Origin of the sequence: Phenylobacterium sp., from assembly GCF_022402485.1 — a bacterium.
GTDB lineage: Bacteria > Pseudomonadota > Alphaproteobacteria > Caulobacterales > Caulobacteraceae > Phenylobacterium.
The window spans coordinates 1-54,966 of sequence record NZ_JAKRSA010000033.1 but is presented as its reverse complement, the minus strand read 5'-3'; the positions used below and the strand labels follow the sequence as shown (position 1 = coordinate 54,966).

57 protein-coding genes and 1 tRNA gene (1 of these 58 only partly in view) are annotated in these 54,966 nt (G+C 65.9%); 30 read left to right on the top strand and 28 right to left on the bottom strand.

Annotation, left to right across the window (positions count from 1 at the left end; translation table 11 throughout):
• The 13 genes from MH112_RS14805 to tilS form a co-directional block, all read left to right on the top strand.
• Positions 1-71, top strand: partial view of a YebC/PmpR family DNA-binding transcriptional regulator gene (locus MH112_RS14805; protein ID WP_296569314.1) — the 3' end only. Its footprint begins 676 nt before the window's first position; only the last 71 of its 747 coding nucleotides appear in the window; the start codon falls outside the window, past its left edge; it ends in the stop codon at positions 69-71.
• Positions 72-116: 45 nt separating this feature from the next.
• Entirely contained in the window at positions 117-605 is a 489-nt protein-coding gene (locus tag MH112_RS14800; RefSeq protein WP_296569312.1) for a ribonuclease H, read from the top strand.
• Positions 606-688: 83 nt separating this feature from the next.
• Entirely contained in the window at positions 689-1,207 is a 519-nt protein-coding gene (gene ruvC / locus MH112_RS14795) for a crossover junction endodeoxyribonuclease RuvC (protein ID WP_296569309.1), read from the top strand.
• Positions 1,207-1,824, top strand: a complete 618-nt coding sequence (ruvA, locus tag MH112_RS14790; protein ID WP_296569388.1) for a Holliday junction branch migration protein RuvA — start codon at positions 1,207-1,209, stop codon at positions 1,822-1,824. The genes ruvC and ruvA overlap by 1 nt, the downstream gene beginning before the upstream one ends.
• Complete coding sequence (gene ruvB / locus MH112_RS14785) at positions 1,821-2,852, top strand: Holliday junction branch migration DNA helicase RuvB (RefSeq protein ID WP_296569306.1); 1,032 nt, start codon at positions 1,821-1,823, stop codon at positions 2,850-2,852. Before ruvA ends, ruvB begins: the two co-directional genes overlap by 4 nt.
• A gap of 17 nt (positions 2,853-2,869) precedes the next feature.
• A complete protein-coding gene (locus MH112_RS14780) occupies positions 2,870-3,352 on the top strand; it encodes a YbgC/FadM family acyl-CoA thioesterase (protein WP_296569301.1) in 483 nt (160 codons plus the stop codon).
• A 185-nt stretch (positions 3,353-3,537) separates the two neighbouring features.
• Positions 3,538-4,248 carry a protein TolQ gene (gene tolQ, locus MH112_RS14775; protein WP_296569298.1) on the top strand — a complete coding sequence of 237 codons (711 nt, stop codon included), beginning with the start codon at positions 3,538-3,540 and terminating at the stop codon, positions 4,246-4,248.
• Positions 4,249-4,252: 4 nt separating this feature from the next.
• The gene (locus MH112_RS14770) at positions 4,253-4,738 is read left to right on the top strand and encodes a biopolymer transporter ExbD (RefSeq protein WP_296569295.1); all 486 of its coding nucleotides are present in this window, start codon (positions 4,253-4,255) and stop codon (positions 4,736-4,738) included.
• A 9-nt stretch (positions 4,739-4,747) separates the two neighbouring features.
• Positions 4,748-5,611, top strand: a complete 864-nt coding sequence (locus MH112_RS14765) for an energy transducer TonB (RefSeq protein WP_296569292.1) — start codon at positions 4,748-4,750, stop codon at positions 5,609-5,611.
• A gap of 14 nt (positions 5,612-5,625) precedes the next feature.
• The gene (tolB, locus tag MH112_RS14760; RefSeq protein ID WP_296569290.1) at positions 5,626-6,924 is read left to right on the top strand and encodes a Tol-Pal system beta propeller repeat protein TolB; all 1,299 of its coding nucleotides are present in this window, start codon (positions 5,626-5,628) and stop codon (positions 6,922-6,924) included.
• 134 nt (positions 6,925-7,058) lie between these two features.
• Positions 7,059-7,604, top strand: a complete 546-nt coding sequence (gene pal, locus MH112_RS14755) for a peptidoglycan-associated lipoprotein Pal (RefSeq protein ID WP_296569285.1) — start codon at positions 7,059-7,061, stop codon at positions 7,602-7,604.
• A 156-nt stretch (positions 7,605-7,760) separates the two neighbouring features.
• Positions 7,761-8,633 carry a tol-pal system protein YbgF gene (ybgF, locus tag MH112_RS14750; protein ID WP_296569281.1) on the top strand — a complete coding sequence of 291 codons (873 nt, stop codon included), beginning with the start codon at positions 7,761-7,763 and terminating at the stop codon, positions 8,631-8,633.
• Positions 8,624-9,907 (top strand): tRNA lysidine(34) synthetase TilS, encoded by a 1,284-nt coding sequence (gene tilS, locus MH112_RS14745; protein WP_296569278.1) that lies wholly within the window; start codon positions 8,624-8,626, stop codon positions 9,905-9,907. Before ybgF ends, tilS begins: the two co-directional genes overlap by 10 nt.
• A gap of 2 nt (positions 9,908-9,909) precedes the next feature.
• Here tilS and MH112_RS14740 read toward each other — a convergent pair whose 3' ends face one another.
• The 10 genes from MH112_RS14740 to MH112_RS14695 all read right to left on the bottom strand — a co-directional run bounded on the left by MH112_RS14740 (position 9,910) and on the right by MH112_RS14695 (position 20,508).
• Positions 9,910-10,620 carry a M23 family metallopeptidase gene (locus tag MH112_RS14740; RefSeq protein ID WP_296569276.1) on the bottom strand — a complete coding sequence of 237 codons (711 nt, stop codon included), beginning with the start codon at positions 10,618-10,620 and terminating at the stop codon, positions 9,910-9,912.
• A gap of 183 nt (positions 10,621-10,803) precedes the next feature.
• Complete coding sequence (locus MH112_RS14735) at positions 10,804-12,219, bottom strand: NAD(P)(+) transhydrogenase (Re/Si-specific) subunit beta (RefSeq protein WP_296569271.1); 1,416 nt, start codon at positions 12,217-12,219, stop codon at positions 10,804-10,806.
• A 23-nt stretch (positions 12,220-12,242) separates the two neighbouring features.
• The gene (locus tag MH112_RS14730; protein WP_296569270.1) at positions 12,243-12,563 is read right to left on the bottom strand and encodes a proton-translocating transhydrogenase family protein; all 321 of its coding nucleotides are present in this window, start codon (positions 12,561-12,563) and stop codon (positions 12,243-12,245) included.
• A 25-nt stretch (positions 12,564-12,588) separates the two neighbouring features.
• Complete coding sequence (locus tag MH112_RS14725) at positions 12,589-13,716, bottom strand: Re/Si-specific NAD(P)(+) transhydrogenase subunit alpha (protein ID WP_296569267.1); 1,128 nt, start codon at positions 13,714-13,716, stop codon at positions 12,589-12,591.
• A 187-nt stretch (positions 13,717-13,903) separates the two neighbouring features.
• Complete coding sequence (locus tag MH112_RS14720) at positions 13,904-14,143, bottom strand: aa3-type cytochrome c oxidase subunit IV (protein WP_296569264.1); 240 nt, start codon at positions 14,141-14,143, stop codon at positions 13,904-13,906.
• 65 nt (positions 14,144-14,208) lie between these two features.
• Positions 14,209-15,267, bottom strand: coding sequence for an alpha/beta hydrolase (locus MH112_RS14715; protein ID WP_296569262.1), 1,059 nt, complete (start codon positions 15,265-15,267; stop codon positions 14,209-14,211).
• Between the two features lie 4 nt (positions 15,268-15,271).
• Positions 15,272-15,742: a PaaI family thioesterase gene (locus MH112_RS14710; protein ID WP_296569260.1), complete on the bottom strand. Its 471-nt coding sequence runs from the start codon at positions 15,740-15,742 to the stop codon at positions 15,272-15,274.
• A gap of 71 nt (positions 15,743-15,813) precedes the next feature.
• Positions 15,814-17,604 carry a M3 family oligoendopeptidase gene (locus MH112_RS14705; protein ID WP_296569258.1) on the bottom strand — a complete coding sequence of 597 codons (1,791 nt, stop codon included), beginning with the start codon at positions 17,602-17,604 and terminating at the stop codon, positions 15,814-15,816.
• A 38-nt stretch (positions 17,605-17,642) separates the two neighbouring features.
• Positions 17,643-19,751 carry a PQQ-dependent dehydrogenase, methanol/ethanol family gene (locus MH112_RS14700; RefSeq protein ID WP_296569255.1) on the bottom strand — a complete coding sequence of 703 codons (2,109 nt, stop codon included), beginning with the start codon at positions 19,749-19,751 and terminating at the stop codon, positions 17,643-17,645.
• An 88-nt stretch (positions 19,752-19,839) separates the two neighbouring features.
• A complete protein-coding gene (locus MH112_RS14695; protein ID WP_296569252.1) occupies positions 19,840-20,508 on the bottom strand; it encodes a hypothetical protein in 669 nt (222 codons plus the stop codon).
• Positions 20,509-20,686: 178 nt separating this feature from the next.
• Here MH112_RS14695 and MH112_RS14690 point away from each other — a divergent pair, with 178 nt between their 5' ends.
• Positions 20,687-22,174, top strand: coding sequence for a sigma-54 dependent transcriptional regulator (locus MH112_RS14690; RefSeq protein WP_296569249.1), 1,488 nt, complete (start codon positions 20,687-20,689; stop codon positions 22,172-22,174).
• Positions 22,175-22,330: 156 nt separating this feature from the next.
• On the opposite strand, the gene MH112_RS14685 is transcribed toward MH112_RS14690, so the two are convergent.
• The 4 genes from MH112_RS14685 to ykgO all read right to left on the bottom strand — a co-directional run bounded on the left by MH112_RS14685 (position 22,331) and on the right by ykgO (position 23,731).
• Complete coding sequence (locus tag MH112_RS14685; protein WP_296569246.1) at positions 22,331-22,645, bottom strand: hypothetical protein; 315 nt, start codon at positions 22,643-22,645, stop codon at positions 22,331-22,333.
• Positions 22,642-22,908, bottom strand: coding sequence for a DUF2312 domain-containing protein (locus tag MH112_RS14680; RefSeq protein ID WP_296569242.1), 267 nt, complete (start codon positions 22,906-22,908; stop codon positions 22,642-22,644). Before MH112_RS14680 ends, MH112_RS14685 begins: the two co-directional genes overlap by 4 nt.
• A gap of 75 nt (positions 22,909-22,983) precedes the next feature.
• Positions 22,984-23,586 carry an HAD-IA family hydrolase gene (locus tag MH112_RS14675; RefSeq protein WP_296569240.1) on the bottom strand — a complete coding sequence of 201 codons (603 nt, stop codon included), beginning with the start codon at positions 23,584-23,586 and terminating at the stop codon, positions 22,984-22,986.
• Positions 23,587-23,605: 19 nt separating this feature from the next.
• Positions 23,606-23,731, bottom strand: coding sequence for a type B 50S ribosomal protein L36 (ykgO, locus tag MH112_RS14670; RefSeq protein ID WP_056023006.1), 126 nt, complete (start codon positions 23,729-23,731; stop codon positions 23,606-23,608).
• Between the two features lie 186 nt (positions 23,732-23,917).
• On the opposite strand from ykgO, the gene MH112_RS14665 reads away from it, so the two are divergent.
• Positions 23,918-24,733, top strand: coding sequence for an SDR family NAD(P)-dependent oxidoreductase (locus MH112_RS14665; protein WP_296569237.1), 816 nt, complete (start codon positions 23,918-23,920; stop codon positions 24,731-24,733).
• Positions 24,734-24,965: 232 nt separating this feature from the next.
• A complete protein-coding gene (locus MH112_RS14660; protein ID WP_296569234.1) occupies positions 24,966-26,243 on the top strand; it encodes a lytic murein transglycosylase in 1,278 nt (425 codons plus the stop codon).
• Between the two features lie 21 nt (positions 26,244-26,264).
• Here MH112_RS14660 and MH112_RS14655 read toward each other — a convergent pair whose 3' ends face one another.
• The gene (locus tag MH112_RS14655; RefSeq protein ID WP_296569232.1) at positions 26,265-27,593 is read right to left on the bottom strand and encodes an MFS transporter; all 1,329 of its coding nucleotides are present in this window, start codon (positions 27,591-27,593) and stop codon (positions 26,265-26,267) included.
• A gap of 112 nt (positions 27,594-27,705) precedes the next feature.
• On the opposite strand from MH112_RS14655, the gene motA reads away from it, so the two are divergent.
• From motA to MH112_RS14635, 4 genes are all read left to right on the top strand, one after another.
• Positions 27,706-28,575 carry a flagellar motor stator protein MotA gene (motA, locus tag MH112_RS14650; protein WP_296569230.1) on the top strand — a complete coding sequence of 290 codons (870 nt, stop codon included), beginning with the start codon at positions 27,706-27,708 and terminating at the stop codon, positions 28,573-28,575.
• 213 nt (positions 28,576-28,788) lie between these two features.
• On the top strand, positions 28,789-29,061 hold the full coding sequence (locus tag MH112_RS14645) for a hypothetical protein (protein WP_296569228.1): 273 nt from the start codon (positions 28,789-28,791) through the stop codon (positions 29,059-29,061).
• Between the two features lie 105 nt (positions 29,062-29,166).
• Positions 29,167-30,981 carry a tRNA (5-methylaminomethyl-2-thiouridine)(34)-methyltransferase MnmD gene (gene mnmD / locus MH112_RS14640; RefSeq protein ID WP_296569226.1) on the top strand — a complete coding sequence of 605 codons (1,815 nt, stop codon included), beginning with the start codon at positions 29,167-29,169 and terminating at the stop codon, positions 30,979-30,981.
• 54 nt (positions 30,982-31,035) lie between these two features.
• Positions 31,036-31,458, top strand: coding sequence for a DUF6491 family protein (locus tag MH112_RS14635; protein ID WP_296569224.1), 423 nt, complete (start codon positions 31,036-31,038; stop codon positions 31,456-31,458).
• 108 nt (positions 31,459-31,566) lie between these two features.
• On the opposite strand, the gene MH112_RS14630 is transcribed toward MH112_RS14635, so the two are convergent.
• The 5 genes from MH112_RS14630 to cpdR all read right to left on the bottom strand — a co-directional run bounded on the left by MH112_RS14630 (position 31,567) and on the right by cpdR (position 37,948).
• Positions 31,567-34,545 carry a TonB-dependent receptor gene (locus MH112_RS14630; RefSeq protein WP_296569222.1) on the bottom strand — a complete coding sequence of 993 codons (2,979 nt, stop codon included), beginning with the start codon at positions 34,543-34,545 and terminating at the stop codon, positions 31,567-31,569.
• Positions 34,546-35,112: 567 nt separating this feature from the next.
• Complete coding sequence (locus tag MH112_RS14625) at positions 35,113-35,727, bottom strand: hypothetical protein (protein WP_296569220.1); 615 nt, start codon at positions 35,725-35,727, stop codon at positions 35,113-35,115.
• 13 nt (positions 35,728-35,740) lie between these two features.
• The gene (locus MH112_RS14620; RefSeq protein ID WP_296569218.1) at positions 35,741-36,211 is read right to left on the bottom strand and encodes a hypothetical protein; all 471 of its coding nucleotides are present in this window, start codon (positions 36,209-36,211) and stop codon (positions 35,741-35,743) included.
• Positions 36,212-37,418: 1,207 nt separating this feature from the next.
• Positions 37,419-37,493 (bottom strand) — tRNA-Val (locus tag MH112_RS14615).
• Positions 37,494-37,591: 98 nt separating this feature from the next.
• Positions 37,592-37,948, bottom strand: coding sequence for a cell cycle two-component system response regulator CpdR (cpdR, locus tag MH112_RS14610; RefSeq protein WP_296569216.1), 357 nt, complete (start codon positions 37,946-37,948; stop codon positions 37,592-37,594).
• A 120-nt stretch (positions 37,949-38,068) separates the two neighbouring features.
• Here cpdR and MH112_RS14605 point away from each other — a divergent pair, with 120 nt between their 5' ends.
• The 3 genes from MH112_RS14605 (at position 38,069) to MH112_RS14595 (ending at position 42,367) form a co-directional block, all read left to right on the top strand.
• On the top strand, positions 38,069-38,971 hold the full coding sequence (locus MH112_RS14605; RefSeq protein WP_296569385.1) for an N-formylglutamate amidohydrolase: 903 nt from the start codon (positions 38,069-38,071) through the stop codon (positions 38,969-38,971).
• A gap of 341 nt (positions 38,972-39,312) precedes the next feature.
• Complete coding sequence (gene typA / locus MH112_RS14600; protein ID WP_296569214.1) at positions 39,313-41,145, top strand: translational GTPase TypA; 1,833 nt, start codon at positions 39,313-39,315, stop codon at positions 41,143-41,145.
• Between the two features lie 37 nt (positions 41,146-41,182).
• Positions 41,183-42,367, top strand: a complete 1,185-nt coding sequence (locus MH112_RS14595; RefSeq protein WP_296569212.1) for an aminotransferase — start codon at positions 41,183-41,185, stop codon at positions 42,365-42,367.
• Here MH112_RS14595 and MH112_RS14590 read toward each other — a convergent pair.
• From MH112_RS14590 to MH112_RS14580, 3 genes are all read right to left on the bottom strand, one after another.
• Entirely contained in the window at positions 42,340-42,792 is a 453-nt protein-coding gene (locus tag MH112_RS14590) for a GNAT family N-acetyltransferase (RefSeq protein WP_296569210.1), read from the bottom strand. The two genes, MH112_RS14595 and MH112_RS14590, sit on opposite strands and share 28 nt — an antisense overlap.
• A 2-nt stretch (positions 42,793-42,794) precedes the next feature.
• Positions 42,795-43,556, bottom strand: a complete 762-nt coding sequence (locus tag MH112_RS14585) for an SDR family oxidoreductase (protein WP_296569207.1) — start codon at positions 43,554-43,556, stop codon at positions 42,795-42,797.
• Between the two features lie 108 nt (positions 43,557-43,664).
• A complete protein-coding gene (locus tag MH112_RS14580) occupies positions 43,665-44,417 on the bottom strand; it encodes an extensin family protein (RefSeq protein WP_296569204.1) in 753 nt (250 codons plus the stop codon).
• A 233-nt stretch (positions 44,418-44,650) separates the two neighbouring features.
• On the opposite strand from MH112_RS14580, the gene MH112_RS14575 reads away from it, so the two are divergent.
• From MH112_RS14575 to MH112_RS14565, 3 genes are read left to right on the top strand one after another with little or no spacing between them, the layout of a single operon-like run.
• The gene (locus MH112_RS14575; protein WP_296569203.1) at positions 44,651-45,256 is read left to right on the top strand and encodes an ATP-dependent Clp protease proteolytic subunit; all 606 of its coding nucleotides are present in this window, start codon (positions 44,651-44,653) and stop codon (positions 45,254-45,256) included.
• 1 nt (position 45,257) lies between these two features.
• On the top strand, positions 45,258-46,865 hold the full coding sequence (locus MH112_RS14570) for an alpha-amylase family glycosyl hydrolase (RefSeq protein WP_296569201.1): 1,608 nt from the start codon (positions 45,258-45,260) through the stop codon (positions 46,863-46,865).
• Between the two features lie 7 nt (positions 46,866-46,872).
• On the top strand, positions 46,873-47,643 hold the full coding sequence (locus MH112_RS14565; RefSeq protein WP_296569186.1) for a Rieske (2Fe-2S) protein: 771 nt from the start codon (positions 46,873-46,875) through the stop codon (positions 47,641-47,643).
• Between the two features lie 25 nt (positions 47,644-47,668).
• On the opposite strand, the gene MH112_RS14560 is transcribed toward MH112_RS14565, so the two are convergent.
• A complete protein-coding gene (locus tag MH112_RS14560) occupies positions 47,669-48,652 on the bottom strand; it encodes a hypothetical protein (protein ID WP_296569183.1) in 984 nt (327 codons plus the stop codon).
• A gap of 75 nt (positions 48,653-48,727) precedes the next feature.
• Between MH112_RS14560 and MH112_RS14555 the strand changes: the two genes are divergently transcribed.
• Positions 48,728-49,525 carry an alpha/beta fold hydrolase gene (locus MH112_RS14555; protein WP_296569181.1) on the top strand — a complete coding sequence of 266 codons (798 nt, stop codon included), beginning with the start codon at positions 48,728-48,730 and terminating at the stop codon, positions 49,523-49,525.
• A 23-nt stretch (positions 49,526-49,548) separates the two neighbouring features.
• Here MH112_RS14555 and MH112_RS14550 read toward each other — a convergent pair whose 3' ends face one another.
• Positions 49,549-50,175 carry a glutathione S-transferase gene (locus MH112_RS14550; protein WP_296569178.1) on the bottom strand — a complete coding sequence of 209 codons (627 nt, stop codon included), beginning with the start codon at positions 50,173-50,175 and terminating at the stop codon, positions 49,549-49,551.
• Between the two features lie 74 nt (positions 50,176-50,249).
• Here MH112_RS14550 and MH112_RS14545 point away from each other — a divergent pair, with 74 nt between their 5' ends.
• Positions 50,250-51,899: an acyl-CoA dehydrogenase family protein gene (locus tag MH112_RS14545; protein ID WP_296569176.1), complete on the top strand. Its 1,650-nt coding sequence runs from the start codon at positions 50,250-50,252 to the stop codon at positions 51,897-51,899.
• Positions 51,900-51,911: 12 nt separating this feature from the next.
• On the opposite strand, the gene MH112_RS14540 is transcribed toward MH112_RS14545, so the two are convergent.
• On the bottom strand, positions 51,912-52,481 hold the full coding sequence (locus tag MH112_RS14540; RefSeq protein ID WP_296569173.1) for a TetR/AcrR family transcriptional regulator: 570 nt from the start codon (positions 52,479-52,481) through the stop codon (positions 51,912-51,914).
• 159 nt (positions 52,482-52,640) lie between these two features.
• Positions 52,641-53,291 carry a TetR/AcrR family transcriptional regulator gene (locus MH112_RS14535; protein ID WP_296569171.1) on the bottom strand — a complete coding sequence of 217 codons (651 nt, stop codon included), beginning with the start codon at positions 53,289-53,291 and terminating at the stop codon, positions 52,641-52,643.
• Positions 53,292-53,713: 422 nt separating this feature from the next.
• On the opposite strand from MH112_RS14535, the gene MH112_RS14530 reads away from it, so the two are divergent.
• Both MH112_RS14530 and MH112_RS14525 read left to right on the top strand, forming a co-directional pair.
• Entirely contained in the window at positions 53,714-53,920 is a 207-nt protein-coding gene (locus MH112_RS14530; protein WP_296569167.1) for a twin transmembrane helix small protein, read from the top strand.
• Between the two features lie 7 nt (positions 53,921-53,927).
• Entirely contained in the window at positions 53,928-54,503 is a 576-nt protein-coding gene (locus tag MH112_RS14525; protein WP_296569164.1) for a cob(I)yrinic acid a,c-diamide adenosyltransferase, read from the top strand.
• 4 nt (positions 54,504-54,507) lie between these two features.
• Here MH112_RS14525 and MH112_RS14520 read toward each other — a convergent pair whose 3' ends face one another.
• Positions 54,508-54,777 carry a hypothetical protein gene (locus tag MH112_RS14520; RefSeq protein ID WP_296569162.1) on the bottom strand — a complete coding sequence of 90 codons (270 nt, stop codon included), beginning with the start codon at positions 54,775-54,777 and terminating at the stop codon, positions 54,508-54,510.
• Positions 54,778-54,966 lie beyond the last annotated feature (189 nt).

The following is a 54,966-nucleotide window of genomic DNA, read 5'->3' as shown; positions in this document are numbered from 1 at the left end:
ATGACGATGTCCAGAACGTCTATGGCAATTATGACGTCTCCGACTCAGACCTGGAGACCTATGCGGGTTAAGGCCCATTCCAGGCCCGTTGACGGGACTGGACGCCCCCCGGGCTCATGACCCTGCGCCTCTGGATCGAGATCAACCATCAGGCCCCCTATCGGACCGGGGGCTGGTCCTGGCTGTGTGAGCACGGTGAGGGCCTCACGGGCGCCGCCGGCGGGGCCCGTGAGATCGAGGCCGAGGCCTTTGGCGTGGCGGCCCTGCAGGCGGCCCTGGCCGACCTGCCGGAGGGCGCGGCGGTGGCCCTGCACCTTTCTGATGCCAGACTGATCGAGGGGGTCCGCACCATGTCCGCCCGGCGAACCGCAGGCTGGGTCAATGCATCCGGGGATCTGGACCCAGAGGCCAAGTCCTGGGAGGTGATCGCCAAGGCCCTGACCGGGCGGGCACTCAGCCTGGTCCGCACTCAGCCGGCTGACTCTCGGACCCCCGCAGGGTTCGCCGCCGCCTGGGCGGAGCTTGCCCGGGACAAGGCCAAGACCAAGGGGACGTTCAAGAGCGCCATTCCCCGACCGAACCTCGCCAAGATCCGCGGCCTTTAGGGACGGTCTAAACACCCCCTTAACCCTGCGGCGGGCTAATCGGCTGGTAGGAACAATCCCCGAACACGCCTATAGAGTCGCCCATGGCCGCTGTGCGAATCCTTGGACTGGACCCCGGCCTCCGCCGCACCGGCTGGGGGGTGATCACCATTGAGGGCGCGCGCCTGGCCCATGTGGCCCACGGCGTCATCGCACCGAAGGAAACCCTGCCCTTCTCTGAGCGCCTGCTGGTGCTGTTTGAGGCCATCAGCGCCCTGGTGGCCGAACACCAGCCTGACGAGGCTGCGGTGGAGGAGACCTTCATGAACAACAATGCCGCCAGCGCGCTCAAGCTCGGCCATGCCCGCGCCATGGCTCTGGTGGTGCCGGCCCGCGCCGGCCTGCCGGTGTCTGAATACGCCGCCACCGTGGTCAAGAAGGCCGTGGTCGGCACAGGCGGTGCCGACAAGGACCAGGTGGCCTTCATGATTGCCCGGCTGCTGCCAGCCGCGGGCGGGGTGACCGCCGACGCCGCCGACGCCCTGGCGGTGGCCATCGCCCACGCGCACGCCCGCACCGCCAGAAGCCTGGCGACGCGGGCGCTCTCGAGGAACATGGCGTGATGATCGGTCGGCTGCGCGGCACGGTCGCCGAGATCGGCGAGGAGGACGCCCTGATCGATGTGATGGGGGTGGGCTATGTGGTCCGCTGCGGCGCGCGCACCCTGTCGCGTCTGCCCCCGCTTGGGGAAGAGGCCTTGCTGCACATCGAGACCCAGTGGAGCGAGCAGGCGGGCATGCGCCTCTATGGCTTTCTCACCCGGGACGAGCGTCGCACCTTCCTGATCCTCAAGGAGATCCAGGGAGTGGGACCGAAGGCCGCCCTGTCGGTCCTGGACGTGCTGCCCCCAGCTGAGCTGGCCGCCGCCGCCAGCCGCCAGGACAAGGCCGCCATCGCCCGGGCTCAGGGGGTGGGGCCCAAGCTCGCCCTGCGGATCGCCACCGAGCTCAAGGACAAACCCCTTACCGACCTGCCGGTCAGCGCGTTTGCCCCCGGCGCAGACGCGCGCGAGCCCGTGCCCGCCCCCTCGGCCACAGGCGAGGCCGTGGCCGCCCTGATCGGCCTGGGGGTCGCTGAGCCGCAGGCCAGGCGCCTGGTGGAGGCTGCAGCCCAGCGGCTGGGTGAGGCCGCTCTGACGCCGGCCCTGATCAAGGCCGCCCTGCAGGAGCTGGGCCGATGAGCCGGCTGGTCAGTGGCGAGGCCGCGCCAATGGAGGGCAGCGACCGGGCCTATCGCCCCCAGACTCTGCTGGAGTTCGTCGGCCAGGAGCAGTCCAAGGCCAATCTGCGGGTCTTCATCCAGGCCGCCCGGGACCGGGGCGACACCCTGGATCATGTGCTTTTGTTTGGCCCACCGGGCCTTGGCAAGACGACCCTGGCCCAGATCATCGCCCGGGAGATGGGGGTCAATTTCCGCGCCACCTCCGGCCCCGTCCTGGCCAAGGCCGGGGACCTGGCCGCCATCCTGACCAATCTTGAGGCGGGCGACGTTCTCTTCATCGACGAAATCCACCGGTTGGCGGCCAATGTGGAGGAGATCCTCTACCCCGCCATGGAGGATCACGTCCTGGACCTGATCATCGGCGAAGGTCCGTCGGCTCGCTCGATCCGCATCGATCTCGCCCCCTTCACCCTGGTGGCGGCGACCACCCGGGCCGGGCTGCTGGCCACCCCCTTACGCGACCGGTTCGGCATCCCGGTAAGGCTGGAATTCTACACCACCGACGAACTGATCAAGGTGCTGAGCCATGCGGCGGGCAAGATGGGGGTCAGCCTGACCCGGGATGGTGCCGCCGAAATCGCCGCCCGCGCCCGGGGCACGCCCCGGGTGGCCGGTCGGCTGCTGCGCCGGGTCCGGGACTTCGCGGCGGCCGAGGGCGCAGCGGCCATCGACAAGGGCGCAGCCAGCCGGGGTCTGGCACGGCTGGAGGTGGACGAGGTCGGCCTGGACTCCCTGGACCGGCGCTATCTGCGCGCCCTGATCGACAACTACGGCGGCGGCCCTGCCGGGGTCGAGACCATCGCCTATGCCATCGCCGAGGCGCGGGATGCCGTGGAGGATGTCATCGAGCCCTATCTGATGCAGCAGGGCTTTATTCAGCGCACCCCTCGGGGTCGGGTGGCCTGCGCCAAGGCCTATGCGCACCTGGGTCTCACCCCGCCGCCCCAACCGCCTGGAACGACCCAGGCCCCCCTGTTCGACGAATAGCCGACCCCGGAGCCCCCATGACCCCTGTCACAGGCGAGCCTTCCCCCACGGGCGAACCCTCGGCCGGCTGGATCGAAGGCCGAGAGCACGTGCTGCCGGTGCGCATCTATTATGAGGACACCGACTTCACCGGGGTGGTCTATCACGGCAACTATCTGCGCTATTTCGAACGGGGGCGGTCCGACTTCCTGCGGCTGGCCGGACTGCGCCACTCTGACCTGTTGGACCAGGAAAGCCCCAGCGCTTTCACCGTCGTGCGCATGGAGCTCGACTTCAAGGCGCCGGCCCGCATCGACGATGCCCTGCAGGTCCGCACCACCTATGACGCGGTGAAGGGGCCCAGGCTGTTCATCGGCCAGAGGATTGTCCGGGGGCAAACCCTGATCGCCCAGGCCGCAGTCCTGGCGGCCTGCATCGGCCTGGATGGGCGCCCAAAGAAGCCGCCACCGGGCATGACGACCCTGCTGGCGCCCTATTTTGCGGCCACCGACGCATCCTGAATCCGTAGCCGCCGGAAGGTTGGCGGCAAGATCGGGCCGATGACAGGCTTTGAGTAACCCTATTGTTGTTCCACTGCAGGGGGTAGGCGCGTGATCGTCACGATCGGGCGCCTTAAGTTTGCCACTGCAGCGTTTCACTTCAGCCAGGGGCGACCTCGCCCTGTCGAAAACGGAGCCCACATCGCATGGACCCCGCCGCCTACGGCACCTTGACCGCCGAGAGTTTCTCCATGGTCGCGCTGTTCATGCGCGCCGACTGGGTCATCAAGTCGGTGATGATCGGCCTGGTGCTGGCCTCCCTGTTCTCCTGGGCCGTCATTGTTGACAAGCTGCTGCGGTTCGCCGCCCTCAATCGCCACGCGGACCAGTTCGAGGACCAGGTGTCCTCAGGTCGGTCTCTGGAAGATATCGCCCAGGAGGCCGGTGAGCGCCCCCGCCAGGCCCTGCCCCGGATGCTGCAGTCGGCCCTTCGGGAATGGCGCGAGGCCCGCACCAAGGGCCTGGCCAGCGACAGCCAGGCTGGGTTCCTGATCCAGCGGATCGACCGGATGCTGGACGCAATCATCGCCCGGGAAAGCGCCCGGGTGGAGGAAGGCCTACCCCTGCTGGCCATCGTCGCCACCGCCTCGCCCTTTGTCGGCCTGTTCGGCACGGTCTGGGGAATCATGGACGCCTTCCAGGCCATCGCCATCCAACAGAACACCAACCTGACCGTGGTGGCACCGGCTATCGCTGAGGCCCTGTTCGCCACCGCCATTGGCCTGGCCGCAGCTATTCCGGCCTATGTGGCCTACAACAAGTTCTCGTCTGACGCGGCCCGCTACAGCGGGCGGCTGGAAGGGTTCGCCGACGATCTCGCCACCGCCATCCAGCGGCGCCTGAGCGATCGGGTCTGAGCCGATGGCCCTGTCCTCACACGATGCCTATTCAGCCGGGGGCGGCGGCGGACGCCGACGCCGGCGTTCAAGTCGCCGGGGCGCGCTCTCGGAAATCAATGTCACGCCCCTGGTGGACGTGATGCTAGTGCTGCTGATCGTGTTCATGATCTCTGCCCCCCTGCTGACCGTGGGTGTGCCGCTAGAGCTGCCGAAGACCGAGGCCAGCGCCATTCCTGACCAGTCTGAGCCGCTCACCGTATCGGTGCGTGCCGATGGGACGATCTACATCGGCGAAGAGGAGACCGCGTTCTCCAGCCTGTCGCCACGGCTGGTGGCCATGGCCGATGGGGCGACGGAGCGCCCGATCTATGTGCGCGCCGACGGGCGGACCAACTATGCCGTGGTCGCCCAGGTGATGGCCGCCCTGGCCAGCTCAGGCTTTACCTCCATCAATCTGCTCACCGAGACCGGCGGCCCATCTTCGGGCGCGGATCAAGCAGCGCGCTGAGGACAGCCCATGCGCGGCGAACGGTCGGACCTGAGCCCAGCCCTCCTGTTTTCGGCCCTGCTGCATGGGGGGGTGCTGGCTGCTGCCCTGGTGCCATGGCCGTGGGACCGGGAACTCAGGGTCGGGGCCGTCGTGCCGATCAATATCGTCAGCTCGATCCCCCAGAACCCGCGCCCCGCCGTGCAGGGGCCAGAAGATCTGGCCGCCCAGACCGAAACCCCCGAACCAGACGCGCCAATTGAGGCGCAGGTAGCCGAGCCCGAGCCCCAGCCGGTGCCCCAGCCGGTGCCTCAGCCTGTGCCGCAACCCGCTCCCAAGCCTGCGCCCAAGGCCCCGGCTCCGAAGCCTGCGCCGACGCCACCTCCCAAGCCCGCGCCGGCCCCGAAACCTGCCCCAAAGGCCCCCGCGCCGAAGCCAGCCCCGCAGGCACCGCCCAAGAAGGACAACGCCCTTGATCTGGACGCCCTGGCCTCGAGCCTGAAGGGGTCTCAGAGCTCATCGGCCACTCGGGGTGCCGCCCGGCCCGAGACCGCCACCCAGGCCCGGCCCACAACCGGCAGCGGCCTCACGGGGGCGGCCATGTCCGGGCTCTCAGAGGAACTCCAGCGCCGCTGGAACCCCAACTGCGAAGTCGAGGCCGCGCGCAATGTCCGGGTCCGCGTCACCTTCCGCCTGGGCAGCGATGGCCGGGTGGTGGGTGATGTCCGGGCCGGCGGCCAGGAAAACTCCACCGATCCGGTAACCCGGGCCGCCGCCGAACGGGCCATCCGTGCCGTCTTCAGCGCCGCCCCCTTCACCACCCTCCCCCGGGAATTCTATGGCGACCAGATCGCCGTGACCTTCAACGCCGCCCAGGCGTGCGCCGACAATTGAGGAGCAACTAGCCCATGCGACTGCGGACCCTGTTCGTCGCCCTGACAGCGGCCTTGCTGTCGGCCGGCGCCTTCACCAGCCCGGCCCGCGCCCAGATCGAGGTGGACGTCAACCGGGGGGACATTCAGCCCCTCCCCGTGGCCGTGCCCAGCTTTCGCGGCGATCGGGGCGCAGAGATCGCCCAGGTGATCACCAGCAATCTGGAACGCTCGGGCCTGTTCCGGCCCATCGATGAGGCGGCCTTCATCGAACGCGACCTGGACATCCGATTTCAGCCGAGATTCGCCGACTGGAAGACGATCAACGCCCAGGGCCTGGTGAACGGGGAGGTCACCGTCGACGGCACCGGCCGCCTGACCGTGAACTTCCGCCTGTGGGACGTGTTTGCCGAACAGCAGCTCCTGGGGATGCAGTTCACCTCGACCTCAGAAAACTGGCGCCGGGTGGCGCACAAAATCTCTGACGCCGTCTATGAGCGCCTAACCGGGGAGAAGGGCTATTTCGACACCCGGGTGGTGTTCGTCGCCGAGAGCGGGGGGCGGATCAACCGGATCAAGCGGCTGGCCATCATGGACCAGGACGGGGCCAATCCCAGCTACCTGACCGACGGCTCCTACATCGTCATGACGCCGCGCTTCTCCTCCACCAGCCAGGAGATCACCTATATGGCCCTGCGGCCTGAGGGGTCGTCGATCTACCTGTTCAACCTGGAAACCGGTCGCCGGGAGAGCCTGGGATCCTTCAACGGCATGGTGTTCGCCCCGCGCTTCTCCCACGACGGCAGCAAGGTGGCGTTCTCGGTTGAGCGCGGCGGCAACACCGATGTCCATGTGATGGACCTGCGCAGCCGGGCTTCCAGCCGCCTGACCTCCGACCCCTCCATCGACACCTCACCGTCCTTCTCCCCCGATGGTGGCCAGATCACCTTCAACTCTGACCGGGGGGGCAGTCCGCAGATCTATGTCATGAACGCTGACGGCTCCGGGGCCCGGCGGATCTCCTTCGGCACTGGGCGCTACATGACCCCGGTCTGGAGCCCCAGTGGAGAATTCATCGCCTTTACCAAGCAAGCCGGCGGGCAGTTCCACATCGGCGTCATGCGTCCGGACGGCTCAGGCGAGCGCCTTCTGACCACCAGCTATCTGGATGAAGGGCCCACCTGGGCACCCAATGGCCGAGTTCTCATGTTCACCCGGGAAACGCCCGGCGGCGCGGCGCGTTTGTGGTCGGTTGACGTCACTGGCCGGATCGTCCGACCGGCACCTTATCCGCAGTCAGGATCGGACCCGGCATGGTCTCCCTTGCTCAACTGATAAGTGAACACAGGAGCGCCGTGAATGTATTGTTGGCTTAGTCCAATGGCGTCATAAAGCTTGAGCATAATCCCTTTGTCTCTGGCGCTCGGTGCGCCGCCTGTGAGAACCGCTAAACAAGGAATGACCTGAAGATGACCACTGCTTCCCTCGCCAAGCGCACCGTTCAATTTGCGGTGATCGCTCTAGCCGCGGCTTCTGTCTCCGCCTGCGCTTCCCGGCCGAAGCCTACCCCGACGCCGACCCCTGGCCCGGGCCCGGCCCCCTATACTGAACCCGCGCCAGCGCCGGCCGTGAACCAGGGTCCGCTACCGGGCACCCGGCAGGACTTCACCATTAATGTCGGGGACCGGGTCTATTTCGACTTTGACTCCTATTCGGTCCGCGCTGACGCCGCCCCGGTTCTGGCCGCCCAGGCCGCCTGGCTGAACCGCTATCCGTCGGTCATGGTTCGCCTGGAAGGCAATGCCGACGAACGCGGCACCCGCGAGTACAACCTCGCCCTGGGTGCCCGCCGGGCCAACGCCGTGCGCGACTTCCTGGTCTCCCGCGGCGTGTCGTCCAGCCGGATCACCACGGTGTCCTACGGCAAGGAACGTCCGATCGATCCGGGCACCTCGGAAGACGCCTATCAGCGTAACCGGAACGCCCATACCGCGATCACCTCGGGTGCCAACTAGTACCTGAGACGACGCATCTGACGGCGAGAGGGGATCCCTTGGGGTCCCCTCTTTGCTGTGCGACCAAGGCCCCGGCCATTGGCACCGGGGCTGCGCCGGCCCATGGTGTGGCCTGCGCCGCAATTTCGGCTCTTCGGCAACATAGATGATCTGACCATGACCGCTCGCCGACGCTTCGCCCTGCCCGCCGCCCTCGCCCTATCCTTGAGCCTGTTGGCCCCGGCGACGGCCCCGACCCTGGCCCTGGCCCAGACTTCGATGGAAGACCCCCTCGATGTCCGTGACGCCCGTCGAGTTGAGCGGATGGAGAAGGTGGTGCGCGAACTCCGGGCCATCGTGTTCCAGGGCCGTGACACCGGCCGCCCGGTGGTGGTGCAGCCAGCAGAGACCGACTACCGCATCGAGGAGCTGAGCCGCAGGCTTGCGGATCTGGAAAGTGTCATCACCCGGCTGAACGGCCAGATCGAAACCACCAATTTCGAGCTCCGCCAGAGCCGGGACAAGACCGTCGCCCTGGAAGGCCAGCTGGCCGCCATGAACCAGAAGATCGCCGCCCTGGAGGTGTTCACGGGCGTCCCGCCGGCCTCTCAGGCCAGCGCACCGTCGAGTTTTGGAGCGCAGCCTCTCAACCCGCGCTCCGGTGGCTCGCCCCAGGCGGATTTCGACCGGGCCCGGGGCCTGATGCTCAGTGGCGACTATGATGGGGCCGAGGCGGCCTTTGAGGCGTTCGTCGCCACCCACACCAACACCGCCCAGACGGCCGAGGCCCATTACTGGCTCGGCAAGACCCTGGTGGTGCGCGGTGCCGACACCGAGGCCGCCACCGCCTTCATCGCCGCCATTCGCGGCTGGCCGACCACGGCCTGGGCACCCGATGGGGTTCTGGAGCTCTCCAGGTCCCTGATCGCCCTGAACCGCGCCAGCGAGGCCTGCCAGACCCTGGCGGAGCTGTCGCGGCGCTACCCCTCGGCGGCGCCCTCCATCCAGTCACGGGCCGCAGCGGCGCGCACCCAGGCCCGGTGCGGCTGACCCCGGAGTCTGCACCCTCGGCCGTCCATGCGGCCGCAGCGGCGCACTTCGAGGCCCGCCTCAGCAAGGCCTCCCCTGCGCCCCTGGCCGTGGCCTTCTCCGGCGGCGGCGACAGCCTGGCCCTTTTGCTGATCGCCCAGGCCTGGAGCCAGTCCCATGGGCGTCGCCTGATCGTGCTGCATGTGGATCATGGGCTACAGTCCATGGCGAAGGCCTGGGCGCGCCACTGCCAGGCCGTTGCAGAGCGGCTTGGCCTGCCCTTCGAAGGTCTGACCTGGACCGGCGACAAGCCCGATCAGGGGCTTCCAGCGGCGGCCCGGGACGCAAGGCATCGACTGTTGGCCCAGGCGGCCCGGCGCCATGGCGCCCGGGTGCTGTTGATGGGCCATACCGCCGACGACGGGCTGGAGGCCCAGCAGATGCGTCAGGACGGGGCAACGACCTCAGAGCCCCGGATCTGGTCCCCCAGCCCCGCCTGGCCCGAGGGACGTGACCTGTTCCTCCTGCGCCCCCTGTTGACCACCCGCCGGGCTGCCTTGCGCGCCATGCTGGAGCAGCAGCCCCTGAGCTGGATCGAAGACCCCGCCAATGAGAACCTGACCTTCGCCCGCGCCAGGGCACGGGCCAAGCTGGCGGAAGCCCCCCCAAGGCCGGCGTCGCCGCCTCCGTCGGCTGAACAGGACCTGGCACCCCTTGGCCAGCTGGCCCGTCATCATTGGGCCGGACTCCTCAGCTGGGATCGGGGACCATTGCAGACGGCCCACCGCGCGCCCCTGGCCAGATTGCTGTCCATCGCCTGCCTCTGCGCCGGGGGCGGAACCTCCCCGCCGCGTCGGGATGCCCTCGACCGTCTGGCCGACCAGGTCGCCGGACCAGACCCATTCACCGCCACCCTGGCCGGAGCGAGGATCGAAGCCGACTCACAGGCCATTACGATCCTGCGGGAGGCCGGCGAGGCGGCGCGGGGGGGCCTGGGCGAGATCGCGCTCTGCGCCAGCGCGCCAACCCTTTGGGACGGGCGGTTTGTGGTGACGACGACCGGGTCCGGAGAACGCATCGGAGCGCTCGCCGGGCGTATGGGGCGTCTGTCGAGCCTGGACCGAAGGCTGGTGCAGGCCCTGGTTCCAGCAGCCCGGCGGGCCCTGCCCGTGGTGATCAACGCCAATGATCAGGTCTGCCTGCAGCCGGAGCGGGGCGAGATCAGAAGCCTGGTTCAGGCCCGATTTGAGGCCGCAGCAGGCCTAGTGACCCGGGAGCCTGACGCCGGTACCTGAGGTCAGTCCCCGGTTTCGATGAGACCCCGGGCGGCCATAAGGCTGCGCTTGGACTCCGGGATGTTTGAGACCTGCGCCATCCGCACCCGGGGGGAGACCTGGGCGGCGGCGTCAAGGGGCAGGTCATCAGCCTGGGCGAACCGGCGGCCGAGGAAATAGAGCGGGTTCAGCGGCCGGTCATCACGGTCGCGGATTTCGAAGTGCAGATGGGGACCGCTGGAGACCCCCGTGGAGCCGACCTCACCCAGGGGCGTTCCGGCCTTCAGGCGATGCCCCCGACGAAGACCAGGCACCACGGCGCCCAGATGGGCATAGCGGGTGACCAATCCCCCGGCGTGGGTGATTTCCACCATACGGCCATAGCCCGGCCAAAGGCCTGCACGGCTAACCACCCCATCGGCGGCGGCCAGAACCGGCTCGCCGAACGGCGCGGCGATGTCCACTCCCGCGTGCAACCGGCCATGGGTCTCCCACGGCATCTGGCGCAGGCCAAAGGGCGAGTTGATCATGTGGTTCGGCAGGGGGGACTGAAAGGCGACGAACACCCGCGCCGGCGGCGGCGGCGTGAATGTCGCCTCAGGCTCAGGCCTGGCCTCAGGGCGTGGGAGGGCGGCATGGGCCAAGGTGATAGCGCTGAGGGCCAGGACGGCCCCAAAGAGCATGACGCCCAGGCGTTGCAGGCCGCCCTCCGGGGCGATGGCGGTCTCAGACAAAGGCACGTCCCGACTGTTCTATCGGCAGTACGGTCCTGACCCCACAAGGCCCTGACCTGCGCGGCAGGTCATAGGCGGCAGGGGTTAATGAATGTTCGAGACATCAACACCCAATGCAACAGCGACAATTAGGCGCGGTCAGCCTGTTTAAGCTCTCTTTACCATGAGGCAGCGTGACAGCGCCTAGAGGGACTTCAGAATACCTTCGACCATCTTCTTGGCGTCACCAAACAGCATCATGGTGTTGTCCCGGAAGAACAGTTCGTTGTCGACGCCTGCATAGCCTGAGCTCATGCCCCGTTTCACGAACAGCACAGTCCGCGCCTTTTCCACGTCCAGGATCGGCATGCCGTAGATGGCCGAGGTCGGATCGGTCTTGGCCGCGGGATTGGTCACGTCATTGGCCCCGATGACAAAGGCCACGTCGGCGGTAGAGAACTCCGAATTGATGTCCTCGAGCTCGAAGACCTCGTCATAGGAAACCTGGGCCTCGGCCAGCAGCACGTTCATATGGCCGGGCATGCGGCCCGCCACCGGGTGAATGGCGTACTTCACCTCGACCCCTTCGGCCTTCAGCACATCCCCCATTTCACGCAGGGCATGCTGGGCCTGGGAAACGGCCATGCCGTAGCCGGGTACGATGATGACCTTGCTGGCGTTCTTCATGATGAAGGCCGCATCCTCAGCCGAGCCTTGCTTGACCGGCCGGGTTTCCACGTGGCCCCCGGCTGCAGCGGCGGAATCATCGGCACCAAAGCCCCCGAGGATCACCGAGACGAAGGACCGGTTCATCCCCTTGCACATGATGTAGGACAGGATCGCCCCGGACGAGCCCACCAGGGCCCCGGTGATGATCAGGGTGGTGTTTTCCAGGGTGAAGCCCAGGGCTGCGGCCGCCCAGCCGGAATAGGAATTCAGCATCGACACCACGACGGGCATGTCGGCACCGCCAATGGGGATGATCAGGGTGATGCCGATCAGCAGGGCCAGGGCGAAGATGCCCCAGAAGGCCCAGACGGCTGCGCCGCCACTGACCACGAGGATCACCATCAGAGCCACGATGCCGGCCGCAATGGCCAGGTTGAGCAGATGCCGGGCCGGCAGCAGGATCGGCGCACCGCTCATATTGCCGTTCAGCTTGGCAAAGGCGATCACCGAGCCGGTGAAGGTCACCGCTCCGATGGCCAGGCCGAGCGACAGCTCGATCAGGGAGATCAGCGAGATCGCCCCGGCCACACCAATGCCGTAGGCTTCTGGGGTATAGATCGCCGCCACCGCCACCAGACAGGCGGCGAGACCGACCAGGCTGTGGAAGGCGGCCACCAGCTGGGGCATCGAGGTCATCGGCACCTTGCGGGCGATCACCGCGCCGATGCCACCACCGATGGCCACGCCCCCCAGGATCAAGGCCAGGGTCAGGACGTCCAGGGCACCTTGGCCCAGCAAGGTGGCCATGACCGTGCCCACGGCGATGGCCATGCCGATCATGCCGTTGCGGTTGCCGGCACGGCTGGTCTCGGGACTGGAAAGTCCGCGCAGGGCCAGGATGAAGAGCACCCCGGAAACGAGGTAGAGAATGGCCGCGAGATTGGCGTTCATGGTTAGCCCCCTAAAGCCCGGCTCTACTTCTGCTTCTTCTTGTACATGGCGAGCATGCGCTGGGTGACCAGGAAGCCGCCGAAGATGTTCACCGCCGCAAGGGCCGCCGCCAGGGCACCTGCGCCCTTGGAGATCATGACACTGCCGCTGAGCCCATCACCGTCCACCCCCTGGGCTGCGGCGGCCAGCAGGGCGCCGACGATGATCACCGAGGAAATGGCGTTGGTCACCGCCATCAGGGGCGTGTGCAAGGCCGGCGTCACACTCCAGACCACGTAGTAGCCCACGAAGATGGCGAGCACGAAGATCGCCAGACGGAAGACGGTGGGATCGACGGATTCCATGGGGGTCATCCTCTCTTGATCAGGGTCAGCGGGCCAGGGCGGGGTGAACCACCGCGCCCCCCTGGGTCACCAGGGCGGCCTTGAGGATCTCGTCCTCGAAGTCGGGGGCGAAGGCGCCGTCCTTGTTCAGGAACAGACCGGCGAAGGCGAAGAGATTGCGCGCATAGAGGGCCGAGGCATCCGCAGCGATCCGGCCAGGCAGGTTGGCGTAGCCAACGATCTTGACCCCGCCGGTCTCAGACACCTCGCCCGCCACCACACCCTCCACATTGCCCCCCTGCTCCACGGCCAGGTCGACGATGACCGAACCCGGGCGCATCGAAGCGGCCTGGGCGGCGCTGACCAGGCGCGGGGCCGGGCGGCCCGGGATCAGGGCGGTGGTGATGACGATGTCCTGTTTGCGGATATGCTCGGACACCAGGGCTGCCTGCTTGGCCTGGTATTCGGCGCTCATCTCCTTAGCGTAGCCCGCAGCCGTCTCGGCGGCCTTGAATTCCTCGTCCTCGACGGCGACGAACTTGGCGCCCAGGCTCTCCACCTGCTCCTTGGCGGCGGGCCGTACATCGGTGGCGGTGACGACTGCCCCTAGACGCCGGGCCGTGGCAATGGCCTGCAGCCCCGCAACACCAGCCCCCATGACGAAGACCTTGGCGGCGGCCACGGTGCCGGCGGCGGTCATCATCATCGGCAAAACCTTGCCATAGGCATGTGTCGCCTCAAGCACGGCGCGATAGCCGGCGAGGTTGGCCTGGGAGGACAGCACGTCCATCACCTGGGCCCGGGTGATCCGCGGGACGAACTCCATGGAAAAGGCGCTGATCCCTTGGGCCGCCAGGGCTTCGAGGGTGGCCTTGTCCTGGTGGGGATTGAGCATGCCGACCACGATGGCCCCGGCCTTAAGCCCGGCGATCTCAGGGGCCGTGGGGCCGCGCACCTTGAACAGAATCTCGGCCTTGCCCAGGACAGCGGCCAGATCACCAAGCTCAGCACCAGCCGCCGCATAGTCTGCGTCCGGATAATACGAGGACGCGCCGGCACCGGACTCCACAATCACGCTGAACCCGGAGGCGATGAGCTTCTTTGCTGTGTCGGGCGTCAAGGCGACGCGGGTTTCCGCGTCGCGGCGTTCCTTGGTGACGGCGATAACGGCCATGGTCGAGGTCCCCCCGGGGCGTAAAAGCCGGCGGACCTTAGGGATGTCAGTGGGTCCTTGTCCAGAAATCCATCAGGGATCGCCGAACAGATGTTTGAATTGAGCCTGTACGCGCCCTGCAAGCATGACGACGCCGCCGGCTCCCAACGAGAGCCGGCGGCGACTTTCGTCTGCCCTAGGTCGAGGTCTAGTGGGCCTGGTCGGGCTTATCGCGCAGCAGCACGATGCCGACCACGGTGGTCACCACCGCCGAGATCAGACCGGCCATGAAGCCAAGCGGCGTGCAGAACCACACCGTGAACAGCAGGAGGAAGGCGGTGATGGCCAGGGAGCCCCACTTGGTCATGCCCATGAACAGGTCATAGGTGGCCAGTTGCTCCTGGATCTCCATTTCGCCGCGCGTGTAGTCGGAAGCCTGTTCGCCCATGGCGGCCGGGTCTCTCTCTTACGGAACCTGATAGTTTGTGGTGCTACACGAGAGCGCGCGCCGGCTCAAGCCGGCCAGACCTTCAGCAGCGCACGCAGCGCCGCCACCAAGGCCAGGGGCTGATCGACCATCACGTGATGGTTGGCATTGGGAATGGCGATCTCGATCATGTCGGCCGGCAGCGGATTGGGTCGACCGTCCTGGCGCCGGGCGATGACCTGAGACTGCTCCCCGTGCAGATGCGCCACCGGCACCTCGACCCTGGGCGGTCCCTCAGTGACGAGCGCGGTCATGGCGCTGCGGTCGAGCTTGTTCCACATGGCCGGATCGAACATCCAGGTCCAACCCTCGCCCGATCCATCCTCCAGGGGCGCGCGCTTCAGGGATTTGCGCGCGATGAAGTCGGCAACAAACAGGTTTCCAGCGGCTTGGGGCGGCATGAAGCGGAACCGGCTGAGCGCCTGTTCCAGAGTCGCATAGACCCGCTTGGGGCGGTCTGGGGTGGGGATGTTGCGCACCTGCTCCATGCGGCGCTCCATCTCTTCGCGCGCCTGGGGCGGCGGACCGCCAAAGCCGGTGTCCACCAGAACCGCAGCCGCCATCCGTTCGGGATGACGACTGGCGGCATAGAACACCTGCGAGCCCCCGAACGAGTGGCCGATATAGATGGGCTTACGACCACCCTCATATAGCCCCGTCGCCTTGGCCACCGCCTCGGCGTCCTCGGCGAAATCCTGGAAGGCGTAGGTTTCCCGCCAGTCCGAAGCCCCCATGCCGGCCAGGGACATGGAGGCGACACGGTAGTCCTCGGCCAGATAGGGGGCGATGAAGCTCCACCAGTCGGCGTGCGCGCTATTGCCATGCACCAAAAGCAGACCCGGCTTGCCCACCTGGCCCCAGGTCAGCACCTCGATCTGAGTGCCCAGAGATGTGACGAAGCTGCGCTCCGGTGCCTGGGCAATGGCATCATCGAACCAGGCCGGCGTGGGCGGCTTTTCGCCCTTGAAGGGGGCCAGGGGCGCTTGGACTTCCGGAGGAAGTTCACCAGGCTTAGACGGGACCGGGCGGTCATCCTCAAATTCGGCGGCGGCCACGGCGGGGGGGGGCTTGGTTTGATCGGTCATGGGGTCAGGCCTGTCGCGCCTGGCGATCGCCAGGGGTGCGCTTGATGTTGCGAAGGCCCTTGAACACGCCCGAGCCGGTCATCAGGAGACGGTCTGCGCACCAGATCTTGCCGCGGACCGTAAAAATGTCGTCCTGCTCGGAAATAATTTCACTGCCGCCTTCCACCCAGTCGCCCATCTGGGCGCCGGAGAGAAAGTCGGTGGTCAGGCGTACCGTGACCCAGCCGATCTCCCGCTGATTGGAGATCACCCGGCCCCAGGCCATATCGGCGAAGCTCATCAGCATGCCGCCATGGCAGTTGTTCATGCCGTTGGCGTGGTGCTCTTCCACCCGGAAGGCCATGATCTCGTTGTTGGCTTCGTCCCGCTTGGAATAAAACGGGCCGACGGTCCGGCCAAAGCCACGCTGCCACAGGTTGATCACATAGCCGTCCGGAACGACGGCGGCCTGCAGGGGAGTCAGATCATCGGACATACTCCGCTGACTAACGCCCGTTTGAAAAATGACAAGCCTTCGGGCGAGATTCGCCGCGAGAAGCCTCTCGATCAGACGAGAGCCTCGAACTCGTCCACCAGCCGCTCCATCTGCGTCATGCCCGCCGCCCAGAAGGCCTTTTCCCGAGGGTTGAGGCCGAAGGGGGCCAGAGCCTCCACATAGGTCTTGGAGCCGCCAGCAGCGAGCAGGTCCTCATAAAGCGGGGCAAACCCCGTGGGGTCCTCCCGGCGCTTTTCCATCAGGCCCCGCACCAGAAGGTCGCCGAAGGCATAGGCGTAGACATAGAAGGGCGCGTGCACGAAGTGGCTGACATAGGCCCAGTAGTGCTCATAGCCGGAGTTCAGCTTGATGGCGGGGCCAAGGCTTTCCCCCATCACCTCCATCCAGATGGATGAGATCTGGTCGGTGGACACCTCCCCCTGCAGACGGGCGGCATGGAAGCGGGTCTCGAACTTGTGGAAGGCGATCTGCCGGACCACCGTGTTCAGGCCATCCTCGATCTTGCCCGCCAGCAGACCGCGACGCTCCTCCTTGCTGGCATTGGCCATCAGGCGCTCGAACACCAGGCCCTCGCCGAAGATGGAGGCCGTCTCGGCCAGCGTCAGGGGTGTGTCGGCCAGAAGGGTGCCGAGCGGCGCACAGAGGGTCTGGTGCACCGCGTGGCCCAGCTCATGGGCCAGGGTGAGCACGTCCCGCCGCTCGCCCATATAGTTCATGAACACATAGGGGTGCCGGTCGGCGCTCACCGGATGGGAATAGGCCCCCGACTGTTTGCCGGCCCGGGGACGGGCGTCGATCCAGGGCTGGGTGAAGAACGTCTTGGCGGTGTCGGCAAACCGGGGCGCCAGGGCCTGGAAAGACTCCAGAACCATGTCCTGGGCCTGGGGCCAGCTGTAGGTCCGGGGCGGAGCCGCATCCAGAGGGGCGTTGCGGTCCCAGTAATCCAGGCGCTTGCGGCCCATGACCTTGGCCTTCAGGGCGTAATAGCGATGGCTGACGGCGGGATAGGCGTCGGTCACGGCTTCCACCAGGGCCTCGACGGCGTCGGCGTCAACCTCATTGCCCAGATGGCGCGATGAGGCCGGCTGGGGATACTTCCGCCAGCGGTCATCCACCTGCTTTTCATAGGCCAAGGTGTTGAGGCACAGCGCCAGGGTGGAGGTCCGCGCCTCCAGGGCCTTGGCCAGACCCTGCGCGGCCTGCTTGCGGCGGGCGCTATCGGGGTCCGATAGGCGGTTCAGGGTCTCCGGCAGGGTCAGGGTCTCAGGCCCCACCTTGGCCGTGAGCTTGGCCAGGGTCTCGTCATAGAGCCGCATCCAGTTGGCGACCCCAGGACCCCGGTCGATCATCAGCCGCTCAAGCTCGGCGCTCAGCTCATGGGGCCGCGACAGGCGCACCCGGCGCAGCCAGGGCAACCAGCGCTGCGCCGGGGCATGGGCGGCCAGGGCAGCGGCCAGCTCGCCCTCGTCCAGCTGGTTGATCTCCAGGGTGAAGAACAGGGTCTCGGCCCCGATCATCGCGGCCTTGGTGCGGAAATCCCCCTCGAACTTCGCCCAGGCCGGATTGTCCCGGGCCGTGCTGGACGACAGGGAGGCATAGGCCCCGACCCCGTAGAGGGCATTGGTTCCGACCTCATAGAGCGCGATGGTCTCGTCCAGACGTTGGCCCAGCACCTGTGGCTCAGCCCGCGCGGCGACCAGCAGGCCCTTATAGGTCAGCAGATCGGCGGCGGCCTTGCGGGCCCGGTCGAGGTCGGCCTCGATCTTCGGGTCATCGCGCCCGGCATAGAGGTCATCGAGGCGCCATTCGGGCAGGGTGTCGGTTTTCAGCGGTGCGTTCATACCGCCGATCTAAGCACGCCCTGCCCGCGCTGCCACCCCTAACTCCCGGTCTTGGCTGCAAGGCTCACCGAACCCTTGCGCGCCTCGGTCAGCACATAGGCGCGGATGTTCTCGGCTTCGGCCGGTGACAGGAAGCGGGAGAAGCTGGCCATCCCCCGGGGGGCCAGGGCCCCATCCAGGACGACCGAAGACCAGTTGTCGGCCGACAGCAGCATCTGCGAGCGCTTCAGATCCGGCAGGAATCGCCCAGAGGCGTTGGATCCGTGGCAGACCTGACAATATTGCTGATAGCTGGAGAAGCCGGCGGTCGCATTCCCCCTGGAGCTGATGCCCGTCAGGTCGAGCGGCTCGACCTGCGGCAGGTCATAAGCCGGCGTCGTCGCCTTGCCGCCCAGCTTAAAGACCAGCAGCCGGCCGGGCAGACGCGAACGGTCGGGCAGCAGGGCCGGGGAGGACAGGGCCCCAGCACCGCCATAACCCACCATCAGGGCCACATACTGCTCGCCGTCGATCTCATAGGTCGAGGGCGGTGCGATGACCCCGTTCACCGTCTCATAGGACCAGAGCTTGGCACCGGTGGCCGCGTCATAGGCCGAGAAGGTTCCCTCAGCCGCCCCCTGGAACACCAGACCGCCTGCGGTGGTGAGAACGCCGGCGTTCCAGAAGAAGGGGTGCTCCACGGTCCAGCGGGCCTTCTGGGCCACTGGATCCCAGGCGATCAGCTGACCCTTCACCATCGCCTTCAGACCCGCCAGCTGGGCGGCGTCGTCGGGCAGGGCGTTGACCAGGAAGTCTGTGCCGATGTTCCAGGCCCCGGGCTCGTGACGATAGTTGGCGTCGTTCATGTAGGCGAAGGGCACCACCTGGGCCGGGATGTAGACCAGTCCGGTCTGCGGATTGAAGGCCATGGGATGCCAGTTGTGGGCTCCGAAGGGTGCCGGAATCTGCAGGGACGGGGCGTCGCGGTAGCGGGCACCCGGCGCCTCGATCGGACGACCTGTGGTCTTGTCGACGCCAGTGGCCCAGTTGATCGGCACGAAGGGCTCAGCGGAAATCAGCTCGCCGGTGGCCCGGTCCAGAACATAGAAGAAGCCGTTCTTGGGCGCCTGCATCAGCACCTGACGGGATTTACCCTCGATGGTCAGGTCCGACAGGATCATATGCTGGGTCGCGGTATAGTCCCAGCTCTCGCCCGGCGTGGTCTGATAGTGCCAGACATAGGCACCGGTGTCGGGTTTCAGCGCCAGGATCGAGGAGACAAACAGGTTGTCCCCCTTCCCGTCCGAGCGCTTCTCGTGGTTCCAGGGGGTGCCGTTGCCGACACCCACATAGAGCAAGTCGAGCTTGGGGTCATAGGCCATGGAGTCCCAGACCGTGGCCCCGCCGCCGGTGGCCTTCCAGCCCTCTCCGAACCAGGTGCCAGCCGCCTTTTCCGCCAGGATGGCGTCCGAGGCCGCCCCGTCCGGCTTACCGTCAGGATTGGGCGCGGTGTAGAATCGCCAGGCCATGGCGCCGGTCTCAGCATCGTAGGCCGACAGATAGCCGCGCACCCCGTACTCTGCGCCGCCATTGCCGATCAGCACCTTGCCCTTGATGACCCGAGGGGCACCGGTGATGGTGTAGGGCTTGGCGGTGTCTGTGGTCTGAACCGACCAGGCTTCGGTGCCGGTGTCGGCGTCCAGGGCGATGAGCCGGCCGTCGAGGGCCGCCACATAGACCTTGCCGCCCCAGACCGCGACCCCGCGATTGACCACGTCACAGCAGGCGTCGAAGGCCTTTTCCCCGGCCACCTTGGGGTCATAGGACCATTTGAGCGCCCCGGTGCTGGCGTCAAAAGCATAGACCTTGGACCACGCCGTGGTGGTGTAGAGCACCCCGTCCTTGACGATCGGCGTGGCTTCCTGACCTCGGTCGGTATCGAACTCATAGGACCAGGCCAGGCCCAGTTCCCCCACCGATTTGGTGTTGATCTGAGTCAGGGGGCTGAACCGTTGCTCGGAATAGGACCGGCCGTAGGACAGCCATTCGGCATTGCCCTCGGCGGCCTCCATTCGGGCCTGATCCACAGGCCTCGATCCGCCGGCGTCCTGGCAGGCGGCGAGCAGGCTGGCGCACGCCAGGGCGATGAGTGTGACTTTGAGTTTCATGGCGGCCCTCCCCGGCCCGGCCGCGTTTCCCGGCCCTTGGCGCGTACTATGGCCTTCTGGCCCACCCAGACAATGCCCGTATTCGGGCCTAGTCGTCGGCAGGTCTCGCCTTTGCGGGGCGCGGCCCGCGGTCAGCGAAGGCCGCCACCAGGACCACGACCAGGAAGGCTGCAATGGCCGACACCCCCGTCCCGACAGGGTCCCCGTCGCTGGGCAGGAGCATGGCGGTGATCTGCAGGGCCACCAGAAAGCCGATGAAGGCTGGAGCGGCGATGGGCCCCAGACCTTGGCGTCCCCGGCTCCAGGCCCAGGCGGCGCCCGCCATGGCGATCAGGCCGATCTCCACCGCCTGCTCGGGGACCGGATAATTCCAGAGGCTCAGCCCCACCTTGGGCCCACCGAACCACAGGGCCAGATCGGGCCTATGGACCAGGAAATCCAGCAGCCAGTGAGAGAACACCACCGCGCCGATCATCACCGCCACAGCCCAGGGCAGCCGAAGGACCAGACGGGCGGCCAGGGTGCCCAGGATCGACCATCCCACCGCTGAGGGCAGGGCGTGGGTATAGGGCATATGCTCCAGCACCAGGACACTGCCCGGCAGGTCAGGATTGACGGAGAAGCGTTCGACGCCGGTGATGATCAAGGCACCCCAGCCGATATCCACAGCCTGGGCGGCCAGGACATAGGCCCAGAGCGGCCCACGCGGCTCGACCGCCTTGGCAGCGATCGCGGCGGCATAATGCCCGACGAACATGACCCGTCCCTCCCCTTTGCAGGGTCAGAAGGGACCTCACAGGGGCTCTGGTCAAGCCGGCGCCGTTAACCCCCGACTCAGCTTTGCGAAACCCCGCCTTTACCGGCGACCTGTATCAATCCGTGACAAATGAGCCCCGTCCGAAGAGGCGGGCGTCCGGTACAGGTGGTGTCTTCAAATGCCCAAGACGGTTCTTGTCGTCGATGATGATCCGACCCAGCGCAGGCTGATCCAGGCTGTTCTGGAGCGCGAAGGCTTCGCCGTGGCCCACGCAGAGTCCGGCGACGCCGCCATCAGCCATCTGATGGCCGGTGCCAAGGTCGACGTCATCCTGCTGGACCTGGTGATGCCCCGCATGTCGGGTCACGAGACCCTGGTGGAGATGCGCGCCCGCGACTTCCATCAGCCGGTGATTGTGGTCACCGCACAGGGCAGCATCGACACTGTCGTCCAGGCCATGCAGGCCGGTGCCTGTGATTTCTTCGTCAAGCCCGCCAGCCCTGAGCGGATCATCGTCTCGATCCGCAACGCGCTCTCCATGGGCGACCTGCGCGGCGAGGTCGACCGGCTCAAGAAGCACAAGACCGGCCGGTTCACCTTTGCCGACATGGTGGGCGGCTCTGCCCCCATGATGCTGGTCAAGCGCATGGGCGAGCGGGCGGCCAAGTCGACCATCCCGATTCTGATCACCGGCGAAAGCGGCGTCGGCAAGGAAGTCATCGCCCGCGCCCTGCATGGCTCCTCGGACCGGTCCGGCAAGCCCTTCGTCGCCGTCAACTGCGGTGCCCTACCGGAAAACCTGGTGGAATCCATCCTGTTCGGCCACGAAAAGGGCAGCTTCACCGGCGCCACGGACAAACACCTGGGCAAGTTCCAGGAGGCCAATGGCGGCACCCTGTTCCTGGATGAGGTGGGCGAGCTCCCCCTGGACATGCAGGTCAAGCTGCTGCGCGCCCTGCAGGAGAGCGAGATCGACCCGGTGGGCGCCAAGCGCTCGGTAAAGGTCGATGTCCGGATTGTCTCGGCCACCAACCGCGACCTGTCCCTGGCCGTGGCTGAGGGGCGGTTCCGCGAGGACCTGTTCTATCGCCTCAACGTCTTCCCCATCGAGGCACCCTCCCTGCGCGAGCGCAAGGATGACATCCCGGCCCTGGTGGAGCACTTCATCCGCCGCTTCAATGTTGAGGAAGGCAAGAAGGTCGTCGGCTGCGCGCCGGAAACCCTGCAGCACCTGCTGGCCCACAGCTGGCCCGGCAATGTCCGTCAGCTGGAAAACGCCGTCTATCGCGCCATCGTGCTGTCTGACTCCCCCTATCTGCAGCCCTTTGACTTCCCGGCCATCTCCGGGGCGGTCGCGCCGGTCCCCCAAAGCGTTCCCGAGCCGAGCCAGGCCACAGTCATTTCACCGGAAGCCGCAAGGCAGCTCATGGCTGAACTGCCCAAGGACGCCCCGGTGCGGATCCTCGATGAACGCGGACATCTGCGCACGCTGGAAGAGATCGAGCGGGACCTGATCCAGCTGGCCATTGAGATCTATGCCGGCCACATGAGCGAGGTCGCCCGGCGCCTGGGGATTGGCCGCTCCACCCTCTATCGCAAGGTCCGCGAACAGGGCCTGGACGGCATCATCGGTGGCGGGGAAGACGGCGAGACCGAAGCCGCCTGAGGGCGCTCTGCCCTTTGCGCGTCAGCGAAAGAAAGTTGGGACACGAAGGACTCAAAGGAAGCGAAGGACACAGAGGCCTCTTCGTGGCCTTTGTGCCTTCTACCTGTCCTTTGTGTCCCTCTTTGAACTGCGGCTGCGGCGAGCAAGACCTCGGACCTAGTCCTCTGCCTCACGCTGTTTGCGGGCGAAGCCGCGCCGGACCATGGGCTTTTTCTCGCCCTTGGCCTTGGCCGAAATTTCCTTGAGCTTGCGATGCTGCAGAGCAGACAGGGCCTGGCCTGGTGCGCCCTTTTCCGGGTCGCCGAAAGCCCGGCCATAGGTCTTGACCCGGTCCTCTACCGAACCCAGAAATTCGCCTTCCCATTCGGAGAGCTCAACGCCTGTGCGCGCGGCTTCCCGCCTCGCGCGCTTGAGCGCGTTCAGCGCCGCCCGCTTGGCCTGGGCCCTCGGATCTGGCGGGGCCTTCTTCAAATCTCTCCGAGCGCCGAAAGATAGAGGTCGAGGATCGCCTCCTCCTCCTGTCGCTTGGCGCGGTCCTGTTTGCGCAGGCGGACCACCTTGCGCAGCACCTTCACATCAAAGCCGTTGCCCTTGGCCTCGGCGAAGACTTCCTTGATCTGCTCGGCGACCTCGGCCTTTTCCAGCTCCAGGCGCTCGATCCGCTCAATGATGCTCTTCAGCTGCCCCTGGGCGGTGGTGTTGAGAATGTCGATGTGGGCGCTGTCGTCAGCCATGGGAAACGCGTCTTCCGAGTCGAGGGTGGTTTGAAGCGGCGGACCCTACCGCGCATCTGCGCCGAACGAAATCCGTCAGAGCAGCCCGTGGGCCTCAAGCGCCGGGCGTAGGGCGTCCGGGTCAGTGAAGTGGTGGGTCTGCAGGCCGAACGCCTGGGCTGCAGCAATGTTGGCAGCGCTGTCGTCCACAAAGAGGATGTCGCCGGCGGCGTGACTGAAGCGCGCGCAGGCGATGGCGTAGATGCGTGGATCGGGCTTGATCAGTTTTTCTTCGGCAGAGACCACATAGCCCTCAAGACGGGCAAACGCCGGGCTCATGGCGATCACCCCGTCGAACACCTCGTGGGACATGTTGGTCAGGCCAAACTGCGGCACGCCGCGCTGGTGCAGGGCCTCGATGGCGGCCTCGGTCTGCGGGATGGTTCCGGAGAACATCTCCCACCAGCGGGTTTCCCAAGCCTCGATCTGCGGCGCGTACTCCGGATACTGCACGATCAGGCCCTTGCGGTTTTCCGCGAAGGTGACACCCAGATCGTGGTTCACATGCCAGACCATGGTGCAGACATGCGAAAGGAACCGGTCCAGTTCGGCCGGCTCCTGGAATATTTTCGCATACAGCGTCCGCGGGTCCCAGCGGACCACCACATTGCCGATATCCCAGAGGACTGCCTTAGCCATCCCCGGGTGCCGGCCGTGCTTAGCCCTGCTTGGCTTTGAAGCGCGGGTCCGTCTTGTTGATGACGTAGACCACGCCCTTGCGGCGAACGAGCTTGCAGTCGCGGTGACGCGTCTTCAGCGACTTCAGCGAGCTTCTGACCTTCATGAGCTTGTCTTCGCGCGTCGCCGCGCGCCGTCCTTCAGAGGGTTACCAACAGAGCCGGCGCATATACGGGTCGGACCCCAAGGAGTCAACGGGGGCCCCGGTGCCGGCGCTCGACGCGCTTGCAGGAGGGCACCAAAGGCGCGAGGCTTCTCCCATAAGAATTAAGTCATGGGAGGATCATTCATTATGTCAGCGACCATAAATCCGAACGGGACCCTGAAGGGCAAGACCGCCCTGGTCACCGGTGCCAGCCGGGGTATCGGCGAGGCGATCGCCGCCCGACTGGCCATGGAGGGCGCCAAGGTCGTCGTCTCGGCCCGGACAGCCCAGGAGGGCGAGAGCCGCCTGCCCGGCACCCTGGCCCACACGGTAGAGCGCCTGAAAGCCGCCGGTGCCGAAGCGGTTCTGGTCAAGGCCGACCTCGCCCAGGCCTCCGAACGCGAGCGGCTGGTAGAGGAGGCGCAAGACGCCTTCGGCAGTATCGACATCCTGATCAACAACGCCGCCATCACCTATTTCATGCCGGTGCAGGACTTCACCGAGAAGCGCTTCAAGCTAATGATGGAGGTGCAAGTCTATGCCCCCTTCCATCTGGCTCAGCTGGTCATGCCCGGCATGCGGGCCAAGGGCTGGGGCTCGATCGTCAACATCTCTTCGCCCGCAGGCATCCATCCCAAACAGCCCTATGGCGGCGGGCGCGGCGGCACGGTCTATGGCCTGTGCAAGGCGGCTCTGGAGCGGTTCACCACCGGGCTGGCGTCCGAGGTCCAGGCAGATGGGATTGCGGTCAATGTGGTCTCCCCTGGCCTGGTGGACACCCCTGGTGTCGCCGTGCACGGCCTGATCAACGAACAGACCAAGGACCGGGTGCAGCCCATCGAGTTCATCGCTGAGGCGGTTTACCAGTTGGCCAAGGCCGATCCCAAGACCATGACCGGCCGGGTGGACTATGCCGAGCCCCTGCTGAAGGAGCTGGGCATCAAGCCGTCCGAACTGGTCTAGGTACCCTCGGCGAGGGGCCTGCGAGAAGGGCCTGGAAGGCTGGCCAAAACGGCGCTTCCAGGCCCTTTTTTCATGCCGTTTGGGGGCGGAATTGACCAGTTTCAAGTGGGATAGAGGGCGATCGCCCTGGAGCCATTCGGCGATATCCACCTGACGCGATCTGGGTGGTCTTTCGTGGCTCTTTAGTCCTAGAGCGATTGAGGCGGCGGCCTATGCGCCCTATGGTCGGCGGATGGATCGTCGCTCTTTCCTTGTTCTGCTCGTGGCCGGTTGCGCCGACCCAGCTACCGGCCTTGCGCCGCAGCTGGCCCTGGCACCCGCCACCCCGACGCCCCATAACCCAGAGCCAGTGGTAAGACTGGCACCCTCCGGCAGCCCGACCTTCGATACCTGGCTGCGGAGCTTCTACATCAAGGCCGTGCGGGCTGGCATGCCCGCAGAGCTGCTGGACCGTGAGCTGGCGGGGCTGACCCCCAATGACCGGATTTCCGCCCTCGATTCCCGCCAGCCAGAGTTTTCCCGTCCGGTCAGCGACTATATCCGCGGGGTCGTTAGCGAGGATCGCATCGCCATCGGCCGCCGCCGTCGGGACGCCCTGGCGACCCTGTCCCAGATTGAGGCTCGGCACGGGGTCCCCCGGGACGTCCTGGTGGCCATCTGGGGCCTGGAATCGGGCTTTGGCGCCATCCTCGGCGACTTTGACGTGATCCGCTCCATGGCCACCCTGGCGGCGGACGGGCGGCGGCAGGCCTTTGCCGAAGACCAGTTGATGGCCGCCCTGAAGATGATCGGGTCGGGGGAGTTTACCCGCTCGCGGCTGGTGGGCTCCTGGGCCGGTGCCATGGGCCAGACCCAGTTCATTCCCACCACCTTCATGACCACCGCCATTGACGGGGATGGGGATGGGCGGCGAGACCTTTGGGGGTCGTCCACCGACGCCCTGGCCTCGGCCGCCAACCTGTTGGCCAAGGCCGGCTGGCGCCGGGGGGAAAGCTGGCACCGGGAAGTCACCGTCCCGGCGGGGTTCGACTACAGCCTCACCGAAGGGCCCCGCGAGATTCCGGCCTGGTGGGCCGAGCGGGGAGTTCGCGCCGCCGATGGCCGGCCCTTCTCTGCGGCCGATCAACAGGCACCGGCCGAGCTGATCGCCCCCTCAGGCGCGGGCGGGCCCCTGTTCCTGGTGTTCCACAACCACTTCATGATCCGGCGGTACAACAACTCCACCGCCTACGCCCTGGGGGTCGGGCTGCTGGCCCAGCGGCTTTCCGGCGAGGGCATGCTGGTTCGGGACTGGCCGCAGGAAACCCCGTTGGCGCTCACCGACCGCAGCGACGCGCAGCAGGCCCTGGCCCGCCTGGGCTTTGATCCCGGTGCTCCCGACGGCATTGTCGGGATCAACACCCGCAAGGCCCTGCGGGCCTACCAGGCCAGCCGAGGCCTGATAGCGGACGGCTACCTGTCCCTGGAGATGGTCCGCCGCCTGCGGGCCGAGGCCACAGCCCAGCCCTGAGGGCGGCTCACCCCGTGCGGCCTATTGCCCGGACTCGTCGCGGCGGTCGAGGGTGGCCTGGGCCGCATCGGCCCGGGTGGCCGGCGTAGGGTCAGCGTTGCGCAGCTGGGGACTGCGGAAGGCATAGTAGAACAGTCCGGCCATGATCGCGGCGTTCAGCGCAAACGGGGCCCACGGGATAAGCTGGTAGAGCCAGACAAAGAACGGCGCCAGGACCACATTGACCCCGTTGACGGCGGCGATGGCACCGGCGACGCGGGCCTGTTCGCCCATGTTGACGGCGAGGGACGAGCCGGCCGTGAAGCCCGGTCGGGCGAAGCCGAAGCCCAGGCTGGAAATGGCGTATCCTGCCACCACCGACCAGTAGTCGGGGGAAAAGGCGACGATCACATTGCCCAGGGCCGCCACCGCCACCCCCCAACGCAGCAGCTGGCGAGGCGTCATCTCGAACATCCGGATGATGCCCCACTGGGCCAGCAGCCCAGCCATGGCGCCAAACATCATGGCGATGGCGATGAAGCCCTGAGCCGCCGCCGGCGACAGGGCGAGCTTGTCGATAATCAGGAACCCCAGGGTCTGACCCTGGGCGGTCTGGCAGGCCGAGACCAGGAAGCCGTAGATCAGGAAGGGCGTGATGCGGGGATCGCGCCACATGGGGGTCTGCTTGATGTCGGGATTGGCCTTGCGGGTCTCCGCCTCGGCGTCGGTTCGCGCCCGGGTCTCGGCGGCGAAGGGGCTTTCCGGCAGATAGCGGTAGACGATGAACAGCATCACCGCCGCGATGAGGGCGAAGCCGAACAGGGGGCCAGAGAGCCCCAGAAACGGCAGGATCAGCAGGGGGGCCAGAAAGGGGCCGATAACGGTGCCCAGACCAAAGGCACCTGCCAGACTGGACATGGCCTGGGTGCGTTTTTCAGGCGCCGTGTGCTCGGCCACATAGGCCTGAGTGGCCGGATTTGAGGCGGCGCCAAACAGGCCAAACAGCGCCCTGGCGAACAGGAAGAACACGAAGATCACCATGGGCGTGGCCCAATGGCGCAGCCCCGCATTCACCACCAGGCCACAGCAGATCATCGAGACCATGAACCCGCTGAGCCCGACCAGCATCAGCGGCTTTCGCCCATAACGGTCCGAGGCCCGCGCCCACAGCGGCGAGGAAAACGCCCAAAGCAGTGCCGACAGGGAGAACACCGCCGCCACCAGGGGATCGGGAATGCCGATCGATCGCCCAATGGCCGGCAGAACTGAGATCAGCCCCGTATTTCCCATGGCCGTCGCCAGAGACACCCCGAAGATGATCGCAAACGAGCGTTTGGGCAGATCCACGGGCGGGGGCGATGAAGTGGACATGTGACCGCTGTTAATGCGGGCCGTACGGCGGTGCAATTAGGTTCGCCGCACACCGGGCATTAAGCATTAACCCCGATGCTCCGCCGGGAATAGACGGGGACCCGTAGGCGTCATGTTTCAGATCATCGGCATCATCCTGCTGTTCGGCATGGTGTTCGGCAGCTACCTGTGGGCCGGCGGGAAGATGGGGATCATCCTCTATGCTCTGCCCTACGAGCTGATGGCCATCCTTGGCGCTGCAATCGCCGCCTTCCTGATCGCCAACTCCATGGGGGTCATCAAGGCGGTTTTTGGCGGTATCGCCAAGGCCTTCGCCGGACCGAAGTGGAAGGCGTCAGACTATCGCGACCTGCTGTCGCTGCTCTTCCTGCTGACCAAGACGATGAAGTCCAAGGGCGTCATCGCCCTGGAAAGTCACATCGAGAACCCTGGTGAGAGCACCATCTTCTCCCGCTATCCGAAGATCACCAAGGACCACTTCGCCGTGGACTTTATCTGCGACACCCTGCGGATGATGACCATGAACCTGGAGGATCCCCACCAGGTCGAAGACGCCATGGAAAAGCAGCTCGAAAAGCACCACCACGAAGCCCTGGCGCCGGCCCACGCCCTTCAGAACATGGCCGATGGCCTGCCCGCCCTGGGCATCGTCGCCGCCGTGCTCGGGGTCATCAAGACCATGGGCTCGATCACCGAGCCGCCGGAGGTCTTGGGGGGCATGATCGGCGGCGCCCTGGTGGGCACCTTCCTCGGGGTGTTCATGGCCTACGGGATGGTCGGTCCCCTGGCCGCGCGACTCAATGCCGTGGTCGAGGAAGAAGGCGCCTTCTACAAAATCATCCAGGCCGTTCTGGTCGCCCACCTGCATGGCAATGCCGCCCAGATCTCCGTCGAGATTGGTCGTGGGAACGTGCCATCGGCCTCCCAGCCGAGCTTCCTGGAGCTGGAAGAAGCCCTCTCGGCCATCCCCGCCGAAGGCTAGGTCTGAACCGTTGGGTGCCCCAGAGCCCCTAGAATGAGTGACATGGTGGGGATTGGGTAAAAAAGTGATCACGGCGGCGTGATTTGCCCCTTGCCCCCGGACCCCACACCGGCATATTCCTGTGCTGCGCAGTGTTGCTGAAGCTTCGGCCCTTCGGGTCCGGGGAATAGGCGCGCCAGGCGCAATCAACCTCCATTCCAGGGGACCAGGGACATGACCTCCGAAATTCTTCGCAAGCTGCTCGTGGCCGGCGCTGCCGTCGCCGCCCTCTCCGTCGCCGCCTGCGGCCAGCCCGCCGAAACCGCCGACGAAGCCGCCGCTGAAGCCACCACCGAAGCCGCGACCGCCGAAGCTGCCGCCGACACGGCCGTTGACGCCGCCGCGACCGCTGAAGTCGCTGCTGACGCCGCTGGTGAAGCTGCTGCCGACGCCATGGCTCCCGCGGCTGACGCCGCTGCTGCTCCGGCTGCAGCCCCGGCTCAGTAAGCCATTTAAAAGCGCTTCGGCGTTTTTGATGAAGGGCCGTCCTCCGGGGCGGCCCTTTTGCTATGGGCGGTGTCCTAAACGTCCGCAGACAAGCTATGGGCCCCGATGACCGCCGAACGCCCTGCCCCTGTTGACCCAGAATCACCCCTGGTCATGGATAGCCAGGGCCAGCCGCGGTCGCGGCTTTACGGCGACATCTACTTCTCCACCGAGGATGGCCTGGCCGAATCACGGACGGTCTTCCTGCAGGGCTGCGGCTTGCCCGAACGCTGGGCCGGACGCCGGAGCTTCACCGTCGGGGAACTCGGCCTGGGATCAGGCCTGAACATCCTGGCCCTTCTGGAGCTTTGGACGCGGACGAGACCGGCAGAAGGTCGTCTGCATATCTTCTCAGTGGAAGCCCATCCCCTCACCGCCACAACAGCCGCAGAGGTCTTGTCCGCCTGGCCAGAACTGGCTGAGCTGGCGGACCTGCTGACCTCCCGGTGGCCCGGACAACGTCGGGGCTTTCATCGGGTAGACTTGCCTGAGTTGAATACCGTCATGGATGTGGCGGTGATGAGCGCCGATGCGGCCTTGAGCGCCTGGAGCGGTCAGGCTGACGCCTGGTTTCTCGACGGGTTCTCCCCGGCCCTCAATCCGGACATGTGGCGCGATGACCTCCTGGCGAAGGTCGCGGCCCGGACAGCGCCCGGGGGCCGGCTGGCCACATTTACGGTTGCCGGTGCCGTCCGCCGTGGCCTGGCGGCCACTGGGCTGGAGGTGGCCAAGCGCCCAGGCCATGGGCGCAAACGCGAGCGCCTGGAGGCCTGGCGTACCGATGCGGCAGCGGATGAGCCGACGGCCCCCCGGGTCGCGGTGATCGGCGCTGGCATCGCCGGGGCGGCCATGGCGAGGGCCCTGCGCGCGCTTGGTGCCCATGTCGACGTGCTGGACGCCCACGGGCCAGGGGCGGGCGCCTCGGGCAATGCCGCCGCCCTGGTGACCCCGCGCCTGGACGCTGGCCTTGGTCCCTTGGCCGGGCTGTTCGCCCAGGCCCTGGACCGCGCGGTGGGGCTTTATGCCGACCTTCCGGGTGCGGTGCTGAGCGAGGGCGTGCTGCAGCTGGCCAGGCAGCCCCGCGACCCGGCGCGATTTGCCCAGATTGCGGCCTCGAACCTGTTCGAGCCGAGTGCCCTGCACACCCTGACGGCGGCGGAGGCTACGGCTTGGGCGGGCCCACCCGTGGGCGAGGGGCTCCTCCAGGCGAGTGCGAAGGTGGTGCGGCCGAGCGCCATTCTAGAGGCCTGGCTGGGTCCTGTCCGCGCGGTGGAGATTACCGGACTGGAACAGGTCGACGAGGGCCTTATCCTCAGGGGCCCGGAGGGTGCAGAGATCTGGCGGGGCGCTGCCGTGGTGGGGTGTGCCGGAGCCCAGATGAAGGCCCTGGTCGACAGCCTGCCGCTGTCGCCGGTGCGGGGTCAGATATCCCTCGCGCCAGGCCTCTCATCCCCTGGCATCGCCTGGGGGGGATATGTGGCTCAAGCCCCTGAGGGGCTGGTCTTTGGCGCCACCCATGTCCGGGATGACACAGGCGACGATGTCCGCGATCACGAGCATCAGACGAACCTCGATACCCTGGCCGAGGTGATGCCTGACCTGGCGGCTAAGGCCGGTGGCGGCTCCCTTGAAGGCCGCGCGTCAGTGCGGGCGGTCACCCCCGACCGGCTGCCCCTGGCGGGGAAAACTGAGATTCAGGGGCTCTATGTGCTGGGCGGCCTAGGATCGCGGGGGTTCTGCCTGGCTCCGCTGCTGGCAGACCATGTCGCGGCGATGATCGCCGGCTCGCCCTCGCCCCTGCCCCGGGAGATGGCCGATCTGGTGGATCCTGACCGGTTTCGGCGGCGGGCCTTGAAACGATCGGGCGGGCGGCCCGATTGAGGCCATGTTCGGCGCTCAGTCTGCCCTCAATCTCGACATCGGATGGAGCCGATCATGCCTGTGTCCCGCCTCACCCCAGTGTTTGTCGCGTTCAGCTTGGCCACGGTCGCCCTGAGTGCCTGCGCGCCCACTTCAGCGGGGGGAAACGCCCCGGGGTCTGGCGATACGGTCTCTGGGCCTCGGGAGTGTTTCTTCACCCGCAACGTCACCGGCTTCAGCGCCCCCGATGATCAGACCCTCTACCTCCGGGTCGGGGTGCGCGATGTCTATGAGATGGCGCTGTTTGCCCCCTGTCCGGACATCGACTGGACCCACCAGCTTGGGGTGGTCTCCCGTTCGGGATCGAGCGTTTGCCGGGGCTCAGACGCCACCATCATCTCACCAGGCCCCCTCGGGGCGCAGCGGTGCATGGTCCGGGCGGTGCGCAAGCTGACGCTCACCGAGGTCGAGGCCTTGCCCAAGGGTCGCCGCCCCTGAACGGAGCGGTATAGGCCATGGCCCCAAATGAAATCGGCGCCGCCCGAAGGCGACGCCGATCGAGATGTGCGACCCGGCGGCTAAGCCGCCGGGCTGCGATTTCGCGCCTTAGAAGCGCTGCTTGACGCCGATCTTGAGGGTACGGCCCAGCGGGTTACCGTTGGTGTAGTCGTAGTTGTACATCGACTGCGCAAACGGCGGGTCGGTATCCAGGAGGTTCTGGATGCCCACATTCACGGTGCTGTTCCAGGGCAGGTCGTACTGCAGGTTCAGGTCGTGCTGCCAGAAGTCGTCGGTCTTGCCCACATCCACGAAGGTGGCCGAGGCGCGGTCATAACGGCAGGCGGCGCTGGCGCCGCTGGCCGGGCAGGGGGCACCGATCTGCTGGGTGCCTTCACGATACTGGAGCTGGTAGCGCAGGTTCCAGTCGCCGCCGTTCACATTGATGAACCCGGTCGCCCGGAGCCGCGGGTAGGAATAGAACTCCGCCACCAGTTCATGACGGCCGACACGGTCCTGAGCCGCTTCGATGATCACATTGTCAGCCCCGAAGAGGGTGAAGGCGCCGCGGTCATAGGTGAGCAGATAGGTGCCGTCGACGCCCATGGAGACGCGGGCGTCCAGCATGTCAGTGCCGAAGAAGTCGTCGAAGTCGTACTGGGCCTTGAAGTCGAGACCCGAGGTCTTGGTTTCGGGACCATTGACGATGAAGCGGCTGACGCTGAGCGTGTTTGCCGCCGAGCAGGCACCGTCAAAGATGAAACGGGCCACGATCGCCGGATTGGCGCAGTTCAGGGACGCAAAGATCGCGTTGGTGGGCTCCAGGACCAGTTCTTCTTCGAAGTCGAACCGGAAGTAGTCCACCGTGGCCTTGAAGGCACCGGCGTCGAGGATGACACCGAGGTTGTAGGTAGTGGCAGTTTCCGGCTGCAGGCCTGGGTTGTTGCCGGTCACGACGGCGCGGTAGCTGCCGCCGATATTGGCCACGCCCTTGCTGCTGCCCGGAGAGACAGAAGCCTGAGCCGGAGCGCGGAAGGTGGTGCCCGCCGAACCGCGGAAGGCCAGCCAGTCGGTGGCCTGCCAGCGCGCCGAGATCTTCGGGTTGGTGGTGGCGCCCACCTGACCGCCGAACTCTTCGTGGCGAACGGCGGCGCTGATCTCGAAGTCGTTGGTGAAGGGCAGACGGACTTCGGCGAACAGGGCCTCGACGTCCCGATCGACATCCAGGTCTTCCTGGGCGCCGAAGAACACGAAGGGACCGACCGGATCGGAGCAGAGCGGCAGACCATCGTCGATGGAGTCGACGCAAGGCGTTGCCTTCACATCGCCCAGGCCTTCCCAGTCTTCCCGGGTCCGGTTGTAACGGAACTGAGCGCCGGCGGCCCAGGCGATGGCGCCGCCACCCAACTCAATGCCGGTCTGGCCGTTGAACACCAGGTCAGCCACCAGCAGGTCGTTGGTGTTGACGTTGGTGTAGGTGCCATACATCCACTCCACCAGAGCGGCGTTGTTCAGGACGGCAGGATTGGCACCGCCGCGATAGAACGGGTTGTTGGCCCCATTGACCGCGCTGACCGCGATGCTGTTGGTGAAGGGGTTGAAGTAACGGCAGGCCCCGACGCCAGCGACACCCGTGGCCGGATTACAGCCCGGACCGCCCAGACCGTTCAAGGCATGCTGGATACGGTTCACCAGCAGGTCGTTGGTCGTGACCGTGGACTCAACATTCATATAGGTCAGGGACGCATCCCAGCCGATGCCATTGCCGAACTCACCCTTGAAGCCGCCGGAAACCCGGAACGAATTGTTCTGGATGTCCTGATAGTCGGCACCATCGGGATTGGTCGGATGACCGGCATGGGCGATCGCCCGCCAGAAGGCCCGCGCCATGGTGACGCCGCCGCCCATGGCCGCGCATTGAGCCGCCGTAAGCGGGGCCGCGCAGGTGGTGCGCAGATCGATAAGACCCGGGTTGGAGGCCGGCACGAAGTAGGGCACCTGGCCGTTGAAACCACGGGGCGCCGTCGAGCCTGAGGTGCCGCCCGCCGAGATCGGGGTCGGGAACTGTGTGGTCAGGTTGGCCGGGGAGATGCGCTGGTTCGGCACATCGGTGCGCTTCCAGGCCACTTCGCCGTGGAAGCTGACCGTGTCGGTGAGGTCGAAGTTCAGCTCGCTAAAGAGCTGGTAGTGATGCTCCTCGTTCACCAGGTCGTTGAAGGCCGAGAACTGGAAGCGGCAGACGCTGCCGATGGCCGTGCTGCTGGTCGGAACAACCCCGGCGGTAAGCTGGCCACCCAGTTCGTTACAGCCATTATCGCGGAAGAAGGTCGTGCCGCCCGGGGTACCGTAGTAGCCAGGGTTCGACGAACCCGACCAGCCGCCGTAGAACACGGCGTCCATGGGCGTGCGGGCCCAGGAGCGATCGTTGATGTCCAGACGCGAACGGGCGCGGTAGCCGGCGGTGACCAGGACATTGCCTCGGTCGAACTGGCTGCCCCAGGCGACGTCAAGGGTGTAGTCCCCGTCAGAGCCGTCAATGAACATGTAGTCGGCGTCGATTTCGAAGCCGTCCAGATCCTTGCGGGTGATGAAGTTGACCACGCCGCCGACGGCGTCGGAGCCGTAGGTCGCCGCAGCGCCGTCCTTCAGGATTTCGACCCGGCCGACAGCGGCGGTGGGCACGAAGCCGAGGTCCTGACCACCGCCCTGGAAGGCGGCCTGGGTGGAGTCGGCCAGACGCCGGCCGTTCATCAGGACCAGGGTCCGCGACGAGCCGAGGCCGCGCAGGTTGATGGTCGCGGTGCCCGCGCCGCCGTTATAGCGGTTGCTTTCGCCGATGGCCGACTGCGAGGCGCTGATCGACTTCACCAGCTGGACCACGCTGGGCGAGCCCTGGCGTTCCAGTTCAGCCGCGCCCAGGACGTCCACCGGCAGGGCGGCGTCTTCCGGGGTGCCGGCGATGAATGAACCGGTGACGACGACTTCTTCGACCACCGTGGCCTCTTGAGCGGCCGCCGAACCGACAGCCCCCATAGCCAAGGCGACGGCCATGACCGAGCCGCCGCAGAAATATGAACGTTTCAACATTGGTTTCCTTCCCCCTCTTGGCGCCGATCCCCTTATGGAATGAGGATTTTGACCCGTGAGCAAAAACGATAATCCGGCACCTTTTGCAAAAGCGCCAGAATTTTTTCAAGGCTGACAGATAACCAGACTCTCTGACCCGAGCGCAAGGTTCTCGCGTGAATCCCTTAGGGGTGCTGGGTTTGTAAGCATACCTGCACCTCGACAAGACTTTGCGGGCGAGGGCTGGACCGCGCCTGAAAAACCCTAATCGGGGCGATTAGCGCAAGACACGCCCCCGGTTTCCGCAACGGAAGCTAAAATCCGGCCCTCTGCCGCAGCTGACGGCGTCTGTTTTGACAGTCCCGTGATTTCGGTGGGGACGCGTTTGTCGGTGGGCGCGATGGGCCCTTCCGGAAGGTCTCAGCCACGGGGCAGGGCGAATCAGATGGGCTGCGTAACCGGTCTCGTCTTATCTCGAGAGGACAGGGCCTCGAGAGAACAGGGCCTTGAGAGGAAAGGGCCTTGAGAGGAAAGGGCCAGGAATGGTGGTGGATGCAGTGAGGAGCTCACTTGTCTCCGCAGCGGCGCTTAAAAGCGCCTTGCTTCGAGTTCGATCACGCCCGGCTCAAATGCTCCCCGCGGGGTTCGCAGGTTTCGGCTTCTAGCGATGTCTTCGCGGACGAACAGTCCATTGCTGTTGACGATGAGCGGCCTCCCAATCACCTCAGGATCTGAGAAGTACTCGCGCCCATGAAGAACCGTGTAAGAATGGCCGCAGATCGGACAAGTTTTCACGTGTCCTTCAGTGGCAAGAAGAACGGGCGGCCGACGCTCGTGAATCGTCGACCATCCCGAGACAACTTCGCCCTTCTCGCGAAGAACGCCTAGTCCAATACGTTCTTCGTCTATGAGATCGCGAATCTCGTCGAGCCAGCTGTGCGCGACGAGCTGGACAACATAGTCGCACGTCCAGTTGAGTTCATCGCGGACGTTTGGCGCTTCGGCGATATCAACATCGAGCGCGAGGAGGCCGGCGTTCTTGTGGAGACCACCATCGGGCGAGGTGCAGACCCATTCTGGAAGCGGGACCGGCCTGCCATCGAAGAAGGCCTCAACATAGGACGATCGATCCAATGAGACACAGTCAGCCGTCTCGGTATCGTACCATAGCCAGCGCTGGATGGGTGGATCTGTAGGGGGCATAGGCGAAGCTCGATTATGGGGAGGGCGGGGACGCGGAAGCCTTACCTTTCACCAGGGCCTCGTCCAGGTACCTCGATACCTTCGTTCCATTCTTGCGGTCGAACTCCCGAGTCACCCTCCGCAGGATCGCTATGGCCTCGTCCTGCATTCCGGGGTTTTCTGCGAAGTACTCTGCCCAATTCCCTATGCCGCCTCCCCGCCCCCCGACGCGCGGAAAGCCGGCCGCTTTGAGTTCTGCTGCCAGATCACGATGCAACATTGTATGCAGGCTCTGGTGGAGTCGTGCCAGGTCCTGCTTGGCGGGGCCACCAAGGAACTTTGCCCAGGCGCGATGGCCCTGCACCATCCCTCGGACAATGTCCGGTCCTATCGTGTAACCGAGGCCTTTGACGATCTCTCCTGCAAGCCCTCCGCCTATCATGAAGTCGAGGACACCAGTGGTGATGTCAGTCAGGTCGCCCGCGACGCCACCCCAGTCGAACATGCGCGACCATTCGCCGAACTCGAACGGACCTGTCGTGCGCCAGCCGGGAATCGCGTGGAGTTTGCCATCAGGCCCCCGCCGAAAGACCTCCGTGCGGGAGGGCTCCAACTCGCCGGGCTGACGGCCTGCGATCCAAATCCCGTGACGCGGCGACCGGGTTACGGACGCCTGTTGACTGACCTCGCTGGGAGTGGCCGGCTGCTCCGGCCGGTAGGACATCGATCGAACCGACGGTGCCGCCGTCGAGAAGTCGACGCTGGATGGCGGGTGGCTCGCAAGTATCGGGGACAGCGGAACCGGCCACGACCCGCCTGCCGGCGAGTATGGGGAAAGGGGAGCGGGCTGGCTCCCTTCATCCTTCCGACCGCGCGCTGGCGAGGGCAGGGGGACCGGTCTGGCCCCGCCATTCGCGCCTGGGGTCTCGTCTCGTCGCCATCCGCTCGGCCCGCCGGCATGCCAGGTGGAGGTCCACCCTGGGTCATCCTCGCTGAACCCGATATAAGTGTTGATCGAAGCGCCTCGCGCGCCGTGCGATGGTTCCCCGGCTGGGCGAAAGGCCGATGGCGGCTGGGCTAGGTGCTGTGGGGCGAAGAACGCCTGGTAGCGTGCGTCCGCCGCGGCTCGTTGTCTTCGCTCAACATCGTCGGGCGAGCGAAGGTACCATCGTCGCAGTGCCTCACCTTCCAAGTCTGCAGGACTGACATCTCTCCACGCCATGCGCGCTCTCCATCAAGGCATGACGTCGCACCGCCTGCTCGGACGGTTCAGCGACATCTGGGATTCGCGGGAAGACGGTGATCGTGACGTGCGTTGGCTCGGCCGCACTTACTCACCGCAACAAAAGCCTATTGAAAATGCGCGGTAACGTCAAGAACAAAACAAGAACATACAGCGCCGTCCTGGGGAACTAGGACAGTTACGAAGCGATGGCGACAAAACTTCCTGATCACCTGTCCGATGAGGGGGGATACAGGCAATAAGGATTGACGGCTCGGTTTCGGATAACGAATCCGGCTCCTGGTAAGTCAGAATCGGCGAAACCTACACTCTCGCAATAGGCTCAGAGACCATGGTGCGAGTTTGGCTGGTCTTGCGCTGATCAGCCCTAACGGAGAGCCGAAATTCAGCGGCGCATTCCGCTCATGCCGCGGAGAAGTCGGGACAATTTCAAGTGTCTAAGGCTCACCCCGAAAAGTGTAGGGGTGAATGGTGGACGCGACAGGGATTGAACCTGTGACCCCCTCGATGTCAACGAGGTGCTCTCCCGCTGAGCTACGCGTCCATAAGGGCGGCCCCTTTTGGGGGGGACGGGAAGGGCGGCGGTATAACGGGCGGCTTGTCCCTGTGCAAGGGCTGAAAGCCGCCACAGGGATGCCGGCCTCAGGCGGCCATCATCCGCTCCACCTCAGCGACGATCTCGCGCAGGTGGATGGGCTTGGAGAGGACCTTCGCGCCGGCCGGCGCAGAGTCCCCCGCCGCCAGCGCCACGGCGGCAAAGCCGGTGATGAACATGATGCGCAGGGACGGATTACGGGCCGCCGCCAGTCGGGCCACCTCGATGCCATCCATGCCGGGCATGACGATGTCGGTGAGCAGCAGGTCCCAGTTCTGATCCAGGACCGAGGCCGCCTCCTCCCCGTCAGCGCAGGCGCGCACCTCATAGCCGGCCCGTTCCAGGGCCCGGGCCAGGAAGCCGCGCAGGGAGTCGTCGTCCTCGGCAAGAAGAATGCGGGGCATGGGCGCGTCCAGGGCATCGTCTTTCATAGGGGCGACCATAGGGGTGGGTTTGTAAATCCCCGATGAACTGCCGCCCCGATCCGTTTGACCCGGCGCCCGGCGCATCGTCATATGCGCGCCATGTCCGCGGTAGAGCCCCTTGATGTCGCAGAGCCGGCCGCCCTGGCGCCGGCGGGCTTTCAGGTGCGCCGCGCCGGGGGTCCAGACGCCCCGCCACCGACCCCGATAATCTTCGCCTCCCCCCATTCCGGCCGGCTCTATCCGGACGATATGATGTCGGCCGCCCGACTGGACGCCAAGGCGATCCGGCGATCCGAGGATGCCTTTGTGGATCAGCTGGTAGACGCCGCCCCGGCGGCCGGCGCGGCCCTGATCACCGCCAATTATGCGCGCGCCTATATAGATGTGAACCGCGACGCCTTTGAGCTCGATCCGGCGATGTTCGCCGACGCCCTGCCGGACTTCGCCCGCAGCCGCACCGCCCGGGTCGCCGCAGGCCTCGGCGCCATCGCCAAGGTGGTGTCCGAAGGCCAGGAGATCTACGCCCGCAAGCTGACCTTCGCTGAGGCGCAAGGGCGGATTGACCGGGCGCATCGCCCCTATCACACAGCACTCAACCAGCTGATCACCGAGGCACAGGCGGCCCACGGGGTGGCCATTCTGGTGGACTGGCATTCCATGCCCACCGCCGCCGCCAAGGCCGCCGGGGCCGGCGGCTGCGACATGGTGCTCGGCGACCGGTTCGGTGCCTCCTGCGCCAACAGCCTGACCCGTCTGGTGGAGGTGGAGCTGGAGGCCCGCGGCTACCGGGTGGTGCGCAACACCCCCTATGCCGGCGGCTACACCACCGAACACTATGGCCGCCCGGCCCGCGGGGTGCACGCCCTGCAGATCGAGCTGAACCGGGCACTGTATCTGGATGAGGCCGCCCTCACCCCGACCGCCGGCTTCAATCGCCTGCAGGCCGACATCGCCGCCCTGAGCGTCAGATTGACCGGGCACGACTGGTCCGCGCTCACCTAGCCCCCCTGGCGAAGGCCAAAAAAAAGGCCGCGCTAAAAAGCGCGGCCAGTTCATTAGGGAGGAAACGCCCAGGAAGGGCAGAGACGTCCGGAGACGCCTCACGGTCAAAATCTACGGTGCGCCGCAAAAAAGAACAAGGGAAAAAATGTCGCAACCGCGAACATATTGGGGCCTAGAAGGGTAAGATTAGCGTTTTCAATGGCATGATGCGGCGCGCTCACGGGTGATTTCGTGTTGCAACGCACAAGGGGCGGGCCGATTCCGACCTGCCTGTGACCAGTTCGCGCTAGCCGTGGGGCGTCTTGTCCCCTAAAAGCCGCCGCTTCCGGAAAAGGTTTCCCATGTCGCTGCGCAACATCGCCATCATCGCCCACGTTGACCACGGTAAGACGACCCTCGTCGACCAGCTGCTCGCCCAGTCGGGCGTGTTCCGAGCCAATGAGGCGACCGTCGAGCGCGCCATGGACTCCAATGACCAGGAGCGCGAGCGCGGGATCACCATCCTGGCCAAGTGCACCAGCGTGCTCTGGAACGGCAAGGCCGGCGAGACCCGTATCAACATCATCGACACCCCCGGCCACGCCGACTTCGGCGGCGAGGTGGAGCGGATCCTGGGCATGGTGGACGGCTGCGTCCTGCTGGTGGACGCCGAAGAGGGCGTCATGCCCCAGACCAAGTTCGTGCTCGGCAAGGCCCTGAAGATGGGCCTCAAACCGATCCTCTGCCTGAACAAGGTTGACCGGCCGCATGCCGATCCCGACCGTATCCTGAACGACGCCTTCGACCTGTTTGCGGCCATGGGGGCCACTGACGAGCAGCTGGACTTCCCGCACATCTATGCCAGTGGCAAGAACGGCTGGGCGACGCTGGACATGGCCCAGCCCAATGACACGCTCGCCCCGCTGTTCGACATGATCGTCGAGCACGTGCCCGAACCCAAGGCCGTGGCGCGCCGGGACGAGCCCTTCCAGATCCTGTCGGTGCTGATTGAAAGCGATCCGTTCCTTGGCCGCCTGCTGACCGGGCGCATCGAGTCGGGCAAGGCGACGCCAGGCCTGGCCATCAAGGCCCTGTCGCGGGACGGCAAGGAAATCGAGCGCGGCCGCATCACCAAGGTGCTGGCCTTCCGCGGCCTGAAGCGCCAGCCCATCGACGACGCCGAGGCCGGTGACATCGTCGCCATCGCCGGCCTGTCCAAGGCCACCGTGGCCGATACCCTGTGCGCGTTGGATGTGACCGAGGCCCTGCCGGCCCAGCCCATTGACCCGCCGACCATCTCCATGACCGTCTCGGTCAATGACAGCCCGCTTGCCGGCCGCGAAGGCGACAAGGTCCAGAGCCGGGTCATCGCCGCCCGCCTGCTCAAGGAAGCCGAGTCCAACGTCGCCATCCGAGTGACCGAGACCAGCGAGAAGGACGCCTATGAGGTCGCCGGCCGTGGCGAACTGCAGCTGGGCGTGCTGATCGAAGGCATGCGCCGTGAGGGCTTTGAAGTTTCCATCAGCCGTCCCCGGGTGGTGTTCCAGCACGATCCGGAAACCGGCGAACGCCTTGAGCCCATCGAGGACGTGATGATCGACGTGGACGATGAGTTCTCCGGCGTGGTCATCGAGAAGCTCTCGGCCCGCAAGGCGGAGCTGAAGGACATGGGTCCGTCAGGCGCGGGCAAGACCCGCATCAGCCTGATGGCGCCGTCCCGCTCGCTGATCGGCTATCAGGGGGAATTCCTCACCGACACCCGCGGCTCCGGCGTACTGAACCGCGTGTTCAGCCACTATGAGCCCTATAAGGGTGCCATCGATGCCGGCCGTAAGGGCGTGCTGGTGTCCAACTCGGACGGCGAAACTGCGGCCTACGCCCTGTGGAACCTGGAAGAGCGCGGCACCATGTTTGTGGGCGGCGGCGAGAAGACCTACCAGGGCATGATCATCGGCGAAAACTCCCGGTCCGACGACCTGGATGTCAATCCCATGAAGGCCAAGCAGCTGACCAACGTCCGGGCCTCGGGCAAGGACGAGAGCATCCGCCTCACCCCGCCCCGGCGCCTGACCCTCGAACAGGCCATCGCCTATATCGAGGAAGACGAGCTGGTCGAGGTGACGCCGAAGAACATCCGCCTGCGCAAGAAGGTCCTGAACCCGAGCTTCCGCAAGAAGCGCGTCAAGGAAGACTAGGCCGCCCAAGGCCCGGAGCGACGATCGGGATCGTCCCATGCCTGACGCCACCTTTGCAGCCCTGCCGACCACCATCTTCGAGGAGATGAGCGGACTGGCGCGGGCGCATGGGGCGATCAATCTGGGCCAGGGCTTTCCCGACGATCCTGGGCCTGAAGCCCTGCGCCGCAAGGCGGCCGAGGCAGTGCTGGATGGCTACAACCAGTATCCGCCCATGGCCGGCCTGCCAGAACTGCGGGCCGCCGTTGCCGCACATTATCACCGCACCCAGGGGCTCACCTTCGATCCCACCACCGAGGTGGTGGTCACCTCAGGGGCCACCGAGGCCCTGGCGGCGGCCTTCCTGGCCCTGATCGAGCCCGGCGACGAGGTGATCGTCTTCCAGCCGCTCTATGACGCCTATCTGCCGCTGATCCGGCGGGCTGGCGGCATACCCAAACTCATCTCGCTATCCCCGCCCCACTGGCGGTTCACCGGGGCCATGATTGAGGCGGCGATCACGCCGAAGACCCGGTTCCTGGTGCTGAACACCCCGGTCAATCCTACCGGCGCGGTGGTGCCGGACGAGGACTTAAGCCTGCTGGCCGAAATCTGTGTGGCCCACGATCTGATCGCCATCTGCGACGAGGTCTGGGAGCAGGTGGTGTTCTCTCCCGCCGTCCATCGCCCGCTGTTGACCTATCCAGGCATGGCCGGACGCTGCGTGAAAATCGGCTCAGCGGGCAAGATGTTCGGGCTGACCGGCTGGAAGGTGGGCTTCATCTGCGCCGCAGCCCCCCTGGCCCGTCTGCTGGCCAAGGCCCACCAGTTCCTGACCTTCACCACACCGCCGAATCTGCAGGTCGCCGTGGCCTTCGGTCTGGAGACCCTGGACGACTGGTGGACGACGATGCCGGTCAGCCTGGCTGCCAGCCAGCAACGCCTGGCCAGCACCCTTGAGGCCGAGGGCTTTTCGGTCCTGCCCTCACAAGGCACCTATTTCATCAATGTCGACCTGGCCGCCTCCGGGGTCACCATGGCCGACCGGGACTTCGCCCTTCTGGCGGTGCGTGAGGCCGGCGTGGCCACCATCCCGGTCTCGGCGCTTTATGAGACTGACCCGGTCACCACGATCCTGCGGCTCTGTTTTGCCAAGTCTGACGCCACCCTGGACGAGGGCGCACGGCGGCTGGCCAAGGCCCGGGACCTAGCGTCTCAGACCCTGGCGGGGCGCTCCATATAGACATCGAGGTCATCGCGGCCGGTGACCGTAAAGCCCCGGCGCTCATAGAGGCGCTGGGCATCGCTCTGGCGTAGCACCGTCAGGATCACCCGGGCGCCGGCGGCATCGGCCTCCGCCAGCAGGCCGTCCAGTATGGCCGTCCCCAGGCCCCGCCCCTGCCAGCGGGGATCAAGGTAAAAGTGCTCCAACTTCAGGACGCCGGCCTCAACCGCATGGAAGGCGACGCAGCCGGCCATTTCCCCATCCACCAGGATGAGCCGGGTGGTTTCGGGGCGATAGGTGTCGGCGAACCAGACCCTGGCCCGCTCCGGATCAAAGCGGCCGATGCGGTTGAAGCTGTCGGCCATCACCGCCAGCCGCAGGTCGGTCAGGGCCGCCAGGTGTTCGGGCCCGGCCGGTGTGAAAACATAGGCCGGAACGCCCATGCTCAGCAGGTGGCACCGCCGTCGACCACGATCGCCTGACCGGTCAGCCAGCCCCCGGCCCGGGAGGCCAGGAAGACCGCCGCCCCGGCGATGTCGTCGGGCTCGCCCAGGCGGCGCAGGGGATTGTTGGCGCTGGAGCGCTTTTCGGCTTCGGGGGTGTCCCACAGGGCCTTGGCGAAGTCGGTCTTGACCAGACCCGGCGCGATGCAGTTGACGCGGATGTTGTCGGGCCCGAACTCCACGGCGAGGTTGCGGGCCAGCTGGAAGTCGGCGGCCTTGGAGATGTTGTAGGCGCCAATGCCGGTGGAGCCGCGCAAGCCGCCGATGGACGAAATGATGATCACCACCCCATCCTTACGCTCCCGCATCTGCGGCGCCGCCATCTGGATCAGCCAATTGTTGGCGATGATGTTGTTGTCGAGGATCTTGCGGAAGGCGTCGTCGCCGATCCCGGCCATGGGCCCGAAATAGGGGTTGGTGGCGGCGTTGCAGACCACGATGTCGATCTTGCCGAAGGCCTTGTTGGTCTCGTCCACCAGCCGCTGAAGATCCTCTTTCGAGGAGATCGAGGCCGGCACGGCGATGGCAGCACCGGGGTGCTTTTCATTGATGGCCGCAGCCACCTCATCGCAGGGCCCAGCCTTGCGCGAGGAGATCACCACCTTGGCACCATGGTCGGCCATGCGTTCGGCGATGGCCTTGCCGATGCCCCGGGAGGATCCGGTGATCACCGCGACCTTGCCGGTGAGATCAAACAATTCCATGGCGCGTTTCCCAGACTGCGGGGCGCGTTGGCCCCTGAGACAATGTCCTTATGAGTGGGCGTCATTTGCGGCGCCCCCCGAGGTGGGGTCAAGCCGGCCGGGGTGGGATCAGGCGCACAGGGGCCGCCCGCCCATGTCCAGGTGGAAGTGATCCTGGTGGGCCTCGTTGTAGTCCGGCGACAGAGTGGTCAGGAACACCTTGCAGGCTCCGTCCCGGACCTGACGCAGAAAGACGCCCTTCGGCCCCGGATCATCCCAATGGTCCTTGAGCCGCACCACCTGCCCATCGGCCAGGCGGAAGCCGGATACATCCAGGGCATTGGCGCTGGCGTGTTCGCTGGGGGGCCCGGCCTGCTGGTTGTAGATCCGGCGACAGGAAAAGGCACCGTAGTGCTCTACCGCCACCACCGCCTGGCCAAGGGTTTCAAACGCGGCAGGCTGCACCACCTGCCGTTCCCAGATGGCCACGGCCAGGGCCTGTTTGCAGGTCATCACCACGTCAGTGGGCGCCAAGGGGGCCATGCCGCCGGTGAACTGCAGCGCGTCCTTCACCGAGCAGAACCCGTCCTCCGTCTCCGGTGCAATCTGATAGGTCAACCCGCCCTTGGCCAGCACCGCCCGGCAGGCGCCCGCGTCCTGGCCGGTACGGGCGGCCTTGGCCCGAGTGGCGGCGCCTACGGGGTCAATGACGCTGAGCGGCGTCCACGGCAGGTGCTGATCGGGAATGGACCGTTCGGCAACAAGCGCCAGCGCCAGGAGCAGAATCCACAACATCGCCAGCCCCACCAGACGCGCGATCAGGGTCTGACGGCGGGCATGGGCCTCCACCTGCGGATGTCGGGGTGCGCGATAGCCGGCCATGGTCCTTGATGCGGGCGTCGGGGGTCTGAGCCCGACCTTACCCCCTGCCTCCACCTGAGGCGAGGCCTGGACGCCCGCACCAATGTTCAGGGACAAAGCGCCCTGACCTGCCCAAACTGGAACGAAAGGTGCAGGGGTTTCGGCGACGGATGGGGACAGGATCACGCTGCCCCCTTGCGGCGGGGCGCTGCAAGTCGCACGTTCCGACCCACTGATGAATCTAGGAGAGCGTAATGGGTTTCCGTCTCGAAGATGACGACGACGACGAAAAGGGCCGCCTTCCCGACATGCCAATGACCTCGGGACCGGTGCAGAACGCCCTGTTCAAGTCGCGCACGGTCCTCATCTTCGGCGAGATCGATATGCGGCTGGCTGAGCGCGTCTCCGCCCAGCTGCTCGCCCTGGCCTCGGACGGCAAGGGCGACATCAAGGTCTTCGTCAATTCCCCCGGCGGCCATGTGGAGAGCGGTGACACCGTCCACGACATGATTCGCTACTGTGGACCGCAGGTGAAGGTGATCGGCACAGGCTGGGTAGCCAGCGCCGGTGCCCACATCTTCCTGGGTGCCACCAAGGAAAACCGCTTCTGTCTGCCCAACACCCGGTTCCTGTTGCACCAGCCCATGGGCGGCGTGCGGGGCCAGGCCTCGGACATTCAGATCGAGGCCCAGGAAATCGTGAAGATGCGTGAGCGGGTCAACCGCATCATCGCCCGCGAGACCGGTCAGACCTACGAAAAGGTGGTCCAGGACACCGAGCGGAACTTCTGGATGAACGCCGAGAAGGCCGTCGAGTACGGGCTGGTCTCGAAGATCATCGAGAACGCGACGGCGGTCTGACATGGCCCCCTGGTGGAAGGGGGCGGTGGTCTACCACATCTACGTCCGCAGCTTCTTCGACAGCGACGGCGATGGCCATGGCGACCTTGCGGGCGTCATGGCCAAGCTGGACTATCTGAAGAGCCTCGGCGTGGACGCAATCTGGCTCTCCCCCATCCACCCTTCGCCCAATCGGGACTGGGGTTATGATGTCTCCGACTATGACGACGTCCACCCCGACTATGGGTCAGTGGAAGATTTCCAGGCCCTGACGAAGGCCGCCCATGGCCTGGGCCTGAAGGTTCTGCTGGATGAGGTCCTGGCCCATACCTCAGACGAGCACCCCTGGTTTACCGCCAGTCGGGATGAAGGCCCTGAGGGGGACAAGGCCGACTGGTATGTCTGGGCCGATCCCGCCGATGACGGAACCGCGCCCAACAACTGGCTGAGCGTCTTCGGCGGCCCAGCCTGGGCTTACCAGCCCGCGCGTCGGCAGCACTATCACCACAAATTCCTGCGTCAGCAGCCCAAGCTGAACTGGCGACAACCCCAGGCCAAGGCCGCCGCCCTCACGGTGCTGGACACCTGGCTCTCCCGTGGGGCAGACGGCTTTCGCCTGGATGTGGCCAACGCCTTCCTCCATGACGGGGCGCTGCGGGACAATCCCCCCATACCGGCGGCCGACCGGGATCGGGCAGCCTGGGCCCATGCCAGCGATATGCAGCGGCACCTGTTCGACGCCAATCTGCCAGAGACCATTCCCCTGCTGGACGAGGTCCGCCGCCGGGTGGAGGCGCACGGGGCCGACCGCTTCGTGTTTGGCGAGTTCTCCGAGGAAGAGGCGCGGTGCGGGGCCTATGGCGCGCCCGATGAGGGGCTGCACTCGGCCTATACCTTCGTCCTTCTGAAGGCGCGGCGGATGACCGCCCAGCTATTCAAGGATCACTGCGAAACCCTTGCGGCCCACCCGCAGCACTGGCCGACGATCTCTTTTTGCAACCACGATGTGCCCCGGACCGTCACCCGGCTTGGGGGTCCAGAGGCCGGAGCGTCGGTGGCCCGGCTGATGCTGGCCCTGCTGATGGCCCTGCGGGGCACCATCCTCTTGTATCAGGGCGAAGAGCTTGGCCTTCCGGAGGCCGAGCTGTCCCGTGGGGAGCTGCGCGATCCGGTGGGGGACCTCTACTGGCCCATCGCCAAGGGGCGTGATGGGGCGCGGACGCCCATGCCCTGGCGATCCGACGCCGTACATCTGGGCTTTTCCAATGGCGCGGCCTGGCTGCCTGCCGCCGAAAGCCACCGCCCCCTGGCCGTGGACCGACAGGAGCTGGATCCCAAGTCCACCCTGGCCTTCGCCCGGCAGATGATCACCCTGCGCAAAGCCTCCCGGGCCTTGACCCACGGGGACATCGAGATCCTGGACACACCTGAGCCGGTGCTCGCCTTCCTGCGGCGCCATGAGGGCCAGACCATTGCCTGTGTGTTTAACTTGAGCGGACGAACCGCCCGGGCGGAACATCCGCGTCTGACCGGTGGGGAAGTGTTGCCCGTGTCCTCAGGCGACTGTGAAGCCCTGCCGGGCGGACTGGCCCTCGGGCCCCACGCCTGCCGCTTCCTCAAATGCCCTTGAGGACATCATGCCTGTGAGCGACGCCACAGACCTCAGCCCCCCGCCAGTCGGTCCCGGCCAAGGCGCTCTGACCGATGTCTGGCATTTTGCCGCAATGGCCCGCGACCTGCGACCGGGCAAGCTGCAGCGGTTTGAGATCCTGGGGGAACCGATCCTTATAGGACGGGGTCGTCAGGGCGCAGTCTATGCCGTCCGTGACATCTGCCCGCACCGGTCCGCACCGCTCTCAGCGGGCAAGCTGACCACCGAGGCCAATGGCCGCGAGAGCGTCGAGTGCCCTTATCACGGCTGGCGCTTTGGCCTGGACGGCGCCTGCACCGCCATTCCCTCCCTGGTGGCCGACCAGGCGATGGATGTGAGCAAGATCCGGGTTCGGCGTTATCCGGTGCGTGAAAGCCAGGGCCTGGTGTTCATCTGGTTCAGCTCTGACCCCCGCTTTGATGGTGAGCCGGAAACCGCCCCGCCGGTCCTTCCTGGCGTGGCTATGGGTAAGCCCAAGCGGGTCGGGCAGATGATCCTCGACACCCCTTTTGCGCGCGCGGCTTTGGATCTGAAGGACACCCCCCGTGTGCCGGACAGCCGTCCCTATGCCATCCTGGGCAGGCGGCCTCAAATGGAGGTCGCCTTCGGCGCGCCGGGCTTACGTTGGGCGCACGTGACTGTGGGCAAGCGCCAGGTCCTGTCCTTGACCTGCCTGACGCCGATCACGGCACACCAGACCCGACAGACAGAGGTCCTCTGGTCAGATCATCCAGCCTTCTGGCTGCTGAAGGCCTGACCGGCGGATTGGAAGGTCATGGGCCTCAGAGCGCCTGGCCCGGGGGCTCCACCAGCTCGATGGGGGCAAAGCCGCCCTGGATCGTCCAGTTGACGCGGGCCCCCAGCTGAGCGGCAAGCGCCATGGGGTCGGCCCGCTCAAAGGGCGTACGCGCCGCCTGGGTGTGGGTGAGGGTCAACTGCAGGATCGGGTGGCGCTCAAAGAGTCCGGTCCGAGGATCGCGGAGGTCCCCATGGACCACCACCTCGACCGCGTCGAGGGGCAGGAACCCCAGCATTTCGACAGCAAACCGCAGGGCTACAGCACAAACATTGGCCCCCTGCATCTGATGACGGCGACCTAGAGGCGCGGGGCGGAACATGGCGCGGCCCTGAGGCAGACGCTCAGCCTCCTCGGCTGGCATGGCCGACAGATCGAGGGCTTCAATCATGATCTGGAGATGGCCCTTGGCCGGCGAGACGAAGCGGAAACGCTCCACCGCCGAATAGACCTCGGCGAGCCGGGTGTGCTCGGCCAGGGACTCATTGATCGTGCGCATGTCGAGCTCGGCGAGCTTACAGGCGTAGTCGATCTCCGCATTGTGGACCTGGGCTTCGCGCCAGGCCTTGCGGTAGGCCTGTTCGTCCTCGCTGGCCGCTTCGGCGACCCTGGCCGCCAATAGACGGCGCTTGTCACGGTCGGCACCGAACAGCTGGGCCAGCCAGCCGGGGCGATAAGCGTGGAACGCCTGACGGGCCTCAGCCTCCCGCTCATGGGTGCGGACAATATTGATGCGCGGGCGGGCGGCTACTACAGCCCAGTCCCGGGGACGATAGGCCACACGGTGGCAATGCACCAGGCTAGCCACCCTGGCGGCAAGGGCCTCAGCCTCAGCGGCCGGACCCACACGCCCCTCTTGGGTGCCGCCAAAACGCGCCTGTTCAGCCTTGGCCTGAGCCGCGCGCTTTGCCTCACGCTCGATCCGGTCCATGGTAAGATCGATCGATTGATCGGGGCGCGCGCTGTCCATCCAACTCTCCTGCCATCTTCCACAATAGGCGTGGCTTCAGGGTCACCGTCGAATATCCGCGTTATTGAGCCTTTAATGCCCTCATTCCTGAACGCCGGCGTTGAAATCGCCTTTGATGATTTACCCCCCGCAGGTGAAACCCTCCGGACCATGATTTTGGTCCACGGCTTTGCGTCCAACCGCAAGGAAGGGTGGCGACGCACCGGCTGGTACGCCGCCCTGGAGCGCCGTGGGACCCGTTGCGTGGCCCTCGACCAGCGGGGCCACGGGGAGAGCCAGAAGCTCTACGATCCCGAATCCTATGGTCGCGAAGCCCTGGGAAGCGACATTATCGCGTTGATTAATCACCTGAATCTCGATCGGGTGGATCTGTTCGGCTATTCGATGGGCGCACGGACCGCCTTGGCCGCGGCCCTGGGGGCACCTGACCGGATCGCCAATCTGATTCTGGGGGGCGTCGGTGAGCGACTGCTTGAACCCCGGCTGGAAGGTGCGCCCATGGACTCCATGTCGCAGGCCATGCTGGCAGATGACCCTGCGTCAATCAGTCACCCCATGCTGCGCAGTTTCCGTCAGTTCGCAGATGAACAGGGGGAGGACCGCCGGGCCCTGGCGGCCTTTGTTCAGGCCAAAAACCCGCCCTTGGATGTCGACGCCATGGGCCAGCTGGAGATGCCCGTGCTTGTGGTCGCCGGACAGCGGGATGATGGGGCGGGCGACCCTGACGGCCTGGCCCGCGCCTTCCCCCATGGACGGGGCATCACCGTGGTCGGTTGCGACCACTTCTCGGCCATCCCCCACGCCCTCACCAAGGCAGCGACCTTCGACTTTCTGGACGGAATGCTGGACGATCCTTTCGGGGATCGCTTCTAGCCCGCTCAGCGCTGGCGGAAGCCTTAGCGTCCCAGGGCGTAGGGGCCGCCCCGGGCGATGGCCGCCTGATAGGCAGGGCGGGCGTGCAGCCGGTCAAGCCAGGCCTCAGCATTGGGGTATTTCGGCAGCAGCCCGAAGGCCCGGGCGACCTCGCCCACAAAGCTCATCTGGATGTCGGCGCCGGTCAGGGCCTGTCCCATGAGGTAATCCCGGCCGGCCAGAGCCTGGTCGAGATAGGACATGTGATTGTCGATCTCGCTGGCGATCCGCTCATGCAAGGGCCCACCTGCCTCGCCCAGGCGCATCACGTACATCTGCAGCATCAGCGGCAGCATGGCCGAGCCCTCGGCATAATGCAGCCACTGTAGATAGGCTTCGTAGTCCGCCCCACCGGTTTGCGGCTGCAGGCGGCCTGCCCCGTGATGGCGGATCAGATAGTCAATGATCGCGCCCGACTCATGCACCGTCGCGGACCCGTCGGTGATCACTGGCGACTTGCCCAAGGGGTGAATGGCGCGCAGCGCCTCAGGCGCGAGCCGGGTGGTCGCATCCCGGGCATAGGCCTTGATCTCATACTCAGCCCCCAACTCCTCCAGAAGCCAGAGAATCCGTTGCGAGCGGGATTCATTGAGATGGTGAACAGTGATCATGGCGGCTCCCCGGTTTGGCTTACATCGTATAGGGGTCGGGAGAGTACGTCGACCGACCGGGCGGAACCTGATCCATGATCCCAGACCTACCCCATGACCCCGTGGCGCGGCTTGCAGCCGCCGCCGATGCCGCCGAGACCTGTGTGGCCGAGGCCAGGGCGGCAGTGCTTGCCCGCCTGGCCCCCGACGGCCGCCTCGACCGCACAGCCCTGGACGACGGTCAGCATGCCGCCCACGGCCTGGCCTGGGCGGCGGCCTATGCCCAGACCCTGCGCCAGACCGCGACCTGGGCAGAGGCGCTTGAGTCCGCCGGCGACCTGAACGAGGCCAGTCTGCGACCTGCGCTGTTGCTGGCGCATGAGTATCTCAGCCAGCTGGCCGGCGGCCTGCCCATGAGCCAGGGGGAGATGGTCCGGCCGGCCGATCTGGGGTTCGATCCGACCCGCCTGACGCCGCTGATCGCCGACCTCGCCCCCCATGGTGGGTCGCCCGCCCGGGCCAGGATCGTGGCCCTGCTGGAGGCCACCCGCGGCCAGCCATCCCTGGAGGCCAGCGGCCTGGATGAAACCCATCAGGCGATCTTCGAGCAATTCAGTGCGTTTGCCCGGGACAAGATCACCCCCTTCGCCCACGGCTGGCACCTGCGCGACGAACTCATCCCCCTGCCTCTGATTGAGGAGCTGGCCCAGCTGGGAGTGTTTGGCCTCACCCTGCCCGAAGCCCACGGGGGTGCGGGGCTCGGCAAGGTCGCCATGTGCGTGGTCTCCGAGGCTCTGTCTCGGGGCTATATTGGCGTCGGGTCCCTGGGCACTCGCTCGGAGATCGCCGCCGAGCTGATCCTGGCCCACGGAACAGGTCCACAGAAGGCAGAGTTGCTGCCGGCCATCGCCTCAGGTGCCCTCTTGCCCACGGCGGTCTTCACCGAACCCGAGGCAGGCTCCGATCTAGGTTCCCTGCGAACCCGGGCAGAACTTCGGGATGGTGCCTGGCGCGTGACGGGGGCCAAGACCTGGATCACCCACGCCGCCCGCGCCGACCTGATGACCCTGCTGGTTCGCACCAATCCCGCCAGCCGCGACCACCGGGGCCTGTCAATGCTGCTGGCCCAGAAGCCCCGCGGGGACGACACCAACCCCTTTCCCGCCCCCGGCATGAGTGGCGGCGAGATCGCCGTGATCGGCTATCGGGGCATGAAGGAGTACGAGATCGCCTTTGACGGTTTCGCCGTCCCGGAGGATGCCCTGCTGGGGGCTCAGGAAGGTCAGGGCTTTTCCCAGCTCATGGCGACGTTCGAGTCGGCGCGAATCCAGACGGCCGCCCGGGCGATCGGGGTTGCCCAGAACGCCCTCGACCTGGCCCTGGACTATGGCCTGGCCCGCCGACAGTTCGGAGAGCCTCTGACCCGCTTCCCCAGAGTCACGGACAAGCTGGCCATGATGGCCGCTGAAATTCTCGGTGCCCGTCGGCTGGCCTGGTTCTCAGCCCGGGCCAAGGATGCAGGCCGGCGCTGCGATCTGGAAGCTGGCATGGCCAAGCTGACGGCGGCCCGCATCGCCTGGGCCTGCGCAGACAATGCCGTGCAGATTCATGGGGGTACGGGATTTGCCGTAGAACAGCCGGTCAGCCGTCTGCTCGCCGACGCGCGTATCCTCAATATCTTCGAAGGGGCCGGCGAGATTCAGGCCCAAGTGATCGCCCGCAGGCTCCTGGAGGGGGCAAACTGAAGCTCGAGAAGCTCAGGCTGCGGCCGAGGGGCGGAACCCCTCAGCGATAAGGGTGATCTGGCGTTCAAGGACCGCGCTCATCTGATCGGGTCCAGCCTGTTCCCAGGCCGCCAGTCGGTAGTTCCAGGCGTAGGCGGCCATCAAGGTGTCGACAATCAGCGCGATATCCGCCTCTTGGGTCACTTCGCCCCGTTCGCGTCCCTCGGCAATACAGTCGAAAATCATGCCCCTCAGCCGAGGATTGCGGCCGTAAGGCACGGCGTCGGACCCGGGTCGCCAGCTGTAGGCGGCCGCAATATGGGCCAGAAACAAGGGCGTACGCCGGGTCTCGAAAGCGTAGTGCAGGGCAAAAATCGACGACAACCGGTCAACCACCGACCCGCGCAGGTGCGGTGTGATGCGGTCGAGCTCGGCATAGAGATCCTCCAGCCGGTCCAGCATGACCTGGCTGAGCACCTCGGCCTTTGAGGCAAAGCAGGTGAACACGCTGCCCACCGCGACCCCGGCCTGGGTGGCGATCTCCCGCACAGTGGTTTCTTCGTACCCCACCGTCTCGAACAGGTCCCTGGCGGCGTCGAGCACGCGGCGGCGCGTCGCCTCCTTTTGGGTCTGGCGTTGATTCAATTTCCCCCCAAGCGCGCTCTGACGGCGCGTCCTGAAATGTTTCCCATTCACAGGAGACCCGGCATGGGCTCCGGTAGCAAGCCACTTTCCCTGGGGGGAGTTCACCGTGCCGCTCTCCTACCCCCGGCGAGCGCCGGCCAGGATCACCCGGATCTGATCCCGGGATCGGGCCTGCAGCGCTTCCAGGCTCCAGCCGCCAAACACCGCATGGGCATAGTTGGCCAGGTAACTGTCAAACAGCATCTGGCTCCGCAGCTTGATCTCGCATTCCTGGGATAATTCGCCGCGTTGAACGCCCAGCGCCAATTGTTCGGCGAACAATTCGACCGTGTCCTGCATGGCTGGAAGCTCTCTGAGGGCAGGGCCGGTGTCACAGGACCAGGATAGGCCAAGGGCCGCCCGGACCAGATGAATCTGACCGCGATAGAAGGTGTAGCCTGCGCCAAACGCCTTCAGCAGGGCGTCATCCACGGTCCGCCCCCGGGCTGCGGCCTCATTCATGGCCTCCAGCACGGCGGCCATGTCGAAAACCATGATCTCGCGGAAGAGCTCCGACTTGTCGGCGAAATTCGCGAAAACCGCACCGGTGGACATGCCGGCCGAGGCGGCAATGTCCCGGATGGTCGCCCCCTCATAGCCCTCCGTGCTGAACAGCTCCCGGGCGGCAGCAAGCACCTTGGCCCGGGTTTGCTGCTTGGCCATGGCCCGCCGGGTGGGCATGCGGACGCGGGTTTCGGCCTGGCTATCGACCTCAGCGACGTGCTTCATCTTTGTCTCAACTCCAGATTGCCGTGGTGGGGGAGACCAACGGCGATGGCGTCCGAGTACGGCCCCTGGGGGGAGCCAGGTGGTCGTGGGACGCTGGTTTTCGGCCAGAACGCAAAGCACCCAGGGCACCCTAAGGCAACACTTTCAGCGAATGCGTTCAACAACTCGACTTAGAATTCCTTGGGTCGAGGGGATAACGGAAATAGGCAGCCGGGGGGGCGCGACGGGTTGTCGCAGACAAAACATGTGCAGAAACGAGGTGTTAAGCGTGAAATTTTTGGCCGGGTAGAAACGACGGTGGAAAATGAATTTCGTTGAATTCGATCAATGAATATCGCAACTGCGAGTCGACATCAGTTTCGTGCAATTGCGGGCAGACGCCCTACATTGGCTGTGACGCTTAAGCAATTTGATGACAGGCCATGACCCAGATCTTCGCCCTGCTGATCCCCGCGAGTCTGCTCGCTGTGACATTGACCTTGGGCGTGGGCATTTTTGCGCTGTTCCGGGGCGGCGACTTCGGACGGTCCTATTCCAACAAACTTATGCGACTTAGGGTCGTTCTCCAAGCCGCAGCTGTCGCCATCCTTGTGGCCGCCGTCTGGTGGCGCAACACCTACGGCGGGTAGACCCACCATGGTCGTCCTCAACCGCATCTACACCCGAACGGGCGATCAAGGTGCCACCCGCCTGGCCAACGGCGAAGAGGTGTCCAAGACGGATTTGCGCGTGGAGGCCTACGGATCCGTCGATGAGACCAATGCGTGCCTGGGCCTGGCTCGCCTGCACACTGCGGGGGATGTTCTGTTGCACCCCCTGCTCGAGCGCATTCAGAACGATCTCTTTGACCTCGGGGCTGATCTCGCCAATCCGCCGGTGGACAACGAGGACCCCGCCCGGGTTCTGCGGGTCACCGAGGGTCAGGTGACGCGGCTTGAACAGGAAATCGACCAGATCAATGCAGATCTGGCCCCGTTGAACTCGTTTGTGCTGCCCGGGGGAACACCGGCGGCAGCCGCCTTGCATCAGGCCCGGACGGTTTGCCGCAGGGCAGAGCGCGCCGCCATCAGCCTGGCCCTTACGGCACCGGTGGCGACCCCGGCCCTCAAGTACCTGAACCGCCTGTCCGACCTGCTGTTCGTGGCTGCAAGGCGGGCCAATGCCAACGGCGCGCTTGATGTGCTCTGGACCCCCGGTGCCACCCGGGGCTGACGCCTCAAGGGACCGGCGCGGACGTGGCGGCCTCGGCTGCCGCCGCCTCAGCGGCCTGACGTTCGGGGATGGTCCGACCTGTGATGTCGGAGATCAGCACCGGGCGGGCGCACACCCGACCATCGGGATCCCACCAGTCACCCTGGGCCTCGCAGCGCTCCTGCGGCCACACAACATGGGCCTGATAGGCGAAGATGCCGACCAGACAGAGCGCGAAGACTCCGGCAAAAATGTACTTCAGGCGTTCAATGGTGCGGCCCATCGGATAGCTCATTGTCGGTCATTTTCTCCGTGGCTGGGGTCGACATTGGCGCAAAATGCCCCATGTCCCTGTCTTGCAAACCGCGCGGGAAACGTTATGCCCCGTGCGTCCCATTCTTACGCAATGCGAATTTGAGGCTTTCATGAAGGTGTTGGTCCCGGTCAAACGGGTGATCGATTACAACGTCAAGCCCCGGGTGAA

Bases quoted from the DNA above. Each gene is read 5' to 3' on its own strand.
- MH112_RS14800 (WP_296569312.1), top strand. From the start codon at position 117: ATGACCCTGCGCCTCTGGATCGAGATCAACCATCAGGCCCCCTATCGG.
- ruvC (WP_296569309.1), top strand. From the start codon at position 689: ATGGCCGCTGTGCGAATCCTTGGACTGGACCCCGGCCTCCGCCGCACC.
- ruvA (WP_296569388.1), top strand. From the start codon at position 1,207: ATGATCGGTCGGCTGCGCGGCACGGTCGCCGAGATCGGCGAGGAGGAC.
- ruvB (WP_296569306.1), top strand. From the start codon at position 1,821: ATGAGCCGGCTGGTCAGTGGCGAGGCCGCGCCAATGGAGGGCAGCGAC.
- MH112_RS14780 (WP_296569301.1), top strand. From the start codon at position 2,870: ATGACCCCTGTCACAGGCGAGCCTTCCCCCACGGGCGAACCCTCGGCC.
- tolQ (WP_296569298.1), top strand. From the start codon at position 3,538: ATGGACCCCGCCGCCTACGGCACCTTGACCGCCGAGAGTTTCTCCATG.
- MH112_RS14770 (WP_296569295.1), top strand. From the start codon at position 4,253: ATGGCCCTGTCCTCACACGATGCCTATTCAGCCGGGGGCGGCGGCGGA.
- MH112_RS14765 (WP_296569292.1), top strand. From the start codon at position 4,748: ATGCGCGGCGAACGGTCGGACCTGAGCCCAGCCCTCCTGTTTTCGGCC.
- tolB (WP_296569290.1), top strand. From the start codon at position 5,626: ATGCGACTGCGGACCCTGTTCGTCGCCCTGACAGCGGCCTTGCTGTCG.
- pal (WP_296569285.1), top strand. From the start codon at position 7,059: ATGACCACTGCTTCCCTCGCCAAGCGCACCGTTCAATTTGCGGTGATC.
- ybgF (WP_296569281.1), top strand. From the start codon at position 7,761: ATGACCGCTCGCCGACGCTTCGCCCTGCCCGCCGCCCTCGCCCTATCC.
- MH112_RS14735 (WP_296569271.1), bottom strand. From the start codon at position 12,219: ATGAACGCCAATCTCGCGGCCATTCTCTACCTCGTTTCCGGGGTGCTC.
- MH112_RS14730 (WP_296569270.1), bottom strand. From the start codon at position 12,563: ATGGAATCCGTCGATCCCACCGTCTTCCGTCTGGCGATCTTCGTGCTC.
- MH112_RS14725 (WP_296569267.1), bottom strand. From the start codon at position 13,716: ATGGCCGTTATCGCCGTCACCAAGGAACGCCGCGACGCGGAAACCCGC.
- MH112_RS14720 (WP_296569264.1), bottom strand. From the start codon at position 14,143: ATGGGCGAACAGGCTTCCGACTACACGCGCGGCGAAATGGAGATCCAG.
- MH112_RS14715 (WP_296569262.1), bottom strand. From the start codon at position 15,267: ATGACCGATCAAACCAAGCCCCCCCCCGCCGTGGCCGCCGCCGAATTT.
- MH112_RS14710 (WP_296569260.1), bottom strand. From the start codon at position 15,742: ATGTCCGATGATCTGACTCCCCTGCAGGCCGCCGTCGTTCCGGACGGC.
- MH112_RS14705 (WP_296569258.1), bottom strand. From the start codon at position 17,604: ATGAACGCACCGCTGAAAACCGACACCCTGCCCGAATGGCGCCTCGAT.
- MH112_RS14700 (WP_296569255.1), bottom strand. From the start codon at position 19,751: ATGAAACTCAAAGTCACACTCATCGCCCTGGCGTGCGCCAGCCTGCTC.
- MH112_RS14695 (WP_296569252.1), bottom strand. From the start codon at position 20,508: ATGTTCGTCGGGCATTATGCCGCCGCGATCGCTGCCAAGGCGGTCGAG.
- MH112_RS14690 (WP_296569249.1), top strand. From the start codon at position 20,687: ATGCCCAAGACGGTTCTTGTCGTCGATGATGATCCGACCCAGCGCAGG.
- MH112_RS14680 (WP_296569242.1), bottom strand. From the start codon at position 22,908: ATGGCTGACGACAGCGCCCACATCGACATTCTCAACACCACCGCCCAG.
- MH112_RS14675 (WP_296569240.1), bottom strand. From the start codon at position 23,586: ATGGCTAAGGCAGTCCTCTGGGATATCGGCAATGTGGTGGTCCGCTGG.
- ykgO (WP_056023006.1), bottom strand. From the start codon at position 23,731: ATGAAGGTCAGAAGCTCGCTGAAGTCGCTGAAGACGCGTCACCGCGAC.
- MH112_RS14665 (WP_296569237.1), top strand. From the start codon at position 23,918: ATGTCAGCGACCATAAATCCGAACGGGACCCTGAAGGGCAAGACCGCC.
- MH112_RS14660 (WP_296569234.1), top strand. From the start codon at position 24,966: ATGGATCGTCGCTCTTTCCTTGTTCTGCTCGTGGCCGGTTGCGCCGAC.
- MH112_RS14655 (WP_296569232.1), bottom strand. From the start codon at position 27,593: ATGTCCACTTCATCGCCCCCGCCCGTGGATCTGCCCAAACGCTCGTTT.
- motA (WP_296569230.1), top strand. From the start codon at position 27,706: ATGTTTCAGATCATCGGCATCATCCTGCTGTTCGGCATGGTGTTCGGC.
- MH112_RS14645 (WP_296569228.1), top strand. From the start codon at position 28,789: ATGACCTCCGAAATTCTTCGCAAGCTGCTCGTGGCCGGCGCTGCCGTC.
- mnmD (WP_296569226.1), top strand. From the start codon at position 29,167: ATGACCGCCGAACGCCCTGCCCCTGTTGACCCAGAATCACCCCTGGTC.
- MH112_RS14635 (WP_296569224.1), top strand. From the start codon at position 31,036: ATGCCTGTGTCCCGCCTCACCCCAGTGTTTGTCGCGTTCAGCTTGGCC.
- MH112_RS14630 (WP_296569222.1), bottom strand. From the start codon at position 34,545: ATGTTGAAACGTTCATATTTCTGCGGCGGCTCGGTCATGGCCGTCGCC.
- MH112_RS14625 (WP_296569220.1), bottom strand. From the start codon at position 35,727: ATGCCCCCTACAGATCCACCCATCCAGCGCTGGCTATGGTACGATACC.
- MH112_RS14620 (WP_296569218.1), bottom strand. From the start codon at position 36,211: ATGTTCGACTGGGGTGGCGTCGCGGGCGACCTGACTGACATCACCACT.
- cpdR (WP_296569216.1), bottom strand. From the start codon at position 37,948: ATGCCCCGCATTCTTCTTGCCGAGGACGACGACTCCCTGCGCGGCTTC.
- MH112_RS14605 (WP_296569385.1), top strand. From the start codon at position 38,069: ATGTCCGCGGTAGAGCCCCTTGATGTCGCAGAGCCGGCCGCCCTGGCG.
- typA (WP_296569214.1), top strand. From the start codon at position 39,313: ATGTCGCTGCGCAACATCGCCATCATCGCCCACGTTGACCACGGTAAG.
- MH112_RS14595 (WP_296569212.1), top strand. From the start codon at position 41,183: ATGCCTGACGCCACCTTTGCAGCCCTGCCGACCACCATCTTCGAGGAG.
- MH112_RS14590 (WP_296569210.1), bottom strand. From the start codon at position 42,792: ATGGGCGTTCCGGCCTATGTTTTCACACCGGCCGGGCCCGAACACCTG.
- MH112_RS14585 (WP_296569207.1), bottom strand. From the start codon at position 43,556: ATGGAATTGTTTGATCTCACCGGCAAGGTCGCGGTGATCACCGGATCC.
- MH112_RS14580 (WP_296569204.1), bottom strand. From the start codon at position 44,417: ATGGCCGGCTATCGCGCACCCCGACATCCGCAGGTGGAGGCCCATGCC.
- MH112_RS14575 (WP_296569203.1), top strand. From the start codon at position 44,651: ATGGGTTTCCGTCTCGAAGATGACGACGACGACGAAAAGGGCCGCCTT.
- MH112_RS14570 (WP_296569201.1), top strand. From the start codon at position 45,258: ATGGCCCCCTGGTGGAAGGGGGCGGTGGTCTACCACATCTACGTCCGC.
- MH112_RS14565 (WP_296569186.1), top strand. From the start codon at position 46,873: ATGCCTGTGAGCGACGCCACAGACCTCAGCCCCCCGCCAGTCGGTCCC.
- MH112_RS14560 (WP_296569183.1), bottom strand. From the start codon at position 48,652: ATGGACAGCGCGCGCCCCGATCAATCGATCGATCTTACCATGGACCGG.
- MH112_RS14555 (WP_296569181.1), top strand. From the start codon at position 48,728: ATGCCCTCATTCCTGAACGCCGGCGTTGAAATCGCCTTTGATGATTTA.
- MH112_RS14550 (WP_296569178.1), bottom strand. From the start codon at position 50,175: ATGATCACTGTTCACCATCTCAATGAATCCCGCTCGCAACGGATTCTC.
- MH112_RS14545 (WP_296569176.1), top strand. From the start codon at position 50,250: ATGATCCCAGACCTACCCCATGACCCCGTGGCGCGGCTTGCAGCCGCC.
- MH112_RS14535 (WP_296569171.1), bottom strand. From the start codon at position 53,291: ATGAAGCACGTCGCTGAGGTCGATAGCCAGGCCGAAACCCGCGTCCGC.
- MH112_RS14530 (WP_296569167.1), top strand. From the start codon at position 53,714: ATGACCCAGATCTTCGCCCTGCTGATCCCCGCGAGTCTGCTCGCTGTG.
- MH112_RS14525 (WP_296569164.1), top strand. From the start codon at position 53,928: ATGGTCGTCCTCAACCGCATCTACACCCGAACGGGCGATCAAGGTGCC.
- MH112_RS14520 (WP_296569162.1), bottom strand. From the start codon at position 54,777: ATGAGCTATCCGATGGGCCGCACCATTGAACGCCTGAAGTACATTTTT.